This window comes from Jiangella asiatica, assembly GCF_004349065.1.
GTDB lineage: Bacteria > Actinomycetota > Actinomycetes > Jiangellales > Jiangellaceae > Jiangella > Jiangella asiatica.
Genome location: NZ_SMKZ01000001.1, coordinates 1 through 56,345, shown reverse-complemented (window position 1 = coordinate 56,345; position 56,345 = coordinate 1). Strand labels below are relative to the sequence as shown.

Annotated in this window: 53 protein-coding genes; 18 read left to right on the top strand and 35 right to left on the bottom strand. The window is 71.6% G+C overall.

All coding sequences use genetic code 11. The features are described from left to right. The first annotated feature begins 156 nt into the window (after positions 1–156). The gene (locus E1269_RS00265; RefSeq protein WP_131889821.1) at positions 157–1,902 is read left to right on the top strand and encodes a sialidase family protein; all 1,746 of its coding nucleotides are present in this window, start codon (positions 157–159) and stop codon (positions 1,900–1,902) included. A 116-nt stretch (positions 1,903–2,018) separates the two neighbouring features. Beyond that, a complete protein-coding gene (locus E1269_RS00260) occupies positions 2,019–2,702 on the top strand; it encodes an ATP-dependent Clp protease proteolytic subunit (protein WP_131889819.1) in 684 nt (227 codons plus the stop codon). 37 nt (positions 2,703–2,739) lie between these two features. Here the strand turns inward: E1269_RS00260 and E1269_RS00255 are convergent, their stop codons facing one another. Then, entirely contained in the window at positions 2,740–3,624 is an 885-nt protein-coding gene (locus E1269_RS00255) for a phosphotransferase family protein (RefSeq protein WP_131889817.1), read from the bottom strand. Then, on the bottom strand, positions 3,621–4,919 hold the full coding sequence (locus tag E1269_RS00250; protein ID WP_131889815.1) for an NsdA family TPR-like regulatory protein: 1,299 nt from the start codon (positions 4,917–4,919) through the stop codon (positions 3,621–3,623). The genes E1269_RS00255 and E1269_RS00250 overlap by 4 nt, the downstream gene beginning before the upstream one ends. 348 nt (positions 4,920–5,267) lie before the next feature. Here E1269_RS00250 and E1269_RS00245 point away from each other — a divergent pair, with 348 nt between their 5' ends. Together E1269_RS00245 and E1269_RS00240 are read left to right on the top strand one after the other, a co-directional pair. Then, positions 5,268–5,450 (top strand): hypothetical protein, encoded by a 183-nt coding sequence (locus E1269_RS00245; RefSeq protein ID WP_131889813.1) that lies wholly within the window; start codon positions 5,268–5,270, stop codon positions 5,448–5,450. Positions 5,451–5,949: 499 nt separating this feature from the next. Next, positions 5,950–6,471: a hypothetical protein gene (locus tag E1269_RS00240; protein ID WP_203432626.1), complete on the top strand. Its 522-nt coding sequence runs from the start codon at positions 5,950–5,952 to the stop codon at positions 6,469–6,471. 92 nt (positions 6,472–6,563) lie between these two features. Here E1269_RS00240 and E1269_RS32040 read toward each other — a convergent pair whose 3' ends face one another. Together E1269_RS32040 and E1269_RS00235 are read right to left on the bottom strand one after the other, a co-directional pair. Further along, the gene (locus E1269_RS32040) at positions 6,564–6,719 is read right to left on the bottom strand and encodes a hypothetical protein (protein WP_162606150.1); all 156 of its coding nucleotides are present in this window, start codon (positions 6,717–6,719) and stop codon (positions 6,564–6,566) included. Between the two features lie 130 nt (positions 6,720–6,849). Further along, positions 6,850–8,424 carry an amidohydrolase gene (locus E1269_RS00235; protein WP_131890399.1) on the bottom strand — a complete coding sequence of 525 codons (1,575 nt, stop codon included), beginning with the start codon at positions 8,422–8,424 and terminating at the stop codon, positions 6,850–6,852. 147 nt (positions 8,425–8,571) lie between these two features. On the opposite strand from E1269_RS00235, the gene E1269_RS00230 reads away from it, so the two are divergent. Further along, positions 8,572–9,264, top strand: coding sequence for an FMN-binding negative transcriptional regulator (locus E1269_RS00230; protein WP_162606149.1), 693 nt, complete (start codon positions 8,572–8,574; stop codon positions 9,262–9,264). A gap of 127 nt (positions 9,265–9,391) precedes the next feature. Here the strand turns inward: E1269_RS00230 and E1269_RS00225 are convergent, their stop codons facing one another. The 13 genes from E1269_RS00225 to E1269_RS00165 form a co-directional block, all read right to left on the bottom strand. Further along, positions 9,392–10,723 carry an aminotransferase class I/II-fold pyridoxal phosphate-dependent enzyme gene (locus E1269_RS00225; RefSeq protein ID WP_131889809.1) on the bottom strand — a complete coding sequence of 444 codons (1,332 nt, stop codon included), beginning with the start codon at positions 10,721–10,723 and terminating at the stop codon, positions 9,392–9,394. A 40-nt stretch (positions 10,724–10,763) separates the two neighbouring features. Further along, the gene (locus E1269_RS00220; protein WP_131889807.1) at positions 10,764–11,117 is read right to left on the bottom strand and encodes a cupin domain-containing protein; all 354 of its coding nucleotides are present in this window, start codon (positions 11,115–11,117) and stop codon (positions 10,764–10,766) included. An 18-nt stretch (positions 11,118–11,135) separates the two neighbouring features. Continuing rightward, positions 11,136–12,449 (bottom strand): thymidine phosphorylase, encoded by a 1,314-nt coding sequence (locus tag E1269_RS00215; protein ID WP_131889805.1) that lies wholly within the window; start codon positions 12,447–12,449, stop codon positions 11,136–11,138. 222 nt (positions 12,450–12,671) lie between these two features. After that, positions 12,672–13,628, bottom strand: coding sequence for a chymotrypsin family serine protease (locus tag E1269_RS00210; RefSeq protein WP_131889803.1), 957 nt, complete (start codon positions 13,626–13,628; stop codon positions 12,672–12,674). A 31-nt stretch (positions 13,629–13,659) separates the two neighbouring features. Beyond that, positions 13,660–14,055, bottom strand: a complete 396-nt coding sequence (locus E1269_RS00205) for a cytidine deaminase (protein ID WP_131889801.1) — start codon at positions 14,053–14,055, stop codon at positions 13,660–13,662. Beyond that, a complete protein-coding gene (locus E1269_RS00200) occupies positions 14,052–15,323 on the bottom strand; it encodes an ABC transporter permease (RefSeq protein WP_203432624.1) in 1,272 nt (423 codons plus the stop codon). Before E1269_RS00200 ends, E1269_RS00205 begins: the two co-directional genes overlap by 4 nt. After that, positions 15,320–16,456: an ABC transporter permease gene (locus tag E1269_RS00195; RefSeq protein ID WP_131889799.1), complete on the bottom strand. Its 1,137-nt coding sequence runs from the start codon at positions 16,454–16,456 to the stop codon at positions 15,320–15,322. Before E1269_RS00195 ends, E1269_RS00200 begins: the two co-directional genes overlap by 4 nt. Beyond that, positions 16,453–17,979, bottom strand: coding sequence for an ABC transporter ATP-binding protein (locus tag E1269_RS00190; protein WP_203432623.1), 1,527 nt, complete (start codon positions 17,977–17,979; stop codon positions 16,453–16,455). Before E1269_RS00190 ends, E1269_RS00195 begins: the two co-directional genes overlap by 4 nt. Positions 17,980–18,060: 81 nt before the next feature. Further along, positions 18,061–19,101 (bottom strand): BMP family lipoprotein, encoded by a 1,041-nt coding sequence (locus E1269_RS00185; RefSeq protein ID WP_203432622.1) that lies wholly within the window; start codon positions 19,099–19,101, stop codon positions 18,061–18,063. 188 nt (positions 19,102–19,289) lie between these two features. Next, entirely contained in the window at positions 19,290–20,381 is a 1,092-nt protein-coding gene (locus tag E1269_RS00180; protein ID WP_131889797.1) for a hypothetical protein, read from the bottom strand. Positions 20,382–20,469: 88 nt separating this feature from the next. Beyond that, a complete protein-coding gene (locus tag E1269_RS00175) occupies positions 20,470–21,144 on the bottom strand; it encodes a hypothetical protein (RefSeq protein ID WP_131889795.1) in 675 nt (224 codons plus the stop codon). A gap of 97 nt (positions 21,145–21,241) precedes the next feature. Further along, complete coding sequence (locus tag E1269_RS00170; RefSeq protein WP_131889793.1) at positions 21,242–22,819, bottom strand: acyl-CoA mutase large subunit family protein; 1,578 nt, start codon at positions 22,817–22,819, stop codon at positions 21,242–21,244. Positions 22,820–22,944: 125 nt separating this feature from the next. Continuing rightward, the gene (locus E1269_RS00165; RefSeq protein WP_131889791.1) at positions 22,945–23,520 is read right to left on the bottom strand and encodes a hypothetical protein; all 576 of its coding nucleotides are present in this window, start codon (positions 23,518–23,520) and stop codon (positions 22,945–22,947) included. Positions 23,521–23,727: 207 nt separating this feature from the next. Here E1269_RS00165 and E1269_RS00160 point away from each other — a divergent pair, with 207 nt between their 5' ends. Next, positions 23,728–24,858 carry a glycosyltransferase family 4 protein gene (locus tag E1269_RS00160; protein ID WP_131889789.1) on the top strand — a complete coding sequence of 377 codons (1,131 nt, stop codon included), beginning with the start codon at positions 23,728–23,730 and terminating at the stop codon, positions 24,856–24,858. A gap of 22 nt (positions 24,859–24,880) precedes the next feature. On the opposite strand, the gene E1269_RS00155 is transcribed toward E1269_RS00160, so the two are convergent. From E1269_RS00155 to E1269_RS00135, 5 genes are all read right to left on the bottom strand, one after another. After that, positions 24,881–25,672 carry a methyltransferase domain-containing protein gene (locus E1269_RS00155; protein ID WP_131889787.1) on the bottom strand — a complete coding sequence of 264 codons (792 nt, stop codon included), beginning with the start codon at positions 25,670–25,672 and terminating at the stop codon, positions 24,881–24,883. Positions 25,673–25,679: 7 nt separating this feature from the next. Continuing rightward, positions 25,680–26,183 carry a hypothetical protein gene (locus E1269_RS00150; protein WP_131889785.1) on the bottom strand — a complete coding sequence of 168 codons (504 nt, stop codon included), beginning with the start codon at positions 26,181–26,183 and terminating at the stop codon, positions 25,680–25,682. 84 nt (positions 26,184–26,267) lie between these two features. Next, positions 26,268–27,071, bottom strand: a complete 804-nt coding sequence (locus E1269_RS00145) for a methyltransferase domain-containing protein (protein WP_131889783.1) — start codon at positions 27,069–27,071, stop codon at positions 26,268–26,270. Between the two features lie 14 nt (positions 27,072–27,085). Further along, positions 27,086–27,334 (bottom strand): zf-HC2 domain-containing protein, encoded by a 249-nt coding sequence (locus E1269_RS00140; protein ID WP_203432621.1) that lies wholly within the window; start codon positions 27,332–27,334, stop codon positions 27,086–27,088. Positions 27,335–27,348: 14 nt separating this feature from the next. Further along, complete coding sequence (locus tag E1269_RS00135; RefSeq protein WP_203432620.1) at positions 27,349–27,939, bottom strand: RNA polymerase sigma factor; 591 nt, start codon at positions 27,937–27,939, stop codon at positions 27,349–27,351. Between the two features lie 292 nt (positions 27,940–28,231). Here E1269_RS00135 and sdhC point away from each other — a divergent pair, with 292 nt between their 5' ends. The 4 genes from sdhC to E1269_RS00115 are packed head-to-tail and all read left to right on the top strand — an operon-like array spanning position 28,232 to position 31,580. Continuing rightward, positions 28,232–28,609, top strand: coding sequence for a succinate dehydrogenase, cytochrome b556 subunit (gene sdhC, locus E1269_RS00130; protein ID WP_131889779.1), 378 nt, complete (start codon positions 28,232–28,234; stop codon positions 28,607–28,609). Positions 28,610–28,612: 3 nt separating this feature from the next. Continuing rightward, on the top strand, positions 28,613–29,065 hold the full coding sequence (locus tag E1269_RS00125; protein WP_131889777.1) for a succinate dehydrogenase hydrophobic membrane anchor subunit: 453 nt from the start codon (positions 28,613–28,615) through the stop codon (positions 29,063–29,065). Between the two features lie 23 nt (positions 29,066–29,088). After that, positions 29,089–30,828, top strand: coding sequence for a succinate dehydrogenase flavoprotein subunit (gene sdhA, locus E1269_RS00120; protein ID WP_131889775.1), 1,740 nt, complete (start codon positions 29,089–29,091; stop codon positions 30,826–30,828). After that, positions 30,828–31,580 (top strand): succinate dehydrogenase iron-sulfur subunit, encoded by a 753-nt coding sequence (locus E1269_RS00115; protein ID WP_131889773.1) that lies wholly within the window; start codon positions 30,828–30,830, stop codon positions 31,578–31,580. Before sdhA ends, E1269_RS00115 begins: the two co-directional genes overlap by 1 nt. A gap of 33 nt (positions 31,581–31,613) precedes the next feature. Here E1269_RS00115 and pcrA read toward each other — a convergent pair whose 3' ends face one another. Beyond that, positions 31,614–33,926, bottom strand: a complete 2,313-nt coding sequence (gene pcrA / locus E1269_RS00110; RefSeq protein ID WP_131889771.1) for a DNA helicase PcrA — start codon at positions 33,924–33,926, stop codon at positions 31,614–31,616. 187 nt (positions 33,927–34,113) lie between these two features. Between pcrA and E1269_RS00105 the strand changes: the two genes are divergently transcribed. Continuing rightward, positions 34,114–34,803: a YwaF family protein gene (locus E1269_RS00105; protein WP_131889769.1), complete on the top strand. Its 690-nt coding sequence runs from the start codon at positions 34,114–34,116 to the stop codon at positions 34,801–34,803. A gap of 13 nt (positions 34,804–34,816) precedes the next feature. On the opposite strand, the gene E1269_RS00100 is transcribed toward E1269_RS00105, so the two are convergent. The 5 genes from E1269_RS00100 to E1269_RS00080 form a co-directional block, all read right to left on the bottom strand. Beyond that, positions 34,817–35,737, bottom strand: a complete 921-nt coding sequence (locus tag E1269_RS00100) for a hypothetical protein (RefSeq protein ID WP_131889767.1) — start codon at positions 35,735–35,737, stop codon at positions 34,817–34,819. Between the two features lie 25 nt (positions 35,738–35,762). Continuing rightward, positions 35,763–36,185, bottom strand: coding sequence for a peptidase inhibitor family I36 protein (locus E1269_RS00095; RefSeq protein WP_162606148.1), 423 nt, complete (start codon positions 36,183–36,185; stop codon positions 35,763–35,765). 128 nt (positions 36,186–36,313) lie between these two features. Further along, on the bottom strand, positions 36,314–36,649 hold the full coding sequence (locus E1269_RS00090; protein ID WP_203432619.1) for a hypothetical protein: 336 nt from the start codon (positions 36,647–36,649) through the stop codon (positions 36,314–36,316). 198 nt (positions 36,650–36,847) lie between these two features. After that, positions 36,848–37,531 carry a response regulator transcription factor gene (locus E1269_RS00085; RefSeq protein ID WP_275263732.1) on the bottom strand — a complete coding sequence of 228 codons (684 nt, stop codon included), beginning with the start codon at positions 37,529–37,531 and terminating at the stop codon, positions 36,848–36,850. Then, positions 37,528–38,925 (bottom strand): ATP-binding protein, encoded by a 1,398-nt coding sequence (locus tag E1269_RS00080; RefSeq protein ID WP_162606147.1) that lies wholly within the window; start codon positions 38,923–38,925, stop codon positions 37,528–37,530. The genes E1269_RS00085 and E1269_RS00080 overlap by 4 nt, the downstream gene beginning before the upstream one ends. A 123-nt stretch (positions 38,926–39,048) precedes the next feature. On the opposite strand from E1269_RS00080, the gene E1269_RS00075 reads away from it, so the two are divergent. Further along, entirely contained in the window at positions 39,049–40,419 is a 1,371-nt protein-coding gene (locus tag E1269_RS00075; RefSeq protein WP_131889757.1) for a PspC domain-containing protein, read from the top strand. Then, positions 40,416–40,625 (top strand): hypothetical protein, encoded by a 210-nt coding sequence (locus tag E1269_RS00070; protein ID WP_131889755.1) that lies wholly within the window; start codon positions 40,416–40,418, stop codon positions 40,623–40,625. The genes E1269_RS00075 and E1269_RS00070 overlap by 4 nt, the downstream gene beginning before the upstream one ends. A 152-nt stretch (positions 40,626–40,777) precedes the next feature. Here E1269_RS00070 and E1269_RS00065 read toward each other — a convergent pair whose 3' ends face one another. Together E1269_RS00065 and guaA are read right to left on the bottom strand one after the other, a co-directional pair. Continuing rightward, positions 40,778–41,809: a glycerophosphodiester phosphodiesterase family protein gene (locus E1269_RS00065; RefSeq protein WP_131889753.1), complete on the bottom strand. Its 1,032-nt coding sequence runs from the start codon at positions 41,807–41,809 to the stop codon at positions 40,778–40,780. Positions 41,810–41,966: 157 nt separating this feature from the next. Next, positions 41,967–43,541, bottom strand: a complete 1,575-nt coding sequence (guaA, locus tag E1269_RS00060; protein ID WP_239000716.1) for a glutamine-hydrolyzing GMP synthase — start codon at positions 43,539–43,541, stop codon at positions 41,967–41,969. Positions 43,542–43,902: 361 nt separating this feature from the next. Here guaA and E1269_RS00055 point away from each other — a divergent pair, with 361 nt between their 5' ends. Together E1269_RS00055 and E1269_RS00050 are read left to right on the top strand one after the other, a co-directional pair. Then, positions 43,903–45,645 (top strand): ABC transporter ATP-binding protein, encoded by a 1,743-nt coding sequence (locus tag E1269_RS00055; RefSeq protein WP_131889749.1) that lies wholly within the window; start codon positions 43,903–43,905, stop codon positions 45,643–45,645. Next, entirely contained in the window at positions 45,642–47,414 is a 1,773-nt protein-coding gene (locus E1269_RS00050; RefSeq protein ID WP_203432618.1) for an ABC transporter ATP-binding protein, read from the top strand. Before E1269_RS00055 ends, E1269_RS00050 begins: the two co-directional genes overlap by 4 nt. 345 nt (positions 47,415–47,759) lie before the next feature. On the opposite strand, the gene E1269_RS00040 is transcribed toward E1269_RS00050, so the two are convergent. The 3 genes from E1269_RS00040 to guaB form a co-directional block, all read right to left on the bottom strand. After that, positions 47,760–49,328, bottom strand: a complete 1,569-nt coding sequence (locus E1269_RS00040) for a succinic semialdehyde dehydrogenase (RefSeq protein WP_131889747.1) — start codon at positions 49,326–49,328, stop codon at positions 47,760–47,762. Positions 49,329–49,387: 59 nt separating this feature from the next. Then, positions 49,388–50,497: a GuaB3 family IMP dehydrogenase-related protein gene (locus tag E1269_RS00035; RefSeq protein ID WP_131889745.1), complete on the bottom strand. Its 1,110-nt coding sequence runs from the start codon at positions 50,495–50,497 to the stop codon at positions 49,388–49,390. 63 nt (positions 50,498–50,560) lie between these two features. Beyond that, positions 50,561–52,084, bottom strand: a complete 1,524-nt coding sequence (guaB, locus tag E1269_RS00030) for an IMP dehydrogenase (protein ID WP_131889743.1) — start codon at positions 52,082–52,084, stop codon at positions 50,561–50,563. 400 nt (positions 52,085–52,484) lie between these two features. On the opposite strand from guaB, the gene E1269_RS00025 reads away from it, so the two are divergent. Continuing rightward, positions 52,485–53,024, top strand: coding sequence for a hypothetical protein (locus tag E1269_RS00025; protein ID WP_131889741.1), 540 nt, complete (start codon positions 52,485–52,487; stop codon positions 53,022–53,024). A 4-nt stretch (positions 53,025–53,028) separates the two neighbouring features. Here E1269_RS00025 and E1269_RS00020 read toward each other — a convergent pair whose 3' ends face one another. Then, on the bottom strand, positions 53,029–53,382 hold the full coding sequence (locus E1269_RS00020; RefSeq protein ID WP_131889739.1) for a VOC family protein: 354 nt from the start codon (positions 53,380–53,382) through the stop codon (positions 53,029–53,031). Positions 53,383–53,434: 52 nt separating this feature from the next. On the opposite strand from E1269_RS00020, the gene E1269_RS00015 reads away from it, so the two are divergent. Further along, positions 53,435–53,944 (top strand): TetR/AcrR family transcriptional regulator, encoded by a 510-nt coding sequence (locus E1269_RS00015; RefSeq protein ID WP_131889737.1) that lies wholly within the window; start codon positions 53,435–53,437, stop codon positions 53,942–53,944. Here the strand turns inward: E1269_RS00015 and E1269_RS00010 are convergent. Beyond that, positions 53,934–55,112, bottom strand: coding sequence for a pyridoxal phosphate-dependent aminotransferase (locus tag E1269_RS00010; RefSeq protein ID WP_131889735.1), 1,179 nt, complete (start codon positions 55,110–55,112; stop codon positions 53,934–53,936). The genes E1269_RS00015 and E1269_RS00010 overlap by 11 nt on opposite strands. A gap of 34 nt (positions 55,113–55,146) precedes the next feature. Between E1269_RS00010 and E1269_RS00005 the strand changes: the two genes are divergently transcribed. After that, positions 55,147–56,139, top strand: a complete 993-nt coding sequence (locus E1269_RS00005; protein WP_131889733.1) for a nucleoside hydrolase — start codon at positions 55,147–55,149, stop codon at positions 56,137–56,139. The last annotated feature ends 206 nt before the right edge of the window (positions 56,140–56,345 follow it).

The window sequence follows — 56,345 nt, the reverse complement described above, 5'->3', positions numbered from 1 at the left end:
ATGCGGCGTGCCGCGCAGACCTTTCCGCCACGTTCAGGAGATGTCATGCGCATCAGGCGATCTACCGCGGTCACGACCGCAGCACTCAGCACCGTTCTCGTCGCAGGGATTGCCGCAGCGGCCCCGCTGACACCCGGTGGATCCACCGAGGTCACCGTGGGAAGCAACGACCTGCTGTTCTCGCAGAACAAGCAGAACGAGCCCGGTCTCGCCGTGAACCCCGTACAGCCGAACATCCTGGCCGCCGGGGCCAACGACAACATCGACATGGAGGCCTGCACCGCCGGCGACGACCGGACCTGCCCGTTCACCCCCGGGGTGGGCCTGTCCGGCGTGCAGTTCTCCACCGACGCCGGCCGCACCTGGGTCCAGCCCACGTACACCGGCTTCTCCGCCCGGGTGTCGCCGAGCTGCCTGGGGCAGCCCGACCCCGCGCCCGGCCAGCCGCCCGCCACCGACGCCGGCTGCGTCCCCGACCCGGACGGCCCTATCGGCACGCTTCCGCACTACGACGAGACCGGCATGGTCTCCAACGGTGACCCGGAGCTGGTGTTCGGCCCGGTCCCCGACGCCAACGGCGACTTCTCATGGGACAACGGCCAGCGGCTCTACTACACGAACATCGCCACGCCGTTCCCCGGCGACCCGGGCTTCCGCGGCGCGGCCGCCATCGCCGTCTCGCGCACCGACGACGTCGCCGGCGCGATCGCCGGTGACAACGACGCCTGGATGGACCCCGTCGTCGTCACCCGGCAGAACTCTGCGCTGTTCAGCGACAAGGAGCAGATCTGGGCCGACAACGCCGAGTCGAGCCCGCACTTCGGCAATGTCTACGTATGCAACGTCGGCTTCCGAGGGGCCGCCGGATCGGAACCGGTGTTGTTCGCCCGGTCCACCGACGGTGGCGACACCTGGAGCACCCGTCAGCTGACCCCGGCCACGAACAACCCGCAGACCGGCGGCCGGCAGGGCTGCGCAATTCGCACCGACAGCACCGGCGTGATCTACGTCGTCTGGATCGGGACCGACATCCGCACTCGCGAAGGCGTGTTCCTCCAGGCCCGCTCGTTCGACGGCGGCGCGAACTTCGAGCGTCCGCGCGCGATCGTGCGGCCGATCGCCGGCATCGGCCAGTTCGACCCGGCCCAGGGCAGGTTCACCATCGACGGCATCGCCGGTGCGCGGACCAACTCGTTCCCGAGCATCGACATCGCCAACGGCGCGCCCTCCGGTGCCGACGCGACCGACCAGATTCTCATCACCTGGTCCGACAACCGCGCGGGCGTGAACCAGGAACGCGTCTTCATCGTCAGCAGCACGAACGGCGGAGACAGCTACTCCGCCCCCATCAACGCGAACGACGGCACCGACCGAGCCAACTTCCCAGCCATCGCCATCTCGCCGGACGGCACGGACGCGTGGCTGGTCTACAACGCCTGGCTGGACCCCTGGCGCACCGACACCACGTCGCCGCGGCGGGTGCTCGGCGTCGTGCGGCACGCCGAGGTCGACCCGGCCACCGGCGCGACCGGGATGTGGACGACGCTGCTGCGCGGCGCCGTTGGCGACGGGCGGGCGTCGTCGGCGAACGCGCTGACCTCGGAGTTCCTCGGCGACTACAACTACGCCGTGGCGACCCGCGACTACGGCTCGCTGGTATGGAACGACATGCGCGACGGCGCGGTCTGCCCGGCCATCAACGCCTACCGGCAGGCCTTCGTCGAGGATGTCCTGGCCGGCGGGACGGAGCCGATAGTCGGTGACCGGCCGGCGGACCGGGCGGGGGCCGCGGAGCTGCCGAACGCGCACTCCGACGCGCTGCGGCCGGGCCCGAACACCCAGTGCCCGCCCACCTTCGGCAACTCCGACATCTTCGGAGGGACCTTCAGCGACGAATCCTGACCCGTGATCAACAGGGCGTTGCCGCCCCTCCAGCGGCAGCAACGCCCTGTTGAGCACCCTGAGCGGTCGGTCGCGGGGGCATGCTGGGAGGAGAACCACCCACGGGAGGAGCTCTCATGATCCGCACTCACCCCGCCGCCTCCTGGCCGCCGAACGTGCCGCCGGAGGTCCCGCCGCCGCAGCGCCCCGGCCCACCAGGGTCGCCGGGGCGGCCGTCCGGGCCACCAGGTCCAGGGTCGGAGCCCATCCTCCCGGTGTGGGAGGAGCTGGACGTGACACCTGGCCGCAGTGACGTCGCCGACCGGTTGCTGGCCCAGCGGATCGTGCACCTCGGCGGCCGGTTGGACGCCGCGCTGGCCAACCGCGCCGCGGCCCAGCTCCTGCTGCTCGGGCGGCACGACCCGCGCCCGGTCGAGCTGCATCTGTCGTGCCGCGACAGTGAGCTCGACGCATCGCTCTCCCTCGCCGACACCGTCGGGTTCCTCGCGGCGCCGGTTCACGCCGTGGTGCACGGGACACTGCACGGGCCGGCCGTCGCAGTGCTGTGCGCCGCTCAGGAACGTGGCGCGCATCGCGGCGCGCTGATCGTTCTGTCGCTCCCGCGCCTGGAGGCGGAGGGCACGGCGGACCAGCTGAGCGTCCAGGCCGACCAGCACGAGCACCAGGTCGCCCACCTGTGTGAGCTCGTGGCCGGCGTCACCGGTGGCGTGCCCGACGACGTCCGTGCCGACCTAGGCACCGGCCGGGTGCTGTCGGCCGCCGAGGCCTTCGACCTCGGCCTGCTCAACCGGCTCCTCTGACGCCCTGAGCGGCCCGGGCGCACGGGCGTCGATCGCCTCAGAGGATGCGGCGCCAGCTCCAGGGCCGGGCGCCGGCCAGGCCACGCAGGCAGGCGACCCGTCGCTCGGCCTCGGCCCGGGCCGCCGCGCCGCTCCCGGCGTGCTGCAGCATGTACGAGCACGCGCGCAGCTCGCGGATGTCGCGCAGCGTCTCGAACCCGGCCCAGCCGGTGACGTCGTACCCATAGACGTCGCAGAACCGCCGGTAGCCGGCCGCGTCGAGGGTGCCGAACGACGTCATGCGGACGGCGGTCGACACCAGGTCCCACTCCGGCGGCCCTACGGAGAATCGCTCCAGGTCGACGATCCACGCGGTGCCGTGCCCGTCGACGGCGACGTTGCCGACCCAGGCGTCGCCGTGCACGACCGTGCGGGCACGTCCGTCCGGGAGCTCGGCATGCCGGCGCTCGAGGTCGTTCAGGTACGACAGCAACCACGCACGGTCCGCCGGCGAGACCGTCGGTGCCACCATGATCCGGTCGCGCACCCGGACGAACGGCGCCAGCGGCGGCAGCCGGAAGTCCGCCGGCGGGTCCAGCGTGTGCAGCCGCCGCAGCACCTCTGCCACCTGGGGGTTCTCCGCGTCGTGATGCGGGGGCAGCTCCGCCCAGAACGTGACAGGGACGCCGTCGACGTCGACCGGCTGGGTCACGCCGGGCAGGGCACGCACGGCGGGCAGGCCGGTGCGTTCCAGCCAGCGCGCGACCCGGACCTCGTTGGCGGCCGACCCGGCCTGACCGGCCCGGCCGATCCGGGCGACCACGCCACCGGGCAGCCGGTAGACGGAGTTCTCGGCCGAACTGAGCAGCCGGGCTCCGGCGTCGTCCAGCTCGGCGATCCGGCAGGCGTGGTGCAGAGCGCGTTCGGGATCGTCAGCCGTCACGACGCCAGAACGGTGCCGAGCCGGTGTCGCAGCTCGGCCACCTCGGGGCGACGGGCGTGACGGCCGGCGAAGTCGTGCAGCTCGGCGAGGTCCATCGCGGCCCGGCGAGAGTGCAGCCGGCCGGCGTCGGCGACCGCGGCCAGGCCGATCTGGGCGGCCTCGGACGGGTCGCCCTCGGCCATGGTGAGTGACGCGAGCTTCGTCTGAGACATGGCTCGCGAGCGCACATAGCCGGCGGTGTGGCCCTCGATGGCCGCCTTGAGCCGGCCGGCCGCATCGGTGCGACGGCCCTGGACGGACAGGTCGAACAGGGCGTGACCGGTGTCGCCGGCATGTTGGGCGGCGTCGTAGTACGCCATCCACGCAGGGTCGCCCGCCGGGTCGGAGTGGACGAAGGCGTCATCGGCCTGGCCGACCGCGCGTAGTGCCTCCTGATCGCGGCCCAGCTTCGCCAGCGCGCGAGCCCGCGCGGTGTGGAGCATGGCCTGTTCGGTGGCGGTGAGCCGGTCGGCACGGACGAGAGCCAGCTCGGCGTAGGTGAGACCAAGGTCGGCCTGGCCGCGCCAGATCTCCTGCCGCGCCATCGACGACAGCACCTTGGCTCGCAGGTGCCAGCTGCCGATCTCCTCCGAGCACGCCAGCGAGAACTTGAAGATCTGCCGGGCGTCGTCGTACGCGCAGGCGTCGAAGGCCATGTGTGCGGTGGCGTGGCCGAGCAGGCCCACCGCTTCGTGCAACTCGACGCGGACCGGTTCGGAGCACTGCGCGTTGAGCAGCTGGGCGAACCACCGCAGTTGGGCGTTGGCGGCCTCGCGGACCCCGACGCCGCCATGGCTGTGGCCCCAGCTGATCAGCAGGTCCGCGGCACCGCGCACCTGCTCGATCTCGTCGCGGCCGACGCGTTTGGGCGCGTCGCTCGGGCGCAGCGGTGCCAGCAGGTCGAGCAGCATGGACGGCGAGGCCAGCGCGCCGACGCCCACGAACGCCGCGCGTAGGAACTCCTGGCGCTTCACGTCGTCACTGCCTGGCTGGACGATGGCGTCCGGGCGAACGACGTCGGCGACGCCGCTTCCGGCCGGGCGGACGACACTGAGCCGGCGGGTGTTGACGAAGCCCAGGTCTCGATCGGAGCCGACGCGGAGAACGACCCGCAGAGCCTCCCGGTACTCGGCCTGCGGCCAGCGGATGACGCCTCGCTCGAGCTTGCCGATGTAGTTGTCGTCCAGCTCGTAGACCCGCCCGGTCTTGCCGTGGAGGTGGGCATTGACCAGATCGGCGAGTTCCTGGCGAGACATCGGGGCCCCCGGAACGTCAGGGGACGGCGAACTCTCGCGGACCTGACGCAGGTGCTCATTCGCTTCGCGCACGATGTCTCCACGTAAGCGGGGACGTACATAATGGCATTCTCGGCGGATAGCTGTCAGGAGATCCGGAGTTTCCCGAACCATCCCCTCTCGCCTCCCCCAATGATCCCACGCCAATGCCCTACTGATCACGCAAATGAGGCGAAATGATTGGCATACGAGTCATGGCCGGTGCCTTTCTCCCGATTCGACACCGATCATGGATGCCGTGACTTGAGGCGGGTTGCCGGCTGACCACCCCGACCCGGCAACCCGCCGAAGAACCTCATGCGGAGAGGGATGACGATCATGCTGCGCCGGGACACCGAGTACGTGCTGACCTGGAACGCCGCCGCCCACACCTGGGAGGCGCGGCCCATTCGGCGCGAGGGCCGGCGCATCGTCCCGCTGGGCCCGGCCGCAGGGGAGGGCCGGGCCACGGCGGTCGTTCCCGATGCCGCGCGAATCGGCTGGGACGACTGAACCGGAGCATTCTTCCGCCACCGCCGACGAAAGGCATTTAGTCCGAATTGTCGGACTTCTCGAGCCCGCGTGCCGGCGAGGCGCCGCATCACGCTTCGGCAATCACACGGATGGAATTCCTCCGTATTCCCGCGAGAAGTGTCCGAACGGATGATTGCCGAACCGCGCGCACGAATTCAGGGCCTCCGCCGACCGGTGACATCGTCGCCGTCGTCGTTGCCGCCCAGTCGGTGAGCAGTCAGCGCGCCGGCGGCGCGATCGCCGACCCCGACCATCCCTGAGACACCCGGAGGCCGGCCGTGCCGCTCGTACGCCGACCACCGTACGACCGGAATACGCCACCGGACGGACGACCGGGCGGCAACCATCTACCTACCGTGAGGGCACCGATCGACGAGATCGGGGCGGGCCGCCGGAGCGGCAACTCCGACGGCCCGAGAAGCAGACCGGTCCAATCCCGGACATCGGTGTACGCGCTCCTCACGAAGGATGGTAGATCATGCAGGCCACCAGCTCCGGTCCTCAGCGGACTCAGCCGACAACGGTCCGGCGTCCCGCCGAGACCCGCACGGACCCGATCGCCGCGGCCACGCGCTGGCTGTCGCGGCACAGCATCCACGTCCTCCAGGTCAGCCTCGGCGCGATCTTCCTCGGCTTCGGCGTGCTCAAGTTCTTCCCCGGTGCCAGCCCGGCGGAGGCGATGGTCGAGCGGACCATCGACACGCTCACGCTCGGCCTGGTCAGCGGCCAGGCCGCGGTGGTGGTCACCGCCGTCGTCGAGTGCTTCATCGGACTCACGCTCATCACCGGCGTGTTCCTGCGCGCCGGGCTGGTGGTGCTGGGCGGCGCGCTGGTCGGCATCATGTCGCCGGTCGTGCTGTTCGCCGGTGACCTGTTCGCCGGCGGTACGCCCACCCTGGAGGCGCAGTACGTCCTCAAGGACGTCGTCCTGGCCGCGGCCGCCATGGTGGTGGCCGCCAAGGCCCTCGGCGCCCGGATGACGGCTCACCCGACCGCCTGAATCCCCCGCCGCAGCGCGCCGGGCTCGCATCGTCGAGCCCGGCGCGCTTCGTGTTGCCCGGAACTCCCCTGCCGATCGCGCCCGGCCGCCGGCTACTCGCCGGCGTGGTCGTGACCGTGCCGCGGACCGCTCGCGGCCGGCTCGCCGCCGGCGGCGTCGCCCGACGGGGTACTGCCGGCGGCTTCCGGCTCCGGCTCAGGCAGCGACAGGCCGAGGAGATAGCCCGCTTCCAGCGTCCTGAACACCATGTGGTCCACGGTCTCAAGCCCAGCGCCCCGGCACATCGGCCCAGCAGCGGAGGAACCGCGTACGTCGCTGGGCGTAGGGGGACTCCCGTAGGGGTCCTGCCGGGGTACCCCGGCCCCGACCACGCCTCGCTCAGAGCGAGCCGTGGACCACCTCACCGCCCAGCACCGTCGCGACCACGGGGACGTCGGCGATCTCGGCCGGGTCGACCTCGAGCGGATCGGCGCCGAGCACGACGAGGTCGGCGAGCCGGCCGGCGCCCAGGCGGCCGGCGACGTCGTCGACGCGGCACGCGTAGGCGCTGCCGGTGGTGTAGGCCGCGACGGCCTCGGCGACGGTGATGGCCTCGTCCGGCCCGACTGGTGCGCCGCCGGAGCTGGTGCGCTCCACCATGAACTGGATGGCCCGCAGCGGCGCGCCGTCGGCGACCGGGCGGTCTGAGCTGCCGGCCAGCGTGATGCCGTGGTCGAGGAACGACCGGCCGCGATACATCCAGCCGCTGCGCTTCTCGCCCATGATCGCGGAGTAGTCGTCGCCGTAGGCGTGCAGGAACGTCGGCTGGACGACCGCGGTCAGCCCGGCGGCGGCCAGCCGCGGCAACTGCTCGGGGCGGACCAGGCCGCAGTGCTCCACCCGGTGCCGCGCGTCCGGCCGCGGGTGCGCCGCCTGCGCCGCCGTCACCACCTCGACGGCCTGGTCCACCGCGGCGTCGCCGATGGCGTGGAGGGCCAGCTGCCAGCCGGCGCGGTGCCCGTCGAGGACCAGTGCAGCCAGCTCCGCGTCGTCGAAGGCGAGCTGGCCGGTGCCGCCGTCGTCGCCCCCGTACGGCTCGGTGAGCGCGGCGGTGCGCGCCATCATGCCGCCGTCGAGCCACAGCTTCAGCGCGCCGATGGACAGGACGTCGTCGCCGAGGCCGGTGCGCAGGCCGAGGTCGACCGCCCGGGCGATGCTGTCGCTCGGGTCGGCATCGACCGAACGCAGCAGCGAGGCCGGGATCATCGTCTGCACCCGCACCGGCAGCCGGCCTCGCTCCCGCGCGGTCTGGTACGCCGCGAGCTCCACCGGCGAGAAGCCGGCCAGCTCGACGACGATGCCGGCGTCGGCACAGCTGGTGACACCCTGGGCGAGACACTGCCGGCCGGCCGTCTCGATGGCGTCGACCAGCTCGTCGATGCTGTACGGCATCCGCCGCGACCGGCCGATCGCGACGGCGCCCTCGGCGAGCACGCCCGTCGGCCGGCCGGTGGCGTCGCGCAGGACGCCCTCGCCGGCCGCGGCGAACTCCGCGTCCGGCACGGTGTCGAGGACGGCGTTGGACACCAGGCAGGCGTGACCGGAGGCGTGGGTCAAGTACACCTTCCGGCCGGGCGCGACGAGCTCGAGGTCGTCCCTGGTCAGGTGGGCACCGAGGGGACGCTGGTCGTAGCCGGCCAGCTCGACCCAGCGGCCGTCGGGAGTGGACTCGGCGGCCCGACGGATCGCGCCGAGCACGTCGTCGCGGGTACGCATCCCCGACAGGTCCGGCATCGCCGAGGCCAGGCCGGTCCAGTTCAGGTGCGTGTGCGCGTCGACGAAGCCGGGCAGGACGGTCGCGCCCCCGAGGTCGGCCGCCTCGCGGGACCGCAGCCCATCGACCTCCTCGTCCAGACCGACGATGCGCCCTTGCCACACCCCGATCCGCGAGGCCACCGGGCGTGCGGGGTCCATCGTCCGCGCCCGGCATCCGGTCACCAGCACGTCGAGCTCCACCGCGCCTCCATGGATCGTCCGAACCGGGGACGAGTCTGGCAGTTCGCCGACTGTTGCGTTACGGTCACTCTTGCCGTACTAGCACAGTTTCGCGAAGGAGGGCGGATGCACACGCCGCGGCATTTCCGCACGGACGACCCGGCCCGCGAGGCACGGCTGATCCGCGAGAACCCGTTCGGCCTGATCGTGAGCGCCGGTGCCGGCGGGGCCGGGAGCGATGACGGCCCGGCCGGCGGCATCGCGCCGGTGGCCACGCACGTCCCGATGCTGCGCCGGCCGGGACCGGGTGGCCCGCCCGCGGACGACGAGCCGCTGCCCGGCACGATGATCATCGGCCACCTGGCCCGGATCAACCCGCAGTGGAAGGCGCTGCGCCCCGGCCAGCCCGTGCTCGCGGTCTTCCTCGGGCCCGACGGCTACGTCTCGCCGACGGTGTACGGCTCGTCCCCGAGCGTCCCGACTTGGAACTACGCCGCGGTGCACGTCACCGGGACGGTCCGGCTGGTCGACGACCGCGACGAGGCATGGGCGATCATCCAGGCCAGCGTCGACGCCACCGAGGCCTATGCCGGCACGGACTGGGACCGAACCCCGTCGGTGCAGTACATCGGCAAGCTGCTGGCCGCGATCGTCGCCTTCGAGATCACCGTCACCGAGGTCCGCAGCACGTTCAAGCTCAGCCAGAACAAGCCGGCCGAGACCCAGCGGCGGGTGCACGCGTCGTTCGCGCGGAGCCGCCACGGTCGCGACCGCGAGCTGGCGGCCCTGATGGCCGACATGCTCGATCTCTCCGCCTGACACGCCCGCGAGCTCGCGCGGCCACCGGTGCGTAGATGCGGCAAGTGCGAAGCCACCGATGACAGAGCACCGACCTGCGGCGACGACCGCGGCGCCCTCCCGAAACCAGAGCCCGCCAGACCGCCGCTCAGGCCAGCTGCGTCAGCCGCGACGGCGCGAGCACGGCGCCCAGGTCGGCGGCCAGGCGGCCGGCCTCGTCGGCGGTCAGGGTCGAGGCGGTGATCCGGATGAACGGCTCGCTGTGTATTCGGTGCGGCTCGCCCGCCCGGACGGCCCAGCCGCGCTCCTGTAGCCGCTGGACGACGGCGACCTCGTGCGCCACCGGGATACAGACATTGAGCCCGGACCGCCCGTGCCCGGCGATGCCCCGCTCGGCCAGGGCCGCGAGCAGGGCCTCGCGCCGTTGCCGGTACGTCTGGGCCGCCGACCGGACTGCCGCGCGGACCCCGTCGTCGTTCCACAGCTCGACGACCAGCCGCTGCAGCACGTGGCTGACCCAGCCGGCACCCACGAGCTGCCGCTCGGCGACCCGCCGGGAGGTGCGTGCGTCCGCCAGCAGGAACCCGACCCGCAGGTCCGGCCCGAGGATCTTGCTCGTGGTGCGGACGACCGCCCACGCGTTTCGGCCGGGGGACAGCGACACGTATGGCGCGCCGGCGGCGATCGAGGCGTGGTCGTCCTCGACCAACAGGACGTCCGGGTGACGGTCGAGTACGCGGCGCAGCTCGCGCGCGCGGACGGCGTCGACGGCGGCACCGGTCGGGTTCTGCGCGCGCGGGGTGACGACGAACGCGGCCACCTTGCTCTCCAACGCCGCCGCGAGCGAAGCAGGCACCGGCCCGGCCTCGTCGACGGCGACCCCGACCGGCACCATGCCCATCGCGCGGACCAGCTCGAGCACCCCCGGATAGCCGGGGTCCTCGACGGCGACGCGGTCATTCGGCCGGGCACGGCTGCCCAGGACCCGCTCGACTCCGTCCATCGCGCCGCCGACGACGACCACCGGTCCCGCCGACGACCGCAGTGCCGCCGGCAGGTCGCCGAACTGTTCGTCGGCGACGGCGGCCAGCTCCGGCAGCACGGTCGGGGCGCCGTAGCGGAACCGGGGCACGCGCATCGCGGCCAGCGCGACGCCGACGTCGGGCAGCAGGTCCGGGGCCGGATTGCCGTCGCTGAGGTCGCGCACGCCGACGGGCACCGAGCCGTAGTGGCGAGCCTGCGGCGCGCGCCGCACGCCGACGCGAGTGGCCCGGCCGGCCTCACTCGTGACGATGCCCCGCAGCCGCAGGTCGCGGTATGCCGCCGACACCGTCGACGGGCTCACCCCGAGCCGCGCGGCGAGGCCCCGCACGGACGGCAGCGGCTGCGCCGGCGCCAGCTCGCCGCGCTCGATCGCGCTCTCGACGCTGTCGGCGATGTCGCGCGACGTGCGGCCGGCGATGGCGGGATCGGCAGCCATGCCGCCAACTGTACTGGTACAGCAGCCGCCGGCCGGTGGTTCAGTCCTCGCGATGCACCAAGTCCGGACCGAACGCCGGCACGCACACGGCGACGTACTCCGCGCCCCGCGGGCCGGCGAGGTACCGAACCCGGCGGCCGGCCGGCGTCAGCACCGCCTCACCCGCGCGGACCTCGGTGCGGCCGTCGTCGTCCTCGACGACGACACTGCCGGTCAGTACCAGCGTGATCTCGTCGAAGTCCGGCGTCTGGGCGGGCTCGTCCCACCCCGGTGGCGCGGTCATCCGCGCCACCGAGACGCCCGGCGTGCCGGTGGCCACCCGGCCGACGAACTCCTCGATCAGCTTGCCGCCCGGCACCGGTATGCGGGCCGGCGCGTCGATGCGTCTCACCATGGGCGTGAGCGTACGACGTCAGCCGATGCGGTCGATCACCAGCGGCGGAAGATCCGGCCGCGAGCCCTCCGGCGCGACGACGAACGCGCCGGACAGAGCCTCGAAGGCACGCTCGAACCGGGCCGGCTCGTCAGTGTGCAGCGTGAGCAGCGGCTCGCCGGCTCGCACCGCGGCGCCGGGCTTGGCGTGCAGCTCGACCCCGGCGGCGGCCTGCACGGGCTCGTCCTTGCGCGTCCGCCCCGCACCGAGCCTCCAGGCCGCGACGCCGACGCGGTACGCGTCGAGCGAGGTCAGCACGCCGTCGGCGGGCGCGAGGACCGTGTGGGTTTCGCGCGCGGCCGGTAGGGACGCGTCCGGGTCGCCGCCCTGAGCGCTGATCATGCGCCGCCACACGTCCATCGCCGAGCCGTCCTTCAGCGCGTCGGCCGGGTCGGCGCCGTCGACACCGGCCGCGGCGAGCATCTCGCGCGCCAGCCGGACGGTGAGCTCGACGACGTCCGCCGGGCCGCCGCCGGACAGCACCTCCACCGACTCGCGCACCTCCAGCGCGTTGCCGGCGGTGAGGCCGAGCGGGGTCTCCATGTTGGTCAGCAGCGCCACCGTGCGCACCCCGGCGCCGGTGCCGAGCGCCACCATCGTCTCGGCCAGCTCGCGTGCGGACTCGACGTCCTTCATGAACGCCCCGGAGCCCACCTTGACGTCGAGGACGAGCGCACCCGTGCCCTCGGCGATCTTCTTGCTCATGATCGACGAAGCGATCAGCGGGATCGCCTCGACGGTGCCGGTGACGTCGCGCAGCGCGTAGAGCTTCTTGTCCGCCGGTGCGAGATCGTCGCCGGCGGCACAGACGACGGCGCCGGTGTCGCGCAGCACGCCGAGCATCTGGTCGGCCGACAGCGACGCGCGCCAGCCCGGGATGGACTCCAGCTTGTCCAGCGTGCCGCCGGTGTGCCCGAGCCCGCGCCCGGACAGCTGCGGCACCGCGGCGCCGCAGGCCGCCACCGTCGGCGCGAGCGGCAGGGTGATCTTGTCGCCGACGCCGCCGGTGGAGTGCTTGTCGGTGGTGGGCCGGCCGACGCCGGACCAGTCCATCCGGCGGCCGGTGCGGATCATGGCGTCGGTCCACCGGGCGATCTCACGCCGCGACATGCCGTTCAGCAGGATCGCCATGGCCAGCGCGGACATCTGCTCGTCGGCCACGACGCCTCGGGTGTAGGCGTCGACCACCCAGTCGATCTGACCGTCGGACAGCTCGTCCCGGTCACGCTTGGCCCGGATGACGTCGACGGCGTCGAACGGCTCCGGCGGGTTGGGGTTCGCTGGTGCGGACATGCTGGGATCATCGCACCGATGGGCGCCACGTACGCTGGCGGGCACGAGCCGGACCCGGCAGGCCTACCTCGACGCGGCCGACACCCTGGTCACGTCCCGGCGCGATCCCGCGACCGCGGCCGCGTGGGACCAGCCCAGCGCGCTCGCGACCTCGCCCGCCCGGCCCGGAATGATCACGTTCAGCACGAGATCTCGTGCTGAACGTGATCATTCGCAGACCTCTCAGAGGAGGCGGACGGCGAGGGCTTCCAGGACTGCGCCGATGGGGTTGCAGTAGGTCAGGCCCTGGCCGTTGTCGCCGCCGTACTCACTGCCGGCGAAAAGCAGTCCCACGGCCTCCAGGGTGTCGGGACGGTACACCAGCGAGCCGCTGTCGCCGCCGGCGGAGAACCCGGACGAGCCGGCGCCGGTGACCTCGATCTGGTCGTCGAAGTCGACGACGCCGGACGGGTACTGCACGCTGATGCCGTCGAGCTCGATCGCGGTGACCCGGCCGCTGGACAGTCCGGTGGTCCGGCCGGCCTTCTCGACTTCGAGGTCGTCGACGACGGTGACCCAACCGGTCAGCGCCCCGGCGGGGTGCGCGGACTCCACCTCGACGCCGTCGTCGAGGCGGGCGGTCGCGGCGTCGACGAGGTTGGCGCCGGTGAGGTCGAGGGCCACGACGGCGTCCAGCTCGCCGATGCGGTCGGCGGGGTCGGCGCCACCGTCCGCGGTTCCGGGCTGGAGGATGACGTCGCCGGGGTTGCCCCGGTCGGAGTCGGCCAGCACGTGGTTGTTGGACAGCACCGACACCGCCGACCCGTCGCCGTCGGCCGGCGCCACGAACGCGCCGATGGTCCCCGCGGTCACGTCCAGATGCGACACCGACAGTCCGGGCCGCAGCGGCCGGTGCCGTCCCTGCAGCTCGCCGGGGCTCCACTGCTGGGCGTGCACGACGCCGACGTCGCGGACGTCGCACTCGTCGCCGGCCAGCTCGCGGCTGGCCTCGACGACACCGGCCGCCAGCTCGGACTGGCCGAACGTGCGCACGGCGACGCCGTAGGTGCCGGCGCCGAGCAGGCAGATGCCGGTGGCGACGCCGCCGGCGGCCTGCCGCGGCGGTCGCAACGCATCGTGGATGACGTACGTCCGGCGGCGCAGCTCGGCCTTGATCTCACGCGCGGTGTCGAGGTGCATCGCCCCACTCTAGGTGGAGATGATCACCAGGTCACGGTAGCTGGTCGGGGCCGAAAGCCTGCGGCAGCATCCGGTCCATGGTCAGGACGCCCTCGGGCGTCTCTACCAGCAGGTCGGGGCCGCCGTGCTCCCACAGCAGCTGGCGGCACCGGCCGCACGGCGTGGTCAGCCGCCGCTCTGGACCGCCGACGCAGGTGAACGCCACCAGCCGGCCGCCACCGCCGGCGATCAGCGACGACACCAATCCGCACTCGGCGCACAGGGTCACGCCGTAGGCGGCGTTCTCGACGTTGCAGCCGGTGACCACCCGGCCGTCGTCGACCAGGGCCGCGGCGCCGACGGCGAACGACGAGTACGGCGCGTAGGCGCGGCCGGCCATCTCCGCGGCAGCCGCCCGCAGTGCGTCCCAGTCGATCTCGGTGGTCACCGTGCCTCGCCGCGCCGGTATCTCAGCCCGTCCGCCGCCGGTGGTCTCAACCGCTGCGTGGCGCTGGCGAGCACCGCGAGGGTCACGATGTACGGGGTCATCGCGGTGAACTCGGTGGGCAGCGAGTCCGCGACCGCCCACACCACCACCGCGAGCCCGGCGAGCACGAGCAACACCCCGCCGAGGACGTAGCGCCCGCGCAGGATGTCGCGCAGCCCGATGGCCGCGAGGATGATGCCGACGAGCAGCACCAACGCCAGCACCGCCAGTGACGACGACGCCCGCAGTCGCACCGCGTCGGAGTAGCCGAACAGCCCGGCACCGGTGGCGAGGCCGCCCGGCCGCCAGTTCCCGAAGATCATCGCGGCCAGGCCGATGTATCCGCGACCACCTGTCTGGCCTTCGCGGTAGCCGCCGGTGAACAGCACCAGGAACAGCCCGCCGAGTCCGGCGAGGGCTCCGCTGACGATGACGGCCAGGTACTTGATCCGGTAGACGTCGACGCCCAGGGTCTCGGCGGCGAGGGGGTTCTCGCCGGCGGACCTCCAGCGCAGCCCCAGCGCCGTGCGCCACAGGACGAACCAGGCAAGCGGCAGCAGCAGCACGCCGATGACGGCGAAGACCGTCAGGTCGCTGGTCAGGCCGTGCAGGACGCCGGCGGCGTCGGCGATGACCGGGATGCCGGTGTCTTCCAGCCGGCCGAGCAGGTCCGGCCCGGAGGACAGGATGGGGACGTCGAACGTCGCCGGCCCGGAGCTCATCTGCGGCGACTGCGTCGGGCCGCCGCCGGACTCGTTGCCGACGTACACGCCTTCGGAGAGGAACCGCACCAGGCCGGCCGCCACCAGGTTGATGGCGACACCGCTGACGATGTGGTCGACGCCGAAGGTGACGGTGGCTACGGCGTGCAACAGACCTCCCAGCGCACCGCCGATGACGGCGCCTGCGAAGGCGCCCCAGGGTCCCGCGTGCCAGCCGCCGAAGCCGGCGCCCCAGGTGCCGAGGATCATCATGCCCTCGAGCCCGATGTTGATGACGCCGGCGCGCTCGGCCACCAGACCGCCGAGACCGGCCATGGCGATCGGCAGCGCCAGGACCAGCATCGCCCGCGCAGTACCGCTGCTGGTCAGGACGTCCTGGTCGGTGATGACCCGGACCAGGGACAGCGCCACGAAGCCCAGCGCCGCCACCAGCAGCACGGTGCGCCACCGCGAGCCCGACGGCTCGCTGTCCGGGCGTCGCATGATCATCTGGGTGAGGCCCGTCACGACGCCACCTCCTCGGTCACCGTCTGCGGATCTTCGACTCGGGCTCGGCGCTCCTCGGCCCGCAGCAGCCGGCGCCGGCCGATCTCGTCGACGATGACGACACAGAGGACGATGATGCCCTGCATGATCACGACGGCGGCCGGTGGGATGCCCTCGGACTGCAGCCGTGGCCCGGCGCGGTCGAGGAACGAGAACAGCAGCGCGGCGCCGGCAATGCCCAGCGGCCGGTTGCGGCCCAGCAGCGCGACGGCGATGCCGGTGAAGCCGTAGCCGGCCACGAAGGACTCGCCGGAGAACCGGAACGACTCGCCCAGCAGCTCGGGCAGGCCGACCAGGCCGGCCAGCGCGCCGGACAGCACCATCGCCTTGATGGTCATGGAGCTGGCGGAGACGCCGTTGGCGGTGGCCGCCGACGGGTTCAGGCCGCTGGTGCGCAGCTCGAAGCCGAACCGGGTCCGCGACAGGACCACCGCCATGACGATGCCGACCAGGATGGCGATGAAGACGAAGCCGTAGACCGGCCGGCGCGGCTCCTCCAGGCCCAGCAGGCCGAAGAGGTCGTTGATGCCGGGAATGCGCCCGGACTCCGGCAGGTCCCGCGTGGTGGTGTTCTCGCCCTCACCGAGATCCGGGTCGGCGAACGGTCGGCGGATCAGGTAGGCGGCGATGCCGATGGCGATCGAGTTCAGCATGATCGTCGAGATGACCTCGCTGACGCCGCGGGTCACCTTGAGCACGGCCGGGATCGCCGCGTACGCCGCACCGGCCAGCATCGCCACCAGGATGATCACCAGGACGTGCAGCGGAGCCGGCGCCACGATGGCCGCGCCCACGCCGGCCGCGATGACGGTCGCGATGCGATACTGCCCCTCCACACCGATGTTGAACAGGCCCATCCGGAAGCCGACGCTGACCGCGAGCCCGGACAGGAACAGCGGCGCCGCCCGGTTGATCCACACGCCCAGCGAGTTGGCCTGGGCCGTCGGCGACTCGCCGAAGTCGAACAGTGCCCGCAGCGCCGCGAGCGGGTTCTCACCGATGATCAGGATGAACAGCGCGGTCACGAGCAGGGCGACGCCCAGCGCCACCACCGTCGGCGCGAACCCGCGCGCCCATGCGACGACCCGCGTCATGCCGACTCCTCCAGCGCTGCGCCGGTCATGTATGACCCGAGGGTCTCCGGCGTCACCTCCGCCGGATCGAGCTTCGCGACGAGCCTGCCGCGCAGGATGACGTAGAGGGTGTCGGACAACCCCAGCAGCTCCTCGAGATCGGCTGAGATGAGCACCGTGGCCAAACCCGCCGCGCGGGCGTCACGGATGCGGTCCCAGATACCCGCCTGGGCTCCGACGTCGACGCCTCGCGTGGGGTGCGCCGCCACCAGCATCGCCAGCTCGGCGCTCATCTCCCGGCCGATGACCAGCTTCTGCTGGTTGCCGCCGGACAACGCGCCGGCCAGCGTCTCCGGACCCGGCGCCCGCACGTCGTACTCGTCCATGACCCGTTGGGTGTCCGTGCGGGCCGCGGCCGGGTTGATCCAGAACCGGCCGCCGAGCGGCGCCTGGTCCTGGTGCCCGAGCATGCGGTTCTCCCACAGCGGCGCTTCGAGCAGCAGAGCCTGCCGGTGCCGGTCCTCCGGGACGAACCCGATGCCGGCGCGGCGGCGGCGCTGCGCCGTCCACTCGGTCATGTCCTCGCCGCCGAGCACGACCCGCCCGGCGCTGGGCTTGCGCAGTCCCATGATCGCCTCGACCAGCTCGCTCTGCCCGTTGCCCTCGACACCGGCGAACCCGACGATCTCGCCGCGGCGAACCGAGAAGCTGACGTCGGAGAGCAGCTCGAAGCCCTCGTCGCTGGTGACGGTGAGCCCGTCGACCCGCAGCTGCACCACGTCGGTGACGGTGGACTCCCGGGTCTCCGGCGTCGGCAGCTCGCTGCCGACCATCAGCTCGGCCAGCTGCCGCGGTGTTGTGGCCGACGGCTCGACCGTCGCCACCGTCGTGCCGCGGCGGATGACGGTGATGGTGTCGGCGACCTTGAGCACCTCGTCGAGCTTGTGGCTGATGAACACCACGGCCAGGCCTTCGCCCCGCAGCCCGGCGAGGTTGGTGAAGAGCGCGTCGACCTCCTGGGGCACGAGCACGGCCGTCGGCTCGTCGAGAATGATCACTCGGGCGCCCCGGAACAGCACCTTGGCGATCTCGACCCGTTGCCGGTCGGCGACGGACAGCTCCGCCACCAGCCGGTTCGGGTGCAAGCCCAGGCCATAGCGCTGCGAGAGCTCCCGGATGCGCTCGCGGGCGGTCGCGTAGTCGAGCCGGCCGCCGGCGCGCGGCTCGGCGCCCAGCACGATGTTCTCCAGAACCGTCAGGTTGTCGGCGAGCATGAAGTGCTGGTGCACCATGCCGATGCCGGCGGCGATGGCGTCGTTGGGGCTGTGGAAGTCGACCGGCGAGCCGTCGACCCGGATGGTCCCCTCGTCCGGCCGGTGCATGCCGTACAGGGTCTTCATCAGGGTGGACTTGCCGGCGCCGTTCTCGCCCACGATGGCGTGGACCTCGCCGCGCAGCACGGTGAGGTCGACGTCGTGGTTGGCGACGACCCCCGGGAAGCGCTTGGTGATGCCGTCGAGCTCGACGACGGGTTCCGCGGTCACGGTGCTCCCTCCGACACACACGTCGCCGGGCCGCCCGGGCACGAGGTGCCGCGGGCTCCCGGCGACGTGGTCACGGCTGCGTCACTCGGTCCGGCTGACCTCGATCTCGCCGTCGATGATCTGCTGCTTGTAGTCGTCCAGCTGATCGGTGATGTCGTCGATGAAGCCACCGCTGGTGGCGTAACCGACACCGTCGGTTGACAGGTCGTAGGCGGTGGACTCCAGCGCGCCCTCCTCCAGGAAGGTGCTGACGCTCTCGAACACCGCGTTGTCGACCCGCTTGAGCATGGACGACAGGATGTGAGCCTGCAGCTCCGGGTCGCCGGCGGTCTCCCACTGGTCGGAGTCGGTGCCGATGGCCCACGCGTCGGCCGCGGCGGCCGCCTGGAAGGTGCCGATGTTCGACTGACCCGCCGGGGTGTAGATGACGTCGATTCCGGACTGGTACATCGCCTCCGCGGCGACCCGGGCACCGGCGGCGTCGTCGAAGCCGCGCGCGTCCTCGCCCGGCGCCAGCCGCTGGTCCTGCACCTGGATGGCGGGGTCGACGGCGGCCACGCCCTGCTTGAAGCCGGCGGCGAAGGCGTTGATGACCGCGCCCTCGTTGCCGCCGATGAGGCCGATCATGCCCGACTCGGACTTCAGCGCCGCGGCGACGCCCATGAGGAACGAGCCCTGCTCGTCGGCGAACGTCATCACCGCGACGTTCTCCAGTTCGCTCGGCCCGCCGTCGATGCGGACGAACTGGACGTCCGGGTACTCCGCGGCAACGGTGTCCATGTCGGCGCCGAACGCGTAGCCGATGCCGATGACGGGGTTGTGGCCCTCGTCGGCGAGCTGGCGCAGGAGGTCGGCGCGGTTGGAGCCGTCCTCGTTGGGCGACAGCTCCTGGAACGTGATGCCGAGCTCGTCCGCCGCGCGCTCGATGCCGGCGGCGGCGGAGTCGTTGAACGACAGGTCGCCTCGGCCGCCGACGTCGAAGGCCAGGCCGACGCTGGCGTCCTCGCTACCGCCGGTCTCCGACGTCCCAGCGTCGCCGTCGTCGTCGCTCGCGCATCCCGCGAGCATCACAGCCGCGGCAGCGAACCCCGCGGCGAGTTTCATGACCCGACGCACGGGCATGCTCCCTTCGATCACCCCCGGCCCAACCTGCTGAGCCCGAACGCGTGGATGCTATCCGCAACCCCGGACTCCGGCGAGCACCGAACGGCGTCGTTACCAGAACGAGAGTGAACTGCCGACCTGCCGTTTTCCACCGCCCTGCACCTGGGCAGGTTTCGACCGCCGGCAGGCCGGGCATTTCGTCAGGTTCAGCCGTCGCCCTCGACGACGCTCTGGACCTCGGCGACCGGCACGTTCACCGTGACGCTCTGCTCGAGCGGGTCGAGGTCGCCACCCACCTCGGCGCCGCCCTGGTTGACACCCTCCCAGGTGGCGTTCCAGAACGTCGACGCGGTCACCGGGTAGCCGCCGGGGTAGGCGACGGAAGCCCGCGAGAACTCGACGGTGCAGCCGGAGGCGTTCTCGAGTCCGGCCTGCCACGGCTGGATCGCGAGTGTGGGGTCGCACTCCCGGGAGCCGGCGGGCGAGGCGATCGACAGGCCGCCGGTCTTCGCGGTGACCTCCGCCCACACGGGAGACCCGACGACCTCGGCGCGCACACTGAGCTCGCCGTCCTCGCCGCCGACCGACTGCGGGTCGGTCACCCAGAACCAGGTGGGCAGGTTGACGAACGTCGCCGCGGAGCCGTCGGCCATCTTCGGGTTGCGGTCGACCTCGGGCGCCGCGATCTCCATGACCTCGCGAGCCTCGATGGCGAGGTCCTCCGGGTCGACCACCGGCTCAGGCGGGCTGACGTTGACCTCCCACGCGTTGAGGACGATCGGGATCTGTCCGAGGAAGTCGCCACCGTCGTACACGTCGGTGTACCCGAGCTCCACCAGCAGAGGCCAGTCGTCATCGCCCTGGCACTGCGGCGTGTAGAAGGTGACGTCAGTGCCGGCGTCTTCCAGCGCCGCCTGCTGCTGGAACCACTCTCGGGGTGGCAGACTGTAGTACCAACCGGCACCGGTGCTGGACGAACCGAGCGACGCGACGTATGCGTCGTACCACTTGAGCATGGCCTCGGCGCTGGTGCCATCGACAGCAGGCACATTCTTTTCGGGCCATCCGTCGTACGACATCTGCTCCCACCAACACGTGGCGGGCATCGAGATGGTGTAGCCACCGCCGCCGTCCGGAGCGGCGTCGCCGGAGAAGACGACGCTGACCTCGACCTCGTAGCCGCCGCCCGTCTCTTCACCGCCGTCGCCACCGCGGGCGTACGCAGGAGCGGTCGTGCCCACCGCCAGGATCATCGCCATGGCGCCAGCCATGAGTCCGGTTCGCACCAGCTTGGACATATCTCTCGCTACTCCATCGAGTTCGCGGCCAAGGTTGCCCGTACCATACCAGGCGTCAATGTACCAGTCACCGCGCTGGAGCCGGGCCTCACGAGCAGCCGGTGGCGCCCTTCGGATTGGCGTCGGACACCAGCCAGCGGCCCTCGACGTCCTTCACGGTCAGCACCTGCCGCTCCACCGCGTCCAGCGGCTCGGCCTCGCCGCCCACGTACTCGACCCAGTTGGTCATGGTGATGCAGACATCGACCTCGGCGGTCGTGTCGTCGACCTGGATGTCCATCAGCTCGACGACCGTGGGCTCGCCCACCGTCACCCGCTGATCCATCGTCGACTCGGTCGCATATTGCACCAGGCGCGAGAACTGCGGGTCGGTGGCGGTCTCGGCCAGCCGGGCGGTCTCCGGGTCAGCGCCGAAGAGGATGGCGTCCCAGCTCGCCATGAACCGGCCGACGGCGGTCAGCACCGCCGTCTCCTCCTCCGTAGCGTCGTCGGGGACGTCGATCGGCAGCTCGGTGGCCAGCTCGATGACGCTCTCCTCGCCCTCGGGCAGGTACGGCTGCGTGAAGCCGGGACTCGGCTCAGGCTCCGGCGAGTCCTCGTTGCCGGAGGTCCCGGTCGACCCGGGCTCGGTGGGGTCGGGCTCGGCCGACGAGGTTCCGGTCCCGGTGGTCCCGCCCAACCCCTCGGGCTCGTCGCCCGGCTCGGAGCAGCCTGCCAGCGCGGCGGCCACCAACACGGCGAGCGTCGCGGCTCGTCGGCTCATCGGTCCCTCCATGGGTCGTGGGCCGCTCCGCGTCCACGGTGACGGAGCCAGCCCCGGCGCACATGGTAAGCGCCCCGCTGCCCGGAGCCTGGAACCGTCAGACCCCGGTGGCCGGTGTGTACGTCCCCCATACCTCGCGCAGGGCGTCGCAGACCTCGCCGACGGTGGCCCGCGCGGCCAGCGCCGTGCGCATCGGGTCCAGCACGTTGTCGCTGCCGGTCGCGGCGGTGCGCAGCTCGTCGAGGGCGCGGTCGACGGCGTCGGCGTCACGCTCCGCGCGCAGCCGGGCCAGCCGGTCCGCCTGCGCGGCCTCGATGGCGGGGTCGACCCGCAGCGGCTCGTACGGCTCCTCGTTGTTGGTGACGTAGCGGTTGACGCCGACGACGGTGCGCGCGCCGCCGTCGATCTGCTTGGCGACGTCGTACGCGGACTGCTCGATCTCGTCCTTCTGGAAGCCGCGCTCGATGGCGGCGACGGCGCCACCGAGGTCTTCGACCCGGGTCATCAGGCCGACGGCGGCCGCCTCGAGCTCGTCGGTGAGCGACTCCACCGCGTACGACCCCGCGAACGGGTCGACCGTGCGGGTCACGTCCGTCTCGTACGCGAGCACCTGCTGGGTGCGCAGCGCCAGCCGGGCCGCCTTCTCCGTCGGCAGCGCGATGGCCTCGTCGTAGGAGTTGGTGTGCAGCGATTGAGTGCCGCCGAGCACCGCCGCCAGCGCCTGCACCGCGACCCGGACCAGGTTCACCTCCGGCTGCTGCGCGGTGAGCTGCACGCCCGCCGTCTGGGTGTGGAAGCGCAGCATCTGCGCCTTCGGGTTGGTGGCGCCGAACTCCTCGCGCATCACCCGCGCCCAGATGCGCCGCGCGGCGCGGAACTTCGCCACCTCCTCCAGCAGCGTGGTCCGCGAGACGAAGAAGAACGACAGCCGCGGTCCGAACTCGTTCACGTCGAGCCCGGCCGACAGCGCCGTCCGGACGTACTCGCGGGCGTTGGCCAGCGTGAACGCGACCTCCTGCACGGGCGTCGCCCCGGCCTCGGCCATGTGGTACCCGGAGATGGAGATCGTGTTCCAGCGCGGGATCTCGCGGTGGCAGTACGCGAAGATGTCGCTGGTCAGCCGCAGCGACGCGGCCGGCGGGTAGATGTAGGTGCCGCGGGCGATGTACTCCTTGAGCACGTCGTTCTGGACCGTCCCGGTGAGCTGGTGCCCGGGCACTCCCTGTTCGACCCCGATCAGCTGGTACAGCAGCAGGAGCAAGGCGGCCGGCGCGTTGATGGTCATGGACGTCGACACCTCGCCGAGGGGGATGCCGTCGAACAGCACCCGCATGTCCTCGATCGAGTCGATGGCGACGCCGACCTTGCCGACCTCACCGGCGGCAACCGGCGAGTCGGAGTCGTAGCCCATCTGCGTCGGCAGGTCGAACGCCACCGAGAGGCCGCCGGTGCCCGCCTCCACCAGCTGGTGGTAGCGCGCGTTCGACTCCGCCGCCGTGCCGAAGCCGGCGTACTGGCGCATGGTCCACGGCCGGCCGGTGTACATGGTCGGGTAGACGCCGCGGGTGTACGGGTAGCCGCCCGGTTCGCCGAGCCGCTCCGCCGCGGGCCACTCGGCCAGGTCCGGCGGCCCGTAGACCGGCCGGATGGGCAGGCCGGACTCCGTCGTGCTCATGGCCACCTCCTCGTCACCGGCGCGATGAGCCCACGGTAGTGACGATGGCCCGCTGTCGGGTGGTGACTTTCTGCACACGTCCTGTGCACGTGATGTTGTGCACACCGAGTGGGCGGCGGCCCGGCTCAGCCGAGCTGGTGCACCGTCGTCTCCCCGTCGGCCTCGACGACGAGGAACCGCTCGCCGCGGCCGACCCGTCGGCCCAGCGGTAGCCGCTGCCGGCCGCGGTCCAGGGGTCCGGTGTAGACGTCGGTGAGGTGCACCCGGTACAGCGGGTCCAGGCGGTGCAGCCTGACGTCGACGTTCGCCGGTCGGCGCAGCACCAGGACGATGCTGTTGTCACCGGACTCGTAGGCGGCCGCGCCGATGATCCGGATGTCGCGGTTGGGGGCCGTGACCACCTCGCGGATCTGCGCCACCAGCAGTGACGGGATCGGCGCGAGGCCGTCGACCACCCGCAGCGTCGGGTTCTGCGCCTTGAGCGCGTCGATCATCCGGTCGCGCTTGGGGCCGGTGACGGCGCGGCCCAGGGCCAGGATGTCGATGCTGGCGCCGTCGATGCCGTACCGGACCCGTTCGGCGTCGGTCTCCTCACGGACGACCATGCCGGCCTCGCGCAATGCTCGGCCCAGCTCGTCGAGAACGCGGACCCGCTTTCCGACGAGCAGCACGCGGGCAGGAGTCCCGATCTCGGTCGTCACGCGCTACTTCCCTTCGACGCCACCCGCCGTCTCATCGATCTTGAGGTCTTCCGTCACGCTGAGTCACCGTGCGTCTCTGATAGTGAGATCGTTGTACCGGGAAACGATCGCGGTCGTCGTCGGGAAGCGACCATCGGTCGTCAGAGTGTCACCCGCCATTCATGCCGGTCTCGCCGTCGCGCCACCGGTCACCCCCACCGTGGAGGCATGCGGGTAGCGATCGTCGCAGAGTCGTTCCTTCCCCAGATCAACGGCGTCACGAACTCGGTGTGCCGGGTCGTCGAGCACCTCACCCGGCACGGCCACGCCGCCCTCGTGGTGGCACCGGGCGAGGGCGTCACCGAGTACGCCGGGCAGCCGGTGGCGCGGGTGCCGTCGTTCACCCTGCCCGGCAACGACGACAGCATCGTCGGGCTGTCGACCCGCCGCCGGGTCGGCCGCCTCCTGCGCGACTTCGAGCCCGACGTCGTCCACCTGGCCTCGCCGGTCTGGCTGGGCAAGGCGGGCATGAGCGCAGCGGCCCGGCTGGGGCTGCCGACCGTGGCGGTCTTCCAGACCGACCTGGCCGGCTTCGCCCGCGGCTACCGGCTGTGGCGCACCATCGGCGACGACGCCATCTGGGCCTGGCTGCGGCGCATCCACGAGCAGGCGGACCTCACCCTGGCACCGTCGTCGGCGACGCTGAACCAGCTCGCCACGCACGGCTTCCCGCGGCTGGTGCGATGGGGACGCGGCGTCGACCTGGTCCGCTTCCATCCCGCGCACCGCGACGACGAGCTGCGTCGCGAGTTGGCACCCGACGGCGAAATCATCGTCGGCTACGTCGGGCGACTGGCACCGGAGAAGCACGTCGCGTCGCTGACCGCCCTGCGCGACCTGCCTGGCGTCAAGCTGGCGATCGTGGGCGGCGGGCCCAGCGAGGACGCCCTGCGCGACGCGCTGCCGGACGCGGCATTCCTGGGCTTCCGCACCGGCGAGGCGCTCTCGCGCGCGTACGCGAGCCTTGACGTGTTCGTACACACCGGGCCGGCCGAGACGTTCTGTCAGGCCGTCCAAGAAGCGCTGGCGTCGGGGGTCCCGGTCGTCGCACCGGACCGCGGTGGCCCGCTGGACCTGGTCCACCACGGCTGGTCCGGCTACCTCGTCGACACCGGCGACGCCGACCAGCTGCGAGCCGCGGTGGGCCGGATCGCGGCGGACCCCGTCCGGCGGGTCCGGATGGCCGCGGCCGCCCGCGAGTCCGTCTACGGCCGGTCCTGGGACGCCGTCTGCGGGCAGCTGCTCGAACACTACGGGACGGCGATCGTCCGCCAGGCCCAGAAGGCGCCCGCGGCGTAGCGGTCGAGCCGCAGCAGCGTGTTCAGCCAGCCGCCCGACGAGGTCTGCGAGCGCTGAACGGGTAACCGAAGACCTGGTACCGGCGGGCGTTCGCCTGTCCCGGAGTTCCGCTGTAGATGTCGACGGGCGGCCCGATCCGGACTCCGGCGAATCCGGCTGCCGTCAGCCGCAGTCGCCATTCGTCGCAGGACAGTCCGCCCGCGATGCAGTCGGTCCAGAGGTCGATGTTGCAGACCGCCGCGGCGGGCACCAGCGCCCCGACCGCGATGTCGGCGAACTGCAGCCGTCCCTCGGGGGACAGAACCCGGTAGATCTCGGCAAGGGCACGGTCCTTGTCCGCGACGAGGTTGAGCACGCCGTTGGAGATCACGACATCGGCCCAGCCGTCGTCGACTGGGAGAGATTCGGCGAGGCCCTCGCGGAACTCGACATGATGATCGAGGCCCATCAGCCGCACTGTCTCCCGCGACTTGGCCAGCATGTCCGGCGTCATGTCCACGCCCACCACCTCGCCGTCGTCCCCGACCAGGTGGGCGGCGACGATCGAGTCGAAGCCGGCACCCGACCCGACGTCGACCACCCGGTCACCCTGGCAGAGCGGACGAAGCGAGAACGGGTTGGCCACACCGGCGAACGACTCGACCGCCCGGTCGGGCAGCGCCGCGACGAGGTCCCCGTCGTAGTCGAGGAGCCTGGCCAGCGACCGGCCCGTGCGGAAATGGAACTCACCGTCCGGGTGGGCCGCCACCTCGGCGTATTTCACGCGCACCGAGGCCCGCAATGCCGCCGGCTCGACGGGAGTACCGGTGCTCATCTCGGTCTCACTCTCCCGGTCGGTGCACGCCGGGGCGCGGCACCGCGACCCGCAGGGTCAGGAGCGCACCGACCACGAAAATCGCCACCGCGAGGTAGATGGGCCCCAGATGCTCGATCGTGTCGAAGTCGTTCGGGTAGTGCGCGGGAAGTGCGACGCCTACCGCGAGCACTGCCGTCACGACGGCCGTCCACCACGCCCAGCGCTGGCCGTTCTGCACGCCCAGCCAGGCCAGAGCGGCCAGTGCCACGCCCAGCGCGATCAGGAAGCCCGCGATCGCGATGTGCAGGTGGGAGACGTACTCAAACAACTCCGGACTGAACTGCTTGATCTCGTCCCGGGTCACCGGGACCTGTTCGGTGGTGATCCCGAGTTCCAGGAAGTCATCGGAGAAGTTCAAGATGAAGAAGATCACCCCGTACCCGATGAACCCCACTCCGGCCAATGCCATCAGACCCGACCCCACCCGCAGGTTCGGCTCGGTTCCTGTCTGTACCGATCCAGTCGCCATGACGACCTCCCCGTCCGACTTGTTCCTTCTGCACACCAGGACGCTTATCGCTTCAGGGGCATTGCAGCTGGTCCCGTCGCGACCTCAGAGCTCGGCCGCGACGGCGTGGACGATGACCCCGACAGCCACGCCGCCACGCCGGTCTTCGGGTATCGCTCTGCTCATCAGGTCCAGCACGTCGGGAGTGAACAGCGGATACAACCCGACGTCCTCGATGCCGAACGCGACGCGCTCGCTGATCTCGACTCCGGCCAGCCCGGCGTGATCGAGCTTCCGGCGGAACACCCGCTCGGACAGGGCGCCCGAGACACATCCGGCCCAGGCCGCGTCACTGGTGAGCACCTCGGCCGGCAGATCGTCCTCGACGGTCAGGTCGGCGACGCAGAACCTCCCGCCCGGCGTCAGCACGCGGGCGATCTCCGAGAGTGCGCGGCTCTTGCGCGGCGAGAGATTGATGACCCCATTCGAGACGACCACATCCACGGACGCGTCCGGTAGCGGGATGTCCTCCATCAGACCCACCATGAACTCGCACCGGGCTACCACGCCCGCCTCTCCTGCCGCGTCGCGGGCTCGCGCGCACATCTCCGGAAGCATGTCCAGCCCGATCACGCGGCCGCCCGGACCGACACGACCAGCGGCGAGGATCGAATCGATGCCTCCTCCGCAGCCGATGTCGAGTACCACGTCCCCGGGCGAGATCCCGGCATGCCGGACGGGGTTGCCGACACCGAGCGCCCAGTCGACCGCGCATTCGGGAACCGACGACAGCTCCGCTTCGGAGTAGAACCGCTCTGCCACGGGCCGCCCGGCCCCCTGGGGTATCGCACGGTAGGCGAGACGGACCTTGGTGCGGATCTCGTCCTGGAACATCAGGTCGCCGCTCATGTCGATGCTCCCGTTCACTCCGCATGGTCGAGATCGTCGATGAACCCCGCCAGACGGCCCCGGACATCGTCGGGAAGCTGGCCCGCGGTCGCCGTCCGGAGCACCCCGCGCAGCTTCCTGGCGAACTCCAGCTCACCGCAGCAGCGCACGCACCGGGCCAAGTGCTCCTCGACGGCTTGATTGGCATCGTCGGGCAGTCCCTGGTCGAGGAACTCCCAGAGATGCCGGACCGCCTCGACGCAGCTGATCATGCGATCCACCATGCCCATTCCTCTCCTCACACCGACCGAGCCGCGTCGCGACGGGCCACGAAGCCGCACTCGTCGGCGTAGTCCCACATGGCGCGCTCGAAGAGCTTTCTGCCCCGATGCAGCTGGGACAGGACGGTCCCGAGCGGAAGCTCGAGCAGCTGGGCGATCTGACGGGTGGCGAAGCCCTCGACGTAGCGCAGGACCAGCGGCGCGCGATAGCGAGGCGGGAGTCGCAGGAGCACCGTGTCCACATCGCCGTCGGTGAACGCGCCCAGGAAGTCCAGGTGCAGCGTGTCCGAGTACGGGTACGGGTCCTCGTCGACAAGCACGCGGTAGAGCGAGAACGCCTCGACGTCGTCGACCGGGACCTCACGGGCCGTCCGGGTCTCCTTGCGGACCCGGTCACGCCACACGTTGGTGAGAATGACCCGCAGCCATCGGGCGCCGGCTCTGTGCTCACGCAGCGACCCGAACGACTCACAAGCCCTCAGCAGGGCCTCCTGAACGAGGTCCTCGGCTTCGTTGGGCCCGGCGAGGTGCCGGGCGAGGCCGTACAAGCCCGGCAGCTCGTCACGGGCGAGTTGCTGTAGCGCCGCCGTGTCGCTCGCCGTGAGCACCCTGCTTCCCCTGTCGCCGGGCCACCGATCCATCCTCTACGAACCAGGACGAATCCGATGACACGAGCATTGCACGCATCGGCCGGCGCGACGGCGACTGGACGTGCCCGCGGCGTAGGATCTCCGGCGAGTTAGGCCACCCTCAGTGAGAGATCTCACTGCTAGAACAGGCCTCTGAGCAGGCCAGACGTGAGATTGGCCACGGAAGCGGAGCCATCGGCGAAGCTACGATTGGCGTCGGCCGGAGCCAGGATGCGCCGGCTCCCGCCGTCACATCGGAAGGCATCAGTCCGTGCCCAAGGCACCAGCAGGCACGCTCTACCGCGGCCGCGAAGGCATGTGGTCATGGGTGGCCCACCGGGTCACCGGAGTGGGCATCTTCTTCTTCCTCTTCGCGCACATCCTCGACACCGCCCTGGTGCGGGTGTCGCCGGAGGCGTACAACGAGGTCATCGCCACCTACAAGAACCCGATCGTCGGGCTCATGGAGGTCGGCCTGGTCGGCGCGGTGGTGTTCCACGCGTTCAACGGCCTGCGCATCGTGCTCGTCGACTTCTGGTCCAAGGGCCCGCGCTACCAACGGCACATGTTCGTCGCCGTCGGCGTGCTCTGGGTGGTGCTGATGGTGCCGTTCGTCATCCGTCATCTCTCGCACGTGTTCGGAGGCTGAGCGATGACGACGGTCGCTCCCAACATCCCCGCGCCGCGGTCGCCCCGCCGGCTGCGCGGCCGCACCAACACCGAGCTGTACTCCTGGCTGTTCATGCGCGCCTCGGGCATGCTGCTGCTCATCCTGGTCTTCACGCATCTGTTCGTGAACCTCATGACCGGTGACGGCATCAACGCGCTCGACTTCGCGTTCGTGGCCGGCAAGTGGGCCGACCCGTTGTGGCAGGTCTGGGACCTGATGATGCTGTGGCTGGCGATGATCCACGGCACCAACGGGCTGCGCACGGTCATCAACGACTACGCCGAGCGCGACCAGCTGCGCATGTGGCTCAAGGTCGGCCTCTACACGGCGACCACCATCACCGTCGTCCTCGGCACGCTCGTCATCTTCACGTTCGACCCCTGCCCGCCGGACGCGGCCGCTGACCTGCTGCCGTCGTTCTGCCAGGCCCCCTAGCGGTGTTTCGGAAAGGCACTTTCATGCAGACCCACAAGTACGACGTGGTGATCGTGGGCGCCGGCGGGGCAGGGATGCGCGCGGCCCTCGAATCCGGCCAGCGGGTACGCACCGCCGTGCTGACCAAGCTCTACCCGACCCGCTCCCACACCGGCGCGGCACAGGGCGGCATGTGCGCCGCGCTGGCCAACGTCGAGGAGGACAACTGGGAGTGGCACACCTTCGACACCGTCAAGGGCGGTGACTTCCTGGTCGACCAGGACGCCGCGGAGGTGATGGCGAAGGAGGCCATCGACGCCGTCCTGGACCTGGAGAAGATGGGGCTGCCGTTCAACCGCACGCCCGACGGACTCATCGACCAGCGCCGGTTCGGCGGGCACACCCGCAAGCACGGCGAGGCCGCCGTCCGCCGGTCCTGCTACGCCGCTGACCGCACCGGCCACATGATCCTGCAGACGCTCTACCAGCAGTGCATCAAGCACGGGGTGGAGTTCTACAACGAGTTCTACGTGCTCGACCTGCTGTTCACCGAGGTCGACGGCGTCCGGCGCACCGCCGGCGTCGTGGCGTACGAGCTGGCCACCGGCGAGATCCACGTCTTCCAAGCCAAGGCGGTCGTGTTCGCCACCGGTGGTGCCGGCAAGGTCTACAAGACCACCTCCAACGCGCACACGCTGACCGGCGACGGCATGGCAATCGCGTTCCGGCGTGGGCTGCCGTTGGAGGACATGGAGTTCTTCCAGTTCCACCCGACGGGCCTGGCGGGCCTCGGCATCCTGCTGTCGGAGGCGGCCCGCGGCGAGGGCGCGATCCTGCGCAACAGCGAGGGCGAGCGGTTCATGGAGCGCTACGCCCCGACGCTGAAGGACCTGGCGCCCCGCGACGTCGTCGCCCGGGCGATGGCCAACGAGGTGCGCGAGGGCCGCGGCTGCGGCCCCGACAAGGACTACGTGCTGCTCGACCTCACCCACCTGGAGCCGGCGCATATCGACGCCAAGCTCCCCGACATCACCGAGTTCGCCCGCACCTACCTCGGCGTCGAGCCGTACACCGAGCCGGTCCCGGTCTTCCCGACCGCGCACTACGCGATGGGCGGCATGCCGACGACGGTGGACGCGGAGGTGCTGGCCGACAACTCGCAGGTGCTGCCCGGGCTGTACGCGGCCGGCGAGGTCGCCTGTGTCAGCGTCCACGGCGCCAACCGACTGGGCACCAACTCGCTGCTGGACATCAACGTGTTCGGCCGGCGGGCCGGCCTGGCCGCGGCCGCGTTCGCGTCCCGGGCACCCTGGGTGGAGCTGCCGTCGTCGCCGGCCGACGAGACGGTCGCGCAGCTGGAGGGCATCCGCGACCGTTCCGACGGCGAGCGGGTCGCCGTGATCCGGCGCGAGCTGCAGGAGACCATGGACGCGAATGCCCAGGTGTTCCGGTCCGAGGCGACCCTGAAGCAGGCGCTGTCCGACATCCAAGCGCTGAAGGCTCGGTACCAGAACATCGCCGTCCAGGACAAGGGCCGGCGATTCAACACCGACCTGCTCGAGGCGGTGGAGCTCGGCTTCCTGCTCGACCTCGCGGAGGTCATCGTCGTCGGCGCCATGGAGCGCAAGGAGTCGCGCGGCGGCCACTTCCGCGAGGACTACCAGAACCGTGACGACGTCAACTACATGCGCCACACCATGGCGTACCGCACCGGCGAGGGCGTGCGGCTGGACTTCAAACCCGTCGTCGTCACCCGATACCAGCCGATGGAGCGCACGTTCTGATGACTGCTGTTGCCGAAGCGCCGGCCGCCTCCAGCGTCGTGCCGTCGTTCCAGGTCACCGTGCGGCTGCGCCGCTTCAACCCGGAGTCGGACACCGAGCCGCGCTGGGAGGACCACACGGTCACCATGCACGGCACCGATCGCGTGCTGGACGCCCTGCACAAGATCAAGTGGGAGATCGACGGCTCGCTGACGTTCCGCCGCTCCTGCGCGCACGGCATCTGCGGCTCCGACGCGATGCGCATCAACGGCCGTAACCGGCTGGCCTGCAAGACGCTGCTCAAGGACCTGCCGCTGGACAAGCCCATCACCGTCGAGCCGATCAAGGGCATGACGGTGCTGAAGGACCTCGTGGTCGACATGGACCCGTTCTTCGAGGCCTACAAGTCGATCATGCCGTTCCTCATCACCAGCGGGAACGAGCCGACCCGCGAGCGCCGCCAGTCGCCGGAGGAGCGCGCCCGCTACGACGACACCACCAAGTGCATCATGTGCGCGGCCTGCACCTCCTCCTGTCCGATCTACTGGACAGATGGGCAGTATTTCGGTCCACAGGCAATCGTCGGAGCGCACCGGTTCATCTTCGACTCCCGCGACGAGGGCGCCGAGCAGCGGCTGGAGATCCTCAACGACCGCGACGGCGTGTGGCGCTGCCGCACCACGTTCAACTGCACAGATGCGTGTCCACGAGGGATCGAAGTCACCAAGGCGATCCAGGAGGTCAAGCGCGCCCTCCTCTTCCGCCGCGTCTGATCTCTCGCCCCGACCACGATCCCTCGACGCGGCTCAGAGCTTCTCGACCGGGGCGTAGCGCAGGAGCAGGGTCTTCAAGCCGGTCTCGCCGAAGTCGACCGTGGCCTGGGCGTGCTCGCCGGAGCCGGAGGTTGCGACAACGGTGCCCAGGCCGAACGCATCGTGGGTCACCCGGTCGCCGGCGGACAGCACCGGGATCGGCCGGGTGCGGCCGCCACCGCCGCGACCACTGACCGGTTGCCGGCGCAGCGGCGGGGGCGTGGTCCATTTCACCTGGTCGGCCTCGGTGCGCCGCCAGTCGATCAGCTCGTCCGGGACCTCTGCGAGGAACCGGGACGCGGGGTTGTGCGCCGGTGACCCCCACGCGCTGCGCAGCAGGGCCCGGGACAGGTAGAGCCGCTCGCGCGCCCGGGTGATGCCGACGTAGGCCAGCCGGCGTTCCTCCTCCAGCTCCTGCGCGTTGCCGCCCAGCGAGCGCTGGTGCGGGAAGACGCCGTCCTCCATCCCGGTCAGGAACACCACCGGGAACTCCAGGCCCTTCGCCGTGTGCAGCGTCATCAGCGTGACGACGCCCTCGTGGTCGTCGCCCTCGGGGATCTCGTCGGCGTCGGCGACCAGGCTGACCTGCTCGAGGAACCCGGTCAGCGAGCCGTCGGAGTCCTCACTCGCCTCGTACTCGCCGGCGACGGCGACCAGCTCGCGCAGGTTGTCCAGGCGGGTCTCGTCCTGGGGGTCGTCGGACTCGGACAGCTCCACCGAGTACCCGGTGCGGTCGAGGGTCGCCTCCAGCACGGCGGCCGGGCCGACGCCGTCGTCGGCCAGGGCCCGCAGCTCGTCGGTGAGCTCGAGGAAGCCCTCGATGGCGCGCACCGACCGGGTGGCGATGCCGGGCGCGTCGGCGGCGTGGCGCAGCGCCTGCCAGAACGTGGTGCCGTCGCGCTGCGCCAACGCCTCGACCATGGCCTCGGCGCGGTCGCCGATGCCGCGCTTGGGGACGTTGAGGATGCGCCGCAGCGACACGGTGTCCTCGGGGTTGGCCAGGAAGCGCAGGTATGCCAGCGCGTCGCGGATCTCGCGCCGCTCGTAGAACCGGGTGCCGCCGACGACCCGGTACGGCAGGCCGACCCGGACGAAGATCTCCTCCAGCACCCGGGACTGCGCGTTGGTGCGGTAGAACACCGCGATGTCGCCGGCCTTGGCCAGGCCCTCGTCGCCGAGCCGGTCGATCTCGTCGGCGACGAACTGTGCCTCGGCGTGCTCGTCGTCAGCCACGTACCCGACGATCTTGGCGCCGTCGCCGCTCTCGCTCCACAACCGCTTCGGCTTGCGGCCGGAGTTGCGGGCGATGACGGAGTTGGCAGCGGACAGGATGGTCTGCGTGGAGCGGTAGTTCTGCTCCAGCAGGATGACCCGGGTGTCGGGGAAGTCGGACTCGAACTGCAGGATGTTGCGGATGGTGGCGCCGCGGAAGGCGTAGATGGACTGGTCGGCGTCGCCGACGACGCACAGTTCGGCCGGCGGGACGGCGGGCGCGTCGCCGTCGGCCTGGACACCGGTGCCGACCAGCTCGCGCACCAGCACGTACTGAGCGTGGTTGGTGTCCTGGTACTCGTCGACGAGGACGTGGCGGAACCGGCGCCGATAGTTCTCGGCGACCTCGGGAAACGCTTGCAGCAGGTGCACCGTCGTCATGATGAGGTCGTCGAAGTCGAACGCGTTGGCCTCGGTGAGCCGGCGCTGGTACAGCTCGTACGCCTCGGCGACCATGCGCTGGTGGTGGCTGTCGGCCTTGGCCAGCGCGGTCTCGTAGTCGATCAGCTCGTTCTTGAAGCTGCTGACCTCGTAGGTGAACTGGCGCGGCGGGTACCGGCGAGGGTCGAGGTCGAGCTCGCGGCAGACCAGCGTCATGAGCCGCTGCGAGTCGGCTTGGTCGTAGATGGAGAACGACGACGTGTAGCCGAAGTGCTTGGCCTCGCGCCGGAGGATGCGCACGCAGGCGGAGTGGAACGTGGAGACCCACATGATGGCCGCGCGCTTGCCGACGAGATCGGTGACGCGCTCCTTCATCTCACCGGCGGCCTTGTTGGTGAACGTGATGGCCAGGATGGAGCCGGGGTGGGCGTTGCGCTCCCCCAACAGATAGGCGATGCGCCGGGTGAGCACGCGCGTCTTGCCCGACCCCGCGCCGGCGACGATGAGCAGCGGCGCGCCGGCATGCGTGACAGCCTCGCGCTGCGGACCGTTGAGCCCGTCGAGGAGCGCCTCGGGATCCCGAGACCGCCGTTTGACCGGCTTCTCCGGCGCGTCGGCCGTCGTCAGGGTGAGGTGGTCGAAGAGGGCGCTCATTGCCGGCCTGTCACACTCGCCTTCCTGGTCGTTCGGCGCTGGCGCACCCAGCCTATGCCCGTCCGCCGACAGAGTCCGTCCGAACACGCATACGAACGCCGCCGTTCCGCCCGGGGCCCGGCGATGCGGTCGTCACCCGGGGCATGCCGGCCGGGCGAAGCGGGAAAGGTCCCTGTCGGGAGCGGTGATGCGGATCGCGAGGTTCTCGTCGTACGGCACCTCCCACCAGGTGGTGCTGGCGGCTCTCGTCGCGCTCGCGGCCTGGCTGGTGGTCCGGGGGAGGACCCTGCGCGGCACGCCCGGGGCGGAGCGGCTCAGCCGGGCCTTCGCCGCCGGCTTCCTGGCGCTCACGCTGCCGCTTCAGATCTACTTCAACCTGCCCGGCCGCTTCGCGCTGGATCTGTCCCTGCCCATCCAGCTGTGCGACCTGGCCTGGCTCGCGTCCGTCCACGCACTGGTCACCCATCACCGCTGGTCGGTCGCGCTGACCTACTACTGGGGTCTCACGCTCAGCGTCCAGCCGATCCTCACGCCCGACCTGGCCGCGGACTTCCCGGAGCCGGGCTTCATCCTCTACTGGTCGATGCACGGCCTGACGGTCGTGACGGCGGTCTTCCTGACCTGGGGTCTCGGCCTCACCCCGGACTGGGGCTCGTACCGGGTGGCCGTCGCGGCGACGGCGCTGTGGGCGGTGACGGTGTTCGCGTTCAACGCCGCAGCCGACACCAACTACGGCTTCCTCAACGCCAAACCGGACTCGGCGTCCGTCCTGGATCTGTTCGGCCCGTGGCCCTGGTACGTCGTCGTCGAGACGGTGCTCCTCGCCGGCGTGTGGGCACTGATCACGTTGCCCTGGGTACGCAGGTCGCGGCGGTGAGCCGGCGGCCGGCTCAGCGCGCCGCGGCGCGGGCGTGTGCGACCTGGTCGTCGAGCAGCGCGCGGTAGGCGTCGAACCCGTCCTGGTTCTGCGCGATCAGCTCGGACTGATACTCGGCCTCGACCGCGGACCAGACCGCGATCAGCCCGGTGGAATCCTTGCAGGCGACATCGGCCACGGCGGTGGCGATCTCGTCGGCGCCGGCGACGTCGGTGCTCCACCAGGCCGGGTCGTCGTTGGCCTCCATGGGTGCGTCGTACCGGTAGCCGGCGGCGGCCATGCACGCCGACCAGGCCGCGAACGCGTCCTGGACCCGGGGGTCTGCCATCGCGCCGTGCCAGGCGTCGGCCTGGACCTCGGACACCAACAGCTCGCCCTCGCGCAAGGTGGCTTCGTTGCCGACCGCCGTCACCTCGTCGGCCTCGTGCAGGCAGCCGTCGTCGGCACCGTCCTGGGTGCCGACCAGCGCCGTGAGCTCGGCCTCGGTGTGCGACTCGTAGAACTCCTGGCGTACGTCGGTGGTGTCGGGCGGGTGGTAGCCGTGGCGGGCGGCCACCTCGGGGTCGGCGACGGCGTATCGGCGCTCGTGCTTGTCGGCGGCGTCGGCAGCGTCGACGGCGTCCGCGGCGGCTCCTCCGGCGGAGCCGAACGGCAACGGGTCGGCATCGGCCGCGTCGAACCCCCGCGCCTCGAAGCAGTCACGCACGGCCGCCTCGGCAGCCGCGGCGAGCACCTCGTCCTCGGCCTCGGAGAACGCGTACTCGTCCAGCGGCAGCACCAGCTCGGCGGGCTGGCGGTCCGCGACCTGGCCGGCGCTTCTGGCCGCGGTGACGGAGTCGGCGACGACGGCGACATCGTCACTGCGTGCGCCCCCGCAGCCGGCGACGGCCAGTGCCAGCGGCAGGACGATGAGGACGGTGGTTCGGGCGGTCATGCGGTGGCCTCTCGGATGCCACCCGTCAGCCGCACATCAGGGGCTTCTTGTGGCACCAGTTGAACGATGCATTGTCGTTGTACGTATCGCCGAGATTTCGCCACGTCAGCGGCGACACGTCGTCAGCCGGGCCAGCATAACCGGAATTGAAGTAGATGCGCGCGGTGAAGTAGCCGTCGCGGTTGTCGACTGAGGCGGCATTGTTCTTGACGCTGAGACCGGAGCCCTGACCGGGAGCAACAAACGTGTACTGACCGAGGTCGGGCACCTTGTACCGAAAGTCGTGGTCGGCGCCGCCGGCGCCGGAGTTGAAGTAGAAGCACAGCTCCAGGCCCTCGCAGCCGCCGTCGTGCTCGGCGGCCGACGCCGAGCGCGCGAGGCCGGCGAGCAGGGCGCCGGACACGCCCAGGATCGCGATAGCGCTGATCAGACGCCTGCTGAACGTCACCTGGACCTCCCGCTCCGTACCGCGGCGGCCACACCCCACGCCGTTCGGCGCGTGAGCAGGCGCGGCCGCGTGCCCACCCTAACCGACCGCGGTCGGCAGGTCGGAGCGGACCTGGAGACCGGGGGTGGTCAGCTCCAGAGGACGGCGACGAAGACGTTCGCGGCGGAGAGTCCGAACAGCGTGAAGAACATGCCGCCGGAAATGCCGGGACGCTTCCGATTCATCCAGCACAGCACTGTGATCACGAGCGCTACGGCGAGTTTCACGCCGATCTTCGCGTTGTCGACGTCCTTGTCGAGCGACGACACGCCCTCGGCCAGGCCGACCATGGCCACGCCGGTGACGACCTGCGTCATCACGCCATGCATCATGGCCAGGTTCACCACTCGCCCACCCCGGGCGCTCAGCTGCACCATCAGGCCACCGATCAGGCTGGCCAGTCCGAAGAAGTGCAGGACCAGCACGAGGTCGTAGACCAGCTCCATGATCACCTTTCCCGTGTCCGAGGCCGGCCCACACCCTACTACGTCACGTCGTATATCCGCGCCGCGGGAGCGTCACGTCTCCGTGTCATCACCAGGCCCTGCCCGACCCTCACGAGGTTTGCAAGGCTGGTGGGACACGAGATTTCGTGGTGAACGTGATCATTTCAGCCTGGGTGGTCAGACGAGGCGGCGATCGGTGGCCCAGCGGGTGAGCTCGTAGCGGTTGGAGAGCTGGAGCTTGCGCAGCACCGCGGACACGTGCGTCTCGACCGTCTTGACCGAGATGAACAGCTCCTTGGCGATCTCCTTGTACGCGTAGCCGCGCGCGATCAGCCGCAGCACCTCGCGCTCGCGCTGGGTGAGGCGGTCGAGGTCGTCGTCGACGGACGGCGCCTCGGTGCCGGCGAACGCGTCGAGCACGAACCCGGCCAGCCGCGGCGAGAAGACCGCGTCGCCGTCGGCCACCCGTCCCACCGCCGCGACGAGGTCGTCGCCGGTGATGGACTTGGTGACGTAGCCGCGGGCGCCGGCGCGGATGGTGCCGATGACGTCCTCGGCGGCGTCGGAGACCGACAGCGCCAAGAACCGCACCGACGCGGCCTTGGGGTGCACCTGCCGGATGACCTCGCCGCCACCGCCGCCAGGCAGGTGCACGTCCAGCAGCACCACCTCGGGCTTCGTCTCGAGGATGACCCGCACCGCCTCGGCGGTGTCGGCGGCCTCGCCGACGACGTCGACGGACGAGGCCTGGGCCAACTCCGCCCGGACACCGGTGCGGAACATCGCGTGGTCGTCGACGAGGACGACCGTCACCGGGCCGGCGTCGGCCGGCCTGCCCTCGTCTGGCCTGGTCTCGCTCACGTGCTTCTCCTCGTCGACAGTCGGACCTCGGTGCCCTCGCCGGGCGCGGATCGGATGGTCGCCTCGCCGCCGTGCCGTTCCATACGCCCGATGACCGAGCGTCGCACACCGAGCCGGTCGTCGGGGACGGAGTCCGGGTCGAAACCGGCGCCGCGGTCGCGCACGAAGACCTCGACGCCGTCGTCGGAGACCTCCACGAAGATGTCGATCTTGTCCGCGCCGGAGTGCTTGGCGGCGTTGACGGTGGCCTCGCGAGCGGCTTTGAGGATGGCGCGGGCTGCGGCGTCGATCTCGGCGTCGCCGACGGTGACCACCTCGACCGGCGTGCCGAACGCGTCCTCGACCTCGGCGGCCATCTTGGTGAGCGCGGCGGCCAGCGACGAGCCGTCGTCGACGAGGTCACTGTACAGCCACGCGCGCAGGTCGCGCTCCTGGCTGCGGGCGAGCCGGACGACGGCGCGCTGGTCGTGCGCCTGCTTCTGGATCAGTGCCAGCGTCTGCAGGACGGAGTCGTGCAGGTGGGAGGCCATGTCGGCGCGTTCCTGCGAGACGATGCGGGCGCGCCGCTCGGTCTCGAGATTGCGCCAGAGCTTCCACAGCCACGGTCCGAGGATCAGGCCGACGCCGATGAGGATGACCAGGACGCCGCCGAGTGCGTCCATGGTGGCGTCGAACTGGCCCTGACCGACCAGGAACACCACCACGCCGGCCACGACGACACCCGCGCCGGCGACGACGCGCATGACGGCGATCCAGCCGCCCTTGCCGGTGAGCGCGGCCAGCCACGGCACGTTCGGCGACAAGGCGGAGAAGCGCTGCCGCTCTTGCTCGTCCGCGGCCCGCCACACCAGCGTCAACCCGGCCGCGGCCAGCACCAGCGGGAGGAAGACCCCCGGACTCACGCCGAGCGGGGTCTGCTGCACCAGGAGCCACACCCCGGCGCCGAGCACCACCAGGGCGGCCAGCTGGCCGAGATCGCCGGTGCGCTGCGCGAGCGTGCGGCGGCGGCGCTTGCCGGTCCGGGTGGCGGCCGCGATGCCGGCCGGCGCGTCCTCGTCGGCCTCGCGGGCGACGGCCTCGTCGAGCGGGGTGAAAATCCACAATGCGAGGTAGAGCACGACCCCGAACCCGGAGACTGCACTCAGCAGGCTGAACGCGACCCGCACCGCCAGCGGCTGCACCTTGAACTGGGCGGCGAGCGCGACCGCGACGCCGGCGACCATGCGGCCGTCGGAGCGCCGCACGAATCGCGGCGGCGCGCCGGGATCGAGGGCGGCCGTGGCGCGTGCCGACGACCCGCCCGCGCCCGCGCGACCCGTCGCCCCACCGGTTCCCGGGCGCGCCGAAGCGCCGGCGGCCGGTTGGGCAGCCGGAGGCGTCGGCGCGGTACTCATGTCATCGATACTCACACGCGCACGCGCGCGCCGCCATGCGGGACGACCCGGAGATCGGACCAGGGGGTTGTTCGGGGTCATCCCCGATGGCCGGCGGGGCGTCGCCTCGGCATCATCGATGTCATGAGCAACGTGCCACCCGTCCCGCCCTCGTCGCAGACGCCTCCGAGCGTCTCCGAGGAGTTCCGGTCCCTGCGCCGCAGCCGGTCCGACCGTGTGGTCGCCGGTGTGCTCGGTGGCCTCGGCCGCCGCCTGGGCATCGACCCCGTCGTGCTGCGGGTGGCCACCGTGGTGCTGGCCATCTTCGGCGGCGTCGGCGTGCTCCTCTACGCCGTCGCCTGGCTGCTGGTGCCGGCCGAGGGCGACGACGGCTCGATCCTCGACCAGGCGCTCGGGCGCGGCGAGCGCCGCAACCCGGGCACCACGCCGCTGGCCCTGCTGCTCGCGATCGTCGGCCTGACGGCCGGCATCGGCATCATCGCCGGTTCGTGGGACGGCGGCGTGCTGCTCTTCCTGGCCGGCGCCGGGCTGTTCGTGCTGCTGCGCCGACGCGACGACGACGGCGACCGCGCCGCGTCCGCTTCCGGCGACCCGCCGCAGGCCTGGGTCGACGCCCCCGGCGAGGCGCAGTACGCCCCGCCCGGCACCGTCCCGGTCACCGGCGTCGCCGGCCACTCCAGCGCCGGAGCCGCTGGGGCCGCCGGCATCCAGGTGCACGCGGACGCGTCCGCCGGCACCGGCACGGACTCCGCCGCCGGCACCGGTCCCGCCGATCTCACGCCGCCCGGCACCGTGCCGACCACCGGCTGGCCGGAGGGCCCGGACTGGGGACCGGCCGCGCCGGTGGAGCCCGAACCGGAGCAAGCACCGCCCGCGCGCAGGAAGCAGCGCTCGGCGCTCGGACCGATCACCGTCTTCGCGGCGCTCGTCGCCGTCGGCGTGCTGGCCGTCAACGACGTCTACTGGGCCGAGTACCCCGCAGCCATGTACGTGGCGGTGCCGCTGGGCATCGTGGCGGTGGGCCTGTTGGTCGGAGCCTGGTACGGCCGGTCCCGCGGACTCATCGCGCTGGGCATCCTGCTGGCCCTGGCGCTGGTCCCGGCAGCCTGGGCGTCGCAGTGGGACTACGGCAACGTGGGCGACGCGACCTTCACCTACTCGACCGTCGCCGAGGTGCCCACCGAGAGCCAGTCCCACGCTGCCGGCACGATCCACTACGACCTGTCCGACCTCACCCTGACCGACACCAGCGCGCCGGTACGGCTCGGCGTCGAGCAGGGAGCCGGCGACCTGACCATCACCGTTCCACGCGACGCCGATGTCACCGTGAACGCCTCCATGGGCGCCGGCGACCTGACCATGTTCGGTGAGAACCGCGACGGCCTGGGCCAGGAGATCCGCGAGCTCGTCGACGAAGGGCCCGACGGTCCTGGCGGCGGGGAGATCGTGCTGGATCTGGAGCTGGGCTTCGGTGACCTGGAGGTGACGCGATGAAACGCCACGAGACCGACGTCGTGTCCCTCGTCTTCGGACTTCTCTTCCTGGGAGTGAGCGCCATGTGGCCGTTCGTGCACTACGACGTGCTCGGCCTGTCCGGCCTGGAGGTCGCCATGCCGGTTCTCCTGGTCTCGATCGGCCTGGCCGGGCTGCTGGCCTCGCTCAGCAAGCTGCGCCGCGAGCGCGACCCCGAAGAGTCCTGACGTCCCCCGCGGTCCCGCCGTCACGCCTTGACCCACCACTGTCCTGGATCCGTGGGCGGGCCTCCGGAATGATCACGTTCAGCACGTGATCTCGTGTCACACCATGCTCGCAATCATGGTGAGGCTCGGGTGATCCTGCTGAACGTGATCATCTACGTGGCGTAGGCCGACGGGAAGTCCGCACGGGCGGCGACGGCGGTGTCGGGGTGGTCGGCGAGCACGCCGTCCACCCCGGCCGCGAGGAAGACGCTCAGCTCACCGAGGGCGTCGCCGTGCGCGGCCGCCTCCGGGCCGCGGCGGCGGTCGGCCGGCAGGAACGAGTTCTCGTCGCGGAAGGTCCACGCGTGCACGGCCATGCCGAGCGCGTGCGCGTCGGCCACCAGGCGTCCGGGCGGGCCGAGCCGGCCCTCGGGGTCGCGCGGCACCACCAGCGACTTGTGCACGCCCAGCGCCGTCGCATATGCGGACACCTCCCGCAGCCCGGTCGGGGTCAGCAGGTCGGCGTAACGGCGGCCGTCGCCGGCCCGCTCCCAGTCGTACGGGCGGCCGGTGATGTCGACCTTCTGCACCAGTGGCATCGACGTGCGGGCGGCGAGGCGGCGCAGGGCGGCGGGCTCGCGGCACTGGACCTGGACGGGCACGCCGGCGCGCTCGAGCCGGAACCCGCGCACGGCGTCCAGGAAGGCGTCCTCGATCGTGAGGCCGCGCTCGGCAAGGTGAGTGGGGTGCTTGAGCTCCGGGTACAGCCCGACCGGGCGGCCTCGACGCCGGCCGGCGTCGACGGCGAGGTGGACGATCTCGTCGAACGTGGGGATCGGCAGACGGTCGTAGGTCTGGTTGGCCGGCCGCAGCGCCGGGATGCGTTCACGGGCGAACAGCGTCCTGATCTCGGCGAGGGTGAAGTCCTCGACGAACCAGCCGGTCAGCTCGCGCCCGTCGACGATGCCGGTGCGACGGCGCTCGGCGAACTCCGGCCGCTCGGCGACGTCCGTGGACGCCGACAGCTCCAGGTCGTGCCGGGCGACGAGGACACCGTCGGCCGTGAGCACGAGGTCGGGCTCGATGAAGTCGGCGCCGAGGTCGGCGGCGAGCTGGTAGGCGACGAGGGTGTGCTCCGGCCGGTACCCGCTCGCGCCGCGGTGCGCGATGACCAGCGGGCGCGAGCGGCCGACGGTGTCCGACATGTGGTCAGGCTAGGAGCGCACCGTGTCACGTCGACCACACCGATTCGAATACGGCGTGACGCACGGCCCAACGCCGCGACGCAACCGGACATCTCCGATGATCATCAACGGTTGGGTACATCATGACGTCGCCAACCGTTGATGATCATGGGACGGGCTACTCCCACTCGATGGTGCCGGGCGGCTTGCTGGTGACGTCGAGCACGACACGGTTGACCTCGCGCACCTCGTTGGTGATGCGGGTGGAGATGCGCTCGACGACGTCGTAGGGCAGCCGCGACCAGTCGGCGGTCATGGCGTCCTCGCTGGACACCGGGCGCAGCACGATCGGGTGCCCGTAGGTGCGCCCGTCGCCCTGCACGCCGACCGACCGGACGTCGGCCAGGAGGACGACGGGGAACTGCCACACGTCGCGGTCGAGCCCGGCCGCGGTCAGTTCCGCGCGGGCGATGGCGTCGGCTCGGCGCAGGATGGCCAACCGTTCGGCGTCGACGGCGCCGACGATGCGGATGGCCAGGCCCGGGCCGGGGAAGGGGTGCCGCCACACCATCTCCGGCGGCAGGCCGAGCTGCTCGCCGACCGCGCGGACCTCGTCCTTGAACAGTGTGCGCAGCGGCTCGACCAGGGTGAACTGGAGGTCGTCGGGTAGCCCGCCGACGTTGTGGTGGCTCTTGATGTTGGCCGTACCCTCACCGCCACCGGACTCGACGACATCGGGGTAAAGCGTGCCCTGCACGAGGAACTCAACGGACTCCACACCGTCCGCGCCGGCCTTGGCGACGATGTCGCGCGCGGCCTGCTCGAAGACCCGGATGAACTCGTGGCCGATGATCTTGCGCTTCTCCTCCGGGTCCTCGACGCCCTTGAGCTGGGTGAGGAAGCGGTCGGCGGCGTCCACGACGTGCAGGTCGACGCCGGTGGCGGCGACATAGTCGCGCTCGACCTGCTCCGACTCACCCTCGCGCATGAGCCCGTGGTCGACGTAGACGCAGGTGAGCTGGTCGCCGACGGCGCGCTGCACCAGCGCGGCGGCCACCGCGGAGTCGACGCCGCCGGACAGCGCGCAGATGACCCGCTTGTCGCCGACCCTCGCGCGCACCGCCTCCACCGTCTCCTCGACGATGTTCACCATGGTCCAGGTGGGCCGGACGCCGGCGATTCCGTACAGGAAATGCTCGAGCACCGCCTGTCCGTGCTCGCTGTGCAGGACCTCCGGGTGCCACTGCACCCCGGCCAGGCCGCGTGCGGTGTCCTCGAACGCCGCCACCGGGGTGTCGGGTGTCGCCGCGAGCACCTCGAAGCCGGCCGGGGCCTGGGTGACGGAGTCGCCGTGGCTCATCCAGACGTTCGCGCCGCTCTCGATACCTTGCAGCAGGACGCCCTGGTGGTCGACGGCGACCTGGGTGCGGCCGAACTCCGACCGGCCGGTGCGCTGGACGGTGCCGCCGAGCGCGCGCGCCATGGCCTGGAACCCGTAGCAGATGCCGAAGGCCGGCACGCCGGCCTGGAACAGCGCGGGATCGACCGACGGTGCCGCCTCGGCGTAGACACTCGACGGGCCGCCGGACAGGATGATGGCCTTCGGTTTGCGGTCCAGCATCCGCTGGACCGGCATGGTGTGCGGGACGATCTCGGAGTAGACCCGCGCCTCACGCACGCGGCGCGCGATGAGCTGGGCGTACTGGGCTCCGAAGTCGACGACGAGAACGGTGTCATGGGAGGTGTCGGCCACCTGCCCGAGCGTAGTGCAGACCTTGGCAGGTCGTCGCGGGTACGTTAGGGTCCGACCGCGCAATAGCGGGGCAGGCTGTAAGTTCGCCGGTCGACGCCAGGATGCGCGGCGCGGTGCACCGTCCAGCTCGGCGACCCCTGCCGGACGGCGCGTCGCGCCGTACACCGAGCCGGTGCGGCTGCGGCCCGGACGGTACGACGTCGACGTGCGTGCGACGGACCAGGCCGGCGATCCCGCGACGACGTCCGAGCGGCTGCTGGCGAAGCGTCTCCACGCGGGTGATCCCGGACGAGTGGGAACGATTCCACCCACCGGAAAACCAGATGCACCCTGTCGGTGACCGTTCGTACTGTTGGATGTCGTGCGCGCTCTCCCTTTCGCCGACCCCGGCGTCCCCGACACTCGCTCCCGCACCAGGTTCCTGACCTGGCTGGCGCGGGCGCAGTGGCGCACGCTCGCCATCGGCGCCTTCTTCGGCATCACCTGGATGCTCTCGCAGGCGCTGATGCCGTGGGCCATCGGCCACGGCATCGACGGCATCGTCGACGACGACACCTCCTCGACCGCCCGCTGGGCCGCGCTGGTCGGTGTCCTGGGGCTGGCCCAGGCGCTGTTCGGGGTGGCGCGGCACCGCGCCTCGGTCGCCAACTGGCTGTACGCCGCGTTCCGGGTCATCCAGGTGGTCTCCCGGCACACCGCGCGGACCGGGCCGGCCGTGCCGAAGGCCATGCCGACCGGTGAGGTCGTGGCCACCGTGTCCAGCGACTCGATGCACATCGGGCACGCCATGGAAGTCACGCCGCGCTTCGCCGGCGCCATCGTCTCCTACGCCGTCGTGTCGGGCATCGTGTTGACCACGTCGGTCCCGCTCGGGTTGATGGTGCTCATCGGGGTGCCGCTGCTGGTGGTGGCGATGGGCCCGATCATCCGGCCGCTGCAGCAGCGCCAGCGCCGCCAGCGTGAGGCGCTCGGCGACCTCACCGCGCTGGGTGCGGACACCGTGGCCGGGCTGCGGGTGCTACGCGGCATCGGCGGCGAGCGGGTGTTCACCCGCCGCTACGCCGAGCGCTCCGAGACCGTCCGCGGCGCGGGCGTCAAGCTCGCCAGCACCCAGGCGCTGCTCGACGCGGTGCTCGTCCTGCTGCCGGGCATCTTCCTGGTGCTGCTCACCTGGGTCGGCGCCCGGCTGGTGCTCGACGGCTCGATCGAGCCCGGCGCACTCGTGGCGCTGTACGGCTACGCGTTCTTCCTGCTCATGCCGGTACGCACCGCCGGCGAGATGGCGTTCGCCGCCACCCGCGCGGTGGTGGCCGCCCGGCGGGTCCTGGCGGTGCTCGCCGTCGAGCGTGAGGTCGTCGACCACGCACCCCGCAAGCCGGTCGCTGTTCCGGCGGGCCAGGACGTTCCCTCGGCGGTCCCGCCTGCCGGCGCCCTGGTCGACGACGTCACCGGGCTTCGGGTCGAGCCCGGTTCGCTCACCATGCTGGTGTCGGACGACCCGACGTTCACCGCCGCGTTGGCCGACCGCCTCGGGCGGCTGGTACCCGAGGCCCGGGTCCGCTTCGGCGGCGTGCCACTCGACGAGGTCCCCGTCGCCGAGGTCCGCCGACGCATCGTCGTCAGCGACCCGGAGCCCACGCTGTTCACCGGCACGCTGCGCGGCGGGCTCGACCCGTACGGCCGGCACGACGACGCCGCCCTGGCCGCCGCCATGGGAACCGCATCCGCCGGCGACGTCCTCGAGACGCTGCGCGAAGGCTTGGACTCCATGGTCGAGGAGCGTGGCCGCTCGCTGTCCGGCGGGCAGCGCCAGCGGGTCGCGCTCGCCCGGGTGCTGGTCAACGACCCCGAGATCCTCGTGCTGGTCGAGCCCACCAGCGCGGTCGACGCGCACACCGAGGCCGCCATCGCCCAGCGGCTGCGCGACGCCCGCGCCGGACGCACCACCGTCGTCGTCACGGCCAGCCCGCTGATGCTGGCCACCGCCGAGACCGTCGTCTGGTTCGACGACGGCCGACCGGCCGCCGTGGGCACCCATGACGAGCTCATGAGCACCACCCCCGCCTACCGCCGCACCGTCACCCGAGAGGAGGACCCGGAGTGAGCACCGCGTCGACCGCTCTGCCGGTCTCGTCGCCCGCCCAGGTCAGGCAGGAGGCCCGCCTGCTGTTCCGCCGGCACCGCGGCGCGCTCTCCATCGCGCTGAGCGTGCACGTGCTGGCGGCCGCCGCCGGCCTGGCCGGCCCGTTCCTGCTCGGCCGGATGATCGACGGCGTCATCGAGGGCACCACCACGACGCGCATCGACGTGTTGGCCGCCGCTCTGGCCGGGTTCATCATCGTCCAGGCGCTGCTGACCCGGGTCGCCACCAAGCGCTCGCTGGTGCTCGGCGAGCGGGTCTTCGCCGAGCTGCGCGAGTCATTCATCGCGCGGGTGCTGCACCTGCCGCTGTCCACCGTCGAGCGGGCCGGCACCGGCGACCTCGTCGCACGCACCACCGGCGACATCGACGCGCTGTCGCGCACGGTCCGATTCGCGGTGCCGGAGATCCTCGTCGCGGTGGTCACCACCGTGCTGACGCTCACCGCCGCGGCCATCACCGGGCCGCTGGTGGCCGCCGGCGCCATCGTCGGCGCACCGCTGCTCATCGCTGGCACCCGCTGGTACCTCAACCGCGCCCGCGCCGGCTACCTGTGGGAACGGGCGTCGTACGCCACCTTGAACGGCACCGTCACCGAGACCGTCGACGGCGCCCGCACCGTCGAGGCGCTGGGCCTGGCCGGGGTCCGGGTCACCCGCATCGACGACGACCTCCGCGAGACGTTCGCGGCCGAGCGACGCACCCTGTTCCTGCGCAGCGTCTGGTTCCCCACCGCCGAGATGGCCTACGCGCTGCCGGTGGTGGCCACGCTGGCCTGGGGCGCCTGGCTGGCCTCGGCCGGGCACGCCACGGTGGGCCAGGTCACGGCAGTGGTCCTCTACATGGTGCAGATCGTCGACCCGGTCGACCGGCTGGTCTCCTGGCTCGACGAGCTGCAGGTGGGCCTGTCGTCGTTCGCCCGGGTGGTCGGCATCGGCAACGTGCAGCCCGACCGCTACCCCACCGGCGCCGAGCCCGACGGCGAGGACATCCGGGCCGACGATGTCCGCTACGCCTACGTCAAGGGCCAGGACGTGCTGCACGGGGTGTCGCTCGACCTGGCACACGGCGAACGGCTGGCCATGGTCGGGCCGTCCGGTGCCGGCAAGTCCACGCTCGGACGGCTGCTCGCCGGCATCCACCCGCCGCGCACCGGCCGAGTCGACGTCGGCGGCGTCCCGCTGGTCGACCTCGAGGTCGACCAGCTGCGCCGCGAGGTCGTGCTGGTCACCCAGGAGCACCACGTGTTCGTGGGCACGCTGCGCGACAACCTGGCGCTGGCCGCCCCGAACGCCTCCGACGACGAGCTGCGCCACGCGCTGGCCGCCGTCGACGCCATCGAGCTCGCCGACGCGCTGCCCGAGGGCCTCGCCACCGTCGTCGGCTCCGGCGGGCACCCGGTCGGGCCGGCGTTCGCACAGCAGATCGCGCTGGCCCGCATCGTGCTCGCCGACCCCCACACGCTGGTGCTCGACGAGGCGACGTCGCTGCTCGACCCGCGGGCGGCACGGCACTTGGAACGATCGCTGTCGGCGGTCCTGCACGGCCGGACGGTCATCGCGATCGCCCACCGACTGCACACGGCCCACGACGCCGATCGGGTCGCTGTCGTCGAGGACGGCCGCATCGCCGAACTCGGCTCCCACGACGAGCTGGTCGCCGAGGGCGGCGCCTACGCCGCTCTGTGGGAGTCCTGGCACGGCACCCCCGCGCAGCCGGCGGACGCCCGCTGACCAGCCCGAAATGATCACGTTTAGCAGGATCACCTGAGCATCACCATGCTTGCGAGCATGGTGTGACACGAGATCTCGTGCTGAACGTGATCATTCGAACGGTCACGACGCTCAAGGTCTGAGCGGAATGGGCGGGACAGTCCCTGCGGGCCTACGCCCAGCGGTCGCTCGAGCGCGAGGCGTCCGTCCTGTTGCCCGACGAGGCCGGCGACGCCGTCCGGGCCATCGCCGCCCGGTCAGGCCCTCGCTGAGACGCTGGATGCCGACCTCCCCATCGTGGACCGGAAGCTCGCGGGAGCACCCGGGACGCGATGCCGAGTCCGCGACCTGCGTGGCGCATGAGCGTCAGCGGCGGCCGAGGCGGCGCATGGTCCGCAGGGAGCGCGTCATCAGCTCGGCGAACGCGTCGTAGTCCATGCCCGGCAGCGGCGTGATGCCGTGCGCGCGCTGCACGGCGATGGCCTGCGTGTCGGTGTAGCGCAAGATGCCCTCGCGACCGTGCCGGCGGCCCAGGCCGGAGGCTCCCATGCCGCCGATCGGGAGGTCATGGCTGCCCCACGCGGCCGCGTAGCCCTCGTTGACGTTGACGGTGCCCGAGCGCAGGCGGCGGGCGACCGCGACGCCGCGGCGCGGGTCGGACGTCCACACGCTGGCATTCAGCCCGAACGGGGTGTTGTTGGCCTGGTCGATCGCCTCGTCGTCGCTGCCGACGGTGTGTACGGCGACGACGGGGCCGAACGTCTCGACGTCGGCGGCCAGCATGCCGGGGCGGACGCCGTCGAGCACGGTCGGCTCGTGGAACCACGGGCCGAGGTCGGGCCGCGCACGGCCGCCGGTCAGGACCCGCGCGCCCTTGGCCGCGGCGTCCTCGACGTGCGCGGTGACCTTGTCGAGCTGGGCCTGCGACATCAGGGAACCCAGGTCGCGGGAGTAGTCGAACGCCGCGCCGACCCGCATGGAGTCGACGCGGTCGAGGAAGCGCTCGAGGAAGGCGTCGCGCACCGGCGCGGCGACGTAGAGCCGCTCCATGGACATGCACAGCTGCCCGGCGTTGGAGAAGCAGGCCCGGGCGGCGCACTCCGCGGCGCGGTCGAGGTCGGCGTCGTCGAGCACGAGCATCGGGTTCTTGCCGCCGAGCTCCAGGGACGCTCCGACCAGTCGCTCGCCCAGCCGGGCCGCCACGATCCGCCCCGTTGCGGTGGAGCCGGTGAACGAGACGTAGTCGGCGTGCTCGAGCACGGCACCGCCGATGAGCGGGCCGTCGCCGGACACGATCTGCCACAGCGCCTCCGGCACGCCCGCCTCGATGGCGATGGACCTGGCCAGCAGAGCCGTCAGCATGGCCTGCTGGTCCGGCTTGTGCAGCACGGCGTTGCCGGCGACGAACGCGGGCAGGCAGTCGGAGATAGCCAGGGTCAGCGGGTAGTTCCACGGCGAGATGACGCCGACGACCCCCTTGGGCCGGTAACCCTCGACCGCCCGGGTGAGACCGGGGACCAGCCCCAGCCGGCGGCGCTCGCGCAACACCCGCGGTCCGCGCGCGGCCACGTACCGTGCGGCCAGCGCGACGTCGGCGACCTCCTCGAAGGCGTCACGGCGGGCCTTGCCGGCTTCGGCCTGGACGAGGTCGGAGATCGCGGCCCGCCGACCGAGGACGAGGTCGTGGATGCGGCCGATGATGCGGGCCCGCTCGACCACCGGCCGGGTCGCCCAGCCGCGCGCGGCGTCGCGCGCCGCGGCGGCCGCCGTCGCGACGTCCTCGACGGTGGAGACCGGAACCTGGGCGATGGGGCGCCCGGTGAACGGCGCCACCGTGGCTACCCGATCGGCCCGCGGCCGGGCGACCACGCCGTCGACCAGCTGGTCGAGGAGGTGACGGTCGACAACGGCGTCGACGCTGACGGTGCTGCTCATCGGGACCAGCCTACGGCCTCACCCGATAGAGCGCTCGCGAGCGAGGACGCGAGGAATGCCTATCGCAGGACGGTGACCTCGACCCGCTGGAACTCCTTGACCTCGGTGTAGCCGGTGGTGGCCATGGCCCGGCGCAGCGCGCCGATGAGGTTCATCGAGCCGTCGGCGCGGTACGAAGGGCCGCCGAGGATCTCCGCCAGCGGGCCGATGGTGCCGACCTGGACCCGCTCGCCGCGCGGCAGGTCGGCGTGGTGGGCCTCCGAGCCCCAGTGCCAGCCGCGTCCGGGTGCCTCCGCGGCGCGGGCCAGCGGCGAGCCGACCATGACGGCGTCGGCACCACAGGCGATGGCCTTGGCGATGTCGCCGGACCGGCCGATGGAGCCGTCGGCGATGACGTGCACGTACCGGCCGCCGGACTCGTCGAGGTAGTCGCGCCGGGCAGCGGCGACGTCGGCCACCGCGGTCGCCATCGGGACGGTGAGGCCGAGCACCGAGCGGGTGGTGTGCGACGACCCGCCGCCGAAGCCGACCAGGACGCCGGCCGCGCCGGTGCGCATGAGGTGCAACGCCGCCTGGTACGTGGCGCAGCCGCCGACGATGACCGGCACGTCGAGCTCGTAGATGAACTGCTTGAGGTTCAGCGGCTCGGCCCGGCCGGAGACGTGCTCGGCGGAGACCGTGGTGCCGCGGATGACCATGATGTCAACCCCGGCATCGAGGACGGCCTGGTGGTAGCGCTTCACCCGGGGCGGGGACAGCGCGCCGGCCACCGTCACGCCGGCGTCGCGGATCTCGCGCAGCCGGTCGGCGATGAGGTCCTCACGCACTGGCGCGGCGTAGATCTCCTGCAGGCGGTTGAGCGCCTTGCCCTCCTCGAGCCCGGCGATCTCCTCCAGCAGCGGCTCGGGGTCCTCGTACCGGGTCCACAGCCCTTCGAGGTCGAGCACGCCGAGCCCACCGGTCTGCCCGAGGGCGATGGCGGTGGCCGGCGACATGACGGAGTCCATGGGCGCGGCCACGAGTGGGATCTCGAACCGATAGGCGTCGATCTGCCAGTGCGTCGAGACCTCCTCGGGGTCGCGGGTGCGACGCGAGGGCACGATGGCCACGTCGTCGAAGGCATAGGCTTGGCGGCCGCGCTTGCCTCGGCCGATCTCGATCTCCACCACCCGCACAGGCTATCGGAGCGCCCGGCCAGGTCCGGCACGCGCGTGCCGGACCGGGTGAGCGGGTCAGCGGCGCGAGGAGTAGTTGGGCGCCTCGACCGTCATCTGGATGTCGTGCGGGTGCGACTCCTTGAGCCCGGCGGCGGTGATGCGCACGAAGCGGCCGCGCTCCTGCAGCTCGGGAACGGTGCGGGCGCCGGTGTAGAACATCGACTGCCGCAGCCCGCCGACCAGCTGGTGGGTGACGCCGCCGAGCGGGCCGCGGAAGGGCACCTGACCCTCGACGCCCTCGGCGATCAGCTTGTCGTCGCTGCTGACGTCGGCCTGGAAGTACCGGTCCCTGGTGCCGGAGGTGGCGGCGCCGCGCTTGGTGAACGCGCCGAGGGAGGCCATGCCGCGGTAGGACTTGTACTGCTTGCCGTTGATGAAGATCAGCTCGCCGGGGCTCTCGGCGACACCGGCCAGCAGCGAGCCGAGCATGACGGTGTCGGCGCCGGCCACCAGTGCCTTGGCGATGTCGCCGGAGTACTGCAGGCCGCCGTCGCCGATGACAGGGATGCCGGCCGGCTTGGCGGCCAGCGCGGCCTCGTAGATGGCGGTGACCTGGGGGACCCCGACCCCGGCCACGACCCGCGTGGTGCAGATGGAGCCGGGGCCGATGCCCACCTTGATGCCGTCGACCCCGGCGTCGACCAGGGCCTGCGCGCCGGCGCGAGTGGCGACGTTGCCGCCGATGACGTCGATGCCCGCGGCCGCCGGATCGGCCTTGAGCTTGCGGACCATGTCCAGCAGGGCGCTGGTGTGGCCGTGCGCGGTGTCGACGACGAGCACGTCGACCCCGGCCTCGACCAGCGTCATGGCGCGCTCCCACGCGTCGCCGAAGAAGCCGACCGCGGCCGCGGCGACCAGCCTGCCCTCGTCGTCCTTGGTGGCGTTGGGGAACTCCTCGGACTTCACGAAGTCCTTGACCGTGATGAGGCCTTTGAGCCGGCCGGTGTCGTCGACCAGCGGCAGCTTCTCGATCTTGTGCTTGGCCAGAAGCGCGAACGCGTCGTCGGACTTGATGCCGACCGGGCCGGTCACCAGCGGCATGGTGGTCATGACCTCGCGCACCCTGCGGTCGTGGAACTCCGCGGCCGGGATGAAGCGGATGTCGCGGTTGGTGATGATGCCGAGCAGGACGCCGTCGTCGTCGGTGACCGGGAGGCCGGAGATGCGGTACTGCCCGCACATGCGGTCCATCTCGGCCAGGGTGGCCTCCGGCCCGATGGTGACCGGATCGGTGACCATGCCCGACTCCGACCGCTTGACGAGGTCGACCTGGTGTGCCTGGTTTTCGATGGACAGGCTCCGGTGCAGCACGCCGAGACCGCCCTGCCGAGCCATCGCGATGGCCATCCGCGCCTCGGTGACGGTGTCCATGGCGCTGGACAGCAGCGGGATGCTGACCGAGACGTTGCGCGAGACCCGCGATCTGGTGTCGACGTCGCTGGGGATGACGTCGGACTCGCCGGGCAGGAGCAACACGTCGTCGAAGGTGAGCCCGAGCGGCGCGAACGTCTCAGGCACGGCGGACTGCATGGGGTCCATGACACTTTCCTGGGCTCGAAGGCGGGGTTGGTCCCAGGGTAGCCGCGGACCCGTGCCGAGTGCCCGTCAGTCGGCCGTGATCGTCACCGCACGGACGCGGGAGCGGCTCACCGACACCGTCGCGGAGGCGCCGCCGCCTTCGCCCCATGATCATCAACGAACCGGCACATCACCTGTTGGTGATCACGGGAACAGCGCCGCGTGGTCGGCCGATCGCCTAGCCGATGGCGGCCAGCCTCACACCCGGCGCCTACGCACCGATGCGTAGGCGCGAATACGTTCCGCACCCGACGACCGCGACCGCGGCGGGGCGTGATCCTGCTGGTGGTCCTGGCGATGGGCCGCTCGTCCACGAAGGGCGGGCCGGACTCCGTCGTCGATGAGCGGAAGGAGCGGAACCATGGCGACCACAGTTACGACCCCAGCCGCGACCGTGCGGCGGCCGCGGCGGCTGGGTGGACGGCTGCGCAAGGCCGTTCTCGTCGTCCACATCCTGGCGGCGGGTGCCTGGGTCGGGATCGACGTCGTCATGGCCGTCTTCGTCTTCACGGCGCTGGCCAGCGACTCCGACCAGACGGTGGCACTGAGCTACCAGGCGCTGGAGATGTTCGCGGTGTGGCCGATGACGGCGGCCGGGATGCTCTGCCTGGCCAGCGGGATGGTGCTCGGGCTGGGCAGCAAGTACGGCCTGGTGCGCTACTGGTGGGTGGCGGTGAAGCTGCTGCTGAACGTGCTGCTGTCGACGCTGGTACTGGTGGCGCTGCGGCCGGGCGTGCAGGAGGCCGCGGAGCAGGGCCGGCGGCTGGCCGCGGGCGAGGCGGCGACGATCCAGACGAGCGACCTGGTGTTCCCGCCGATCGTCTCGCCGACCCTGCTGGTGGTGGCGTTCCTGCTGTCGGTCTACAAGCCGTGGGGGCGGCTGCGGAAGTCCACCCGCTGAGCGGTCACTCGGTATCGGCGGCGCTCTGGTCGAAGACGTGGATGACGTTGCCGGCCGGGTCGGCGAACGACACCGAGCGGCCGCCGGGCAGGTCGATCGGGTCACCCACCCAGCGGAAGCCGGCGTGTTCCTTCATGAACGTCTCGACGTCGTCGACCTCGTAGAACGGGCCGGAGTTCCACCGTTCGCCGCCATCCGGCGGCACGTCGAGCATGAGCTGGACCGGCGAGCCGGGCAGGCCGAACGCGACGGTGGACTCGCCCTCGCGCCAGGCCTCGTCCAGCCCGAGCTCGTCGCGGTAGAAGGCCAGCGCGGGGGCGAGTTCGGGCACGGACACGTAGATGTACGTGAGCTTCATGCCGAAACCGTAACGACGTTACGGCAAACCGTCAACGTGTTACGCTGTTCGAGTGCCAGAGTGGGTTCCGGTTCCGGGCTCGGTGAAGGCCCGGCTCATCGAGGCCGCCCTCCACCATTTCGAGCAGGCGGGGTACGAAGCGGCCACCGTCACCGAGCTCGCCTCGAAGGCCGGCGTCACCACCGGCTCGCTCTACCACCACTTCGGGTCGAAACTCGGGCTCTACACCGTCGTCCGCGACGACCTGGAGAAGCGCATCACCGACCGCATCGAAGGCGCGGCCGCGGCCGTCGGCGGCACCGGACGGGCGGCTGCCCGCGCAGCCATCCTGGTGGCCTTCGACGCCGCGGTCCGGTTCGGCACCTGCCGGTTGCTCGGCGAGACCGCGCCGGCCGACCGGCCCGACCCGGTCCGCATCGCCCTGGACACCACGCTTCCCCGTGACGCCGGGCCGGCCGCCGTCGTGCTGGCCGCGGCCTGGCGAGCGGCGCTGCTGGAGGTGTCGGCCGGCACGCCGGCCGACACAGTGCGCCGGGCCCTCGAGTTCACCCTCAGCGACTGACGCGGCCGAGACGGCCCAGGCGATCGACGGCTTCGCGCAGGACGTCGTCGCGCTTGCAGAAGGCGAACCGGACCAGCGACCGGGCCGCGTCCGGATCGTCGTAGAACACCGAAACCGGGACCGCGGCCACCCCGGCCAGCTCGGGCAGCCGCTGGCAGAGCTCGACGCCGTCGTCGAAGCCGAGCGGTGCGGCATCGGCGACGACGAAGTAGGTCCCGCGCGGCACCGACACCTCGAACCCGGCCGCGCGCAGCCCGTCGCAGAGCAGGTCTCGCTTGGCCCGCAGGCCGGTGGCGAGCGAGCGGTAGAAGTCGTCGCCCAGGCCCAGCGCCGTCGCGACCGCGGGCTGCAACGGCCCGGCGTTGACGAACGTGAGGAACTGCTTCACCGCCCGGGCCGCGGCCACCAGCTCGGCCGGGCCGTGCAGCCATCCGACCTTCCAGCCGGTGACGGAGAACGTCTTGCCGGCCGAGGAGATGGTGACCGTCTGCTCACTCATGCCCGGGAGCGTGGCCATCGGGACGTGGACGGCGTCGTCGTAGACCTGGTGCTCGTACACCTCGTCGGTGACGACGACGGCGCCGTGCTCACGCGCCAGCTCTGCGATGAGCTCCAGTGTGGCGCGGCCGAACACCGTGCCGGTCGGGTTGTGCGGGCTGTTGAGGAGCACGACCCGGGTGCGCGGCCCGAACGCGGCCCGCAGCTCGATCTCGTCGACGGCGAAGTCGGGCCAGCGCAGCGTCACGGTACGGCGGACGGCGCCGGCCAGTGCGACGGACGCGGCGTAGGAGTCGTAGACGGGGTCGAACGTGACGACCTCGTCGCCGGGCTCGCACAGCGCCATGATGGTGGCCGCGATGCCCTCGGTGGCGCCGGCCGTCACCAGGACCTCGCTCTCGGGGTCGACGTCCATGCCGTAGAACCGCTTCTGGTGCTGGGCCACCGCCTCGCGCAGCGCCGGGACGCCCGGGCCGGGCGGGTACTGGTTCCGGCCTGAGTGGATCGCCGCGGCCGCGGCATCCAGGATGAGCCGCGGCCCGTCGGTGTCCGGGAAGCCCTGGCCGAGGTTGATGGCGCCGGTGCGGGTGGCCAGCGCCGTGATCTCGGCGAAGATCGTGGAGGTGAACGGGCGCATCCGCTCGACCAGGGCCGGCTGACGCAGGGGCATCCGGCCACGGTAGCCCACGGCAGAATGTGGGCGCATGACCGTGGCCAGCGATCGGAACCGCCACATCGTCCTCGACACCGACTGCGGCATCGACGACGCGCTCGCCCTGCTCTACCTGGCCGGGCGGCCCGACGCCGACCTCGCCGCCGTCACGACCGTCTACGGCAACGCGCCGCTCGAGGCCGTGGTGCGCAACGTCGGGTACGTCCTGGAGCTGGCCGGGCTGCCCGGCGTCCCGGTCGCGGTCGGTGCCCCCGGCCCGATCGCCGGCACGGCCCGCATCGCCTCGCACGTGCACGGCGCCGACGGGCTCGGCGACGTCATCGCCGACAAGGAACCGCCACGCAACCTCGTCGACCACGGCGCCGCACGGTTCCTCGTCGACCTCGCCCGCGAGCGGCCCGGGTACTACGACCTGCTGGCGGTCGGCCCGCTCACCAACGTCGGGCAGGCACTGGAGATCGAGCCGGAGCTGCTGACGTCGTTCCGCTCGGTCGTGATGATGGGCGGTTCCGGTCCGTTCCCGCCGCTGGGTGCGGTCCAGCTGGTCGACGCCAACGTCCAGAACGACCCCGAGGCGGCCCGCCGGGTGGTGCACGCGCCCAGGAACCGGCTGGTCAGCGTGGGAGTGAACGTCACGACGACCACCATCGTCGACGAGGCGGCGCTGGCCCGGCTGCACGGGTCCGGGACAAGGTGGGGCGAGTTCGCCGGCGCGGTGCTGGAATCGTACGCGGACTTCTACCAGTACGCCTGGGGCCGCCGCGTGTCACCCGCGCACGACGGGCTGGCCGCGGCACTCCTGGTGGAACCGGCCTGGATCGCCGCCAGCCGCACCGGCCCGATGAACGTCACCTCCGACGGCTTCTCGGTCAGGGCGCACCTGATGCGGACGGCAGACGGCGGCCCGGTGGCCTGGTCAGCGGGCCAGGCGCCGGACTCCGTCGTCGTCACCGACGTGAACCGCGAGGGGTTCCTGGCCGACTTCCTCGGCATCCTGGCGACCGGTGGCGGCTCCACGTGGTAGCCCGGACGGTAGGGCCTTGGGCGTTTGATTTTGATGCAGTTGGCCCTCCCGGGAAGATTTCCGGAGGTCCGGACACTTAGGATGTGTGGAGCCCCGGAGCACCACTTGTGCTCCGACGCGTCTACCCGGCAGTGGGTAGCTGGTTCGGCGGTCGGCTTTGACCGTCTCCAACGGACCCCTGCCCATTCGATGGAGACCCCGTGGCG

Excerpts from the sequence above, each read along its gene's own strand:
- E1269_RS00260 (WP_131889819.1), top strand. The coding sequence starts at position 2,019 with ATGATCCGCACTCACCCCGCCGCCTCCTGGCCGCCGAACGTGCCGCCG.
- E1269_RS00250 (WP_131889815.1), bottom strand. The coding sequence starts at position 4,919 with ATGTCTCGCCAGGAACTCGCCGATCTGGTCAATGCCCACCTCCACGGC.
- E1269_RS00245 (WP_131889813.1), top strand. The coding sequence starts at position 5,268 with ATGACGATCATGCTGCGCCGGGACACCGAGTACGTGCTGACCTGGAAC.
- E1269_RS00240 (WP_203432626.1), top strand. The coding sequence starts at position 5,950 with ATGCAGGCCACCAGCTCCGGTCCTCAGCGGACTCAGCCGACAACGGTC.
- E1269_RS32040 (WP_162606150.1), bottom strand. The coding sequence starts at position 6,719 with ATGGTGTTCAGGACGCTGGAAGCGGGCTATCTCCTCGGCCTGTCGCTG.
- E1269_RS00235 (WP_131890399.1), bottom strand. The coding sequence starts at position 8,424 with ATGGACCCCGCACGCCCGGTGGCCTCGCGGATCGGGGTGTGGCAAGGG.
- E1269_RS00230 (WP_162606149.1), top strand. The coding sequence starts at position 8,572 with ATGCACACGCCGCGGCATTTCCGCACGGACGACCCGGCCCGCGAGGCA.
- E1269_RS00225 (WP_131889809.1), bottom strand. The coding sequence starts at position 10,723 with ATGGCTGCCGATCCCGCCATCGCCGGCCGCACGTCGCGCGACATCGCC.
- E1269_RS00220 (WP_131889807.1), bottom strand. The coding sequence starts at position 11,117 with ATGGTGAGACGCATCGACGCGCCGGCCCGCATACCGGTGCCGGGCGGC.
- E1269_RS00215 (WP_131889805.1), bottom strand. The coding sequence starts at position 12,449 with ATGTCCGCACCAGCGAACCCCAACCCGCCGGAGCCGTTCGACGCCGTC.
- E1269_RS00210 (WP_131889803.1), bottom strand. The coding sequence starts at position 13,628 with ATGCACCTCGACACCGCGCGTGAGATCAAGGCCGAGCTGCGCCGCCGG.
- E1269_RS00195 (WP_131889799.1), bottom strand. The coding sequence starts at position 16,456 with ATGACGCGGGTCGTCGCATGGGCGCGCGGGTTCGCGCCGACGGTGGTG.
- E1269_RS00185 (WP_203432622.1), bottom strand. The coding sequence starts at position 19,101 with ATGCCCGTGCGTCGGGTCATGAAACTCGCCGCGGGGTTCGCTGCCGCG.
- E1269_RS00180 (WP_131889797.1), bottom strand. The coding sequence starts at position 20,381 with ATGTCCAAGCTGGTGCGAACCGGACTCATGGCTGGCGCCATGGCGATG.
- E1269_RS00175 (WP_131889795.1), bottom strand. The coding sequence starts at position 21,144 with ATGAGCCGACGAGCCGCGACGCTCGCCGTGTTGGTGGCCGCCGCGCTG.
- E1269_RS00170 (WP_131889793.1), bottom strand. The coding sequence starts at position 22,819 with ATGAGCACGACGGAGTCCGGCCTGCCCATCCGGCCGGTCTACGGGCCG.
- E1269_RS00160 (WP_131889789.1), top strand. The coding sequence starts at position 23,728 with ATGCGGGTAGCGATCGTCGCAGAGTCGTTCCTTCCCCAGATCAACGGC.
- E1269_RS00155 (WP_131889787.1), bottom strand. The coding sequence starts at position 25,672 with ATGAGCACCGGTACTCCCGTCGAGCCGGCGGCATTGCGGGCCTCGGTG.
- E1269_RS00150 (WP_131889785.1), bottom strand. The coding sequence starts at position 26,183 with ATGGCGACTGGATCGGTACAGACAGGAACCGAGCCGAACCTGCGGGTG.
- E1269_RS00145 (WP_131889783.1), bottom strand. The coding sequence starts at position 27,071 with ATGAGCGGCGACCTGATGTTCCAGGACGAGATCCGCACCAAGGTCCGT.
- E1269_RS00140 (WP_203432621.1), bottom strand. The coding sequence starts at position 27,334 with ATGGTGGATCGCATGATCAGCTGCGTCGAGGCGGTCCGGCATCTCTGG.
- E1269_RS00125 (WP_131889777.1), top strand. The coding sequence starts at position 28,613 with ATGACGACGGTCGCTCCCAACATCCCCGCGCCGCGGTCGCCCCGCCGG.
- sdhA (WP_131889775.1), top strand. The coding sequence starts at position 29,089 with ATGCAGACCCACAAGTACGACGTGGTGATCGTGGGCGCCGGCGGGGCA.
- E1269_RS00115 (WP_131889773.1), top strand. The coding sequence starts at position 30,828 with ATGACTGCTGTTGCCGAAGCGCCGGCCGCCTCCAGCGTCGTGCCGTCG.
- pcrA (WP_131889771.1), bottom strand. The coding sequence starts at position 33,926 with ATGAGCGCCCTCTTCGACCACCTCACCCTGACGACGGCCGACGCGCCG.
- E1269_RS00105 (WP_131889769.1), top strand. The coding sequence starts at position 34,114 with ATGCGGATCGCGAGGTTCTCGTCGTACGGCACCTCCCACCAGGTGGTG.
- E1269_RS00100 (WP_131889767.1), bottom strand. The coding sequence starts at position 35,737 with ATGACCGCCCGAACCACCGTCCTCATCGTCCTGCCGCTGGCACTGGCC.
- E1269_RS00080 (WP_162606147.1), bottom strand. The coding sequence starts at position 38,925 with ATGAGTACCGCGCCGACGCCTCCGGCTGCCCAACCGGCCGCCGGCGCT.
- E1269_RS00075 (WP_131889757.1), top strand. The coding sequence starts at position 39,049 with ATGAGCAACGTGCCACCCGTCCCGCCCTCGTCGCAGACGCCTCCGAGC.
- E1269_RS00070 (WP_131889755.1), top strand. The coding sequence starts at position 40,416 with ATGAAACGCCACGAGACCGACGTCGTGTCCCTCGTCTTCGGACTTCTC.
- E1269_RS00065 (WP_131889753.1), bottom strand. The coding sequence starts at position 41,809 with ATGTCGGACACCGTCGGCCGCTCGCGCCCGCTGGTCATCGCGCACCGC.
- E1269_RS00040 (WP_131889747.1), bottom strand. The coding sequence starts at position 49,328 with ATGAGCAGCACCGTCAGCGTCGACGCCGTTGTCGACCGTCACCTCCTC.
- guaB (WP_131889743.1), bottom strand. The coding sequence starts at position 52,084 with ATGGACCCCATGCAGTCCGCCGTGCCTGAGACGTTCGCGCCGCTCGGG.
- E1269_RS00025 (WP_131889741.1), top strand. The coding sequence starts at position 52,485 with ATGGCGACCACAGTTACGACCCCAGCCGCGACCGTGCGGCGGCCGCGG.
- E1269_RS00020 (WP_131889739.1), bottom strand. The coding sequence starts at position 53,382 with ATGAAGCTCACGTACATCTACGTGTCCGTGCCCGAACTCGCCCCCGCG.
- E1269_RS00010 (WP_131889735.1), bottom strand. The coding sequence starts at position 55,112 with ATGCCCCTGCGTCAGCCGGCCCTGGTCGAGCGGATGCGCCCGTTCACC.
- E1269_RS00005 (WP_131889733.1), top strand. The coding sequence starts at position 55,147 with ATGACCGTGGCCAGCGATCGGAACCGCCACATCGTCCTCGACACCGAC.